Genomic DNA, 57429 nt, shown 5'->3' with positions numbered 1-57429 from the left:
TGAACTTGTGCCCGGCGAGCGTCTTGAGGTCGACGTCGGTGGTCTTGGCCAGCGCGTGATTCGGGTGCGTGATGAGCACGAGGCGGTCATTGCGGAACGGGATCGTCTCGATCTGGCGGAGCTTCTGCGGGAACGCGACGAGGCCGAAGTCGACGGAGTTGTGCAGGATGTCTTCGTAAACGAGGTTCGAGCGGCGATACTCGATGCGCACGTTGACCGAGGGGTAGTCGTGCAGGAATTTCTTGATGTAGGGCGGCAGCTCGTGGAGGCCGATGGAGTAGATGGTCGAGATGCGGATCGTGCCGCTGATGACCTTCTTCATCTCCTGGAGCTCGCTGAGGAGCTTCTCGTAGACGTGAAGGATTTCCTTCGCCGCGTCGTAGATGCGCTGGCCTTCACGCGTCAGATTGAACTGCTTCTGGGAGCGGTCGATCATCAGGGTCTTGAAATTGCGCTCCATGGAGCGCGCCTGCTGACTGACCGCCGACTGCGTGATGCCATTTAATTTCGCGGCTTTGGAGAACGACTTGGTCTCCACAAGGTCCGCGAAAATCTTGAAGTTTTCGATTTGCATGGCGGCGAAATGGAGCACCCGTATAAACGGCACTTATCTGGAAACCAATCTAAAAGCGGCCCTCATAGATGTTTATCGATTTCGAGACCTTCCAAGCCCGCGCCGATAAGTTGCGAGCTCTGATGGACGAAGCCTGCCGCCGGGCCGGCCGCGATCCGCGCGACGTGCTCTTGCTGCCCGTCACGAAGACGCATCCCGCTGCCGCCGCGGAGTATGTCGCGCGCTACGGTTTGCCTGCTGTCGGCGAGAACCGCGTGCAGGAAGCGGTCGAAAAGCGCGCTGTCGCCAGCGCGACCGCCGCGCCGTTGCGCTGGGAACTCATCGGCCATCTCCAATCGAACAAGGCGCGCCTCGCCGCCCAGCACTTCGACCGCGTGCAGAGCGTCGACAGCGAAAAGCTGCTCAACCACCTCGATCGCGCCGCCGCCGAAATAGGCAAGACCCTGCCCGTGTTGCTCCAGATCAACGCCGGCAATGATCCCGCGAAGTTCGGTGCCGAGCCCGGCGACGCCCCGCGCTTGCTCGATGTCGCGCTCGCGAAAAAGAATCTCTGCATCGACGGCCTGATGACCATCGCTCCCCTCGGCGCCACGCCCGCCGAGACCGAAGAGCATGCGCGCCGCACCTTCGCCAACCTCCGCGCCATCCGCGACGATCTCGCCGCGCGCACCGGCCATCCGCTGCGCGAACTCTCGATGGGCATGTCCGGCGACTTCGCGCTCGCGATCGCCGCCGGCAGCACGCTCGTGCGCGTGGGCACCGCGCTGTTCGGAGCGCGCGACTAGCGGAACGCCCGCCGTGTGTCTGTGGCCGGATTCCGCGTTGCCACTCTCCGGCAATCGACTTCGCTCCTAACCGTGGAACCGAGGACGCTCACTCCTTCCGAAAAAGACGCGCTGGTCGCGCTCCTCGACGACGAGTCTCCAGCCGTCCGCCAGGCTTTGCTCGCGCAATTCGCGCAGCTGGGAGACGCCGGCCGCACCTTCCTGCAGGACGTCGCGCGCAGCCCCAACCGCGTCGCCGCGCTCAGTGCCGCGTGGTTTCTGCGCGAGTTGAAATTCAGCGACCCGATCGCCGAGTTCCGTGGCTTCATCCAGTCGCTCAACTACGAACTCGAGACCGGCATCCTGCTCCTCAGCCGCACGGTGAATCCCGCGCTCGATGTCGTCGCCGTCTGCGCGCAGCTCGACGCCTTCGCCGCCCGTGCGCGCAAGCTCATGCCGCGCACCGCGACCATGCGCACGCAAGCGCGCGTGCTCAACCGGGTGCTGTTCGAGGAATACGGCCTGCGCGGCAACGTCGACCACTACACGGACCCCAAAAACAGCTTCGTCGATCAGGTCCTCGCACGCCGCGTCGGCATCCCGATTTCGCTGTCGATCGTCTACCTCCTCGTCGCCCAACGCATCGGCCTCGAACTCGAGCCGGTCGGCGTCCCCGGACATTTTCTCGTCGGCGGCTACGAGCCCGAGGGGCCGTTCTTCGTCGACGCGTTCAACGGCGGCCAGCTGCTCTCGCCCGAGGACGTCTTTGAACGCATCCGCTCGTTGCAACACACGCCGCAACTCGCCGACCTCGCCCCCACGCCCGTGCGCGAGGTATTGAGCCGCGTCTGCCGCAACCTCATCAACCACTACGCCGCCGCGGACGACGCGGCCCACGCGCGGATGTTCGCCGATTTCGTTTCGGAGTTCGACGCCACCTACGAACGCCACGCCAGCCCCTGAAGATAATTCTCGGCGTCGGTCGCGTTTCCGCCCATGCAAAAGGGCCCATGAATAGCTGGACCGGCGAAACGACCCTGACGCTCGATCACCTCGCGGCGTGGGCGTTCGACGGCACCGCGCTCGCCGTGCTCGGCCATCCCATCGGCCACTCGCTCAGCCCGCGCATGCACAACGCCGCGCTGCAAACGATGGCGGCGCGCGACCGCGAATTCGCGACGTGGCGTTACTTTCGCTTCGACGTGCCGCCCGAGCGCCTCGCCGAGGCGCTGCCCCGGCTGCACGCCGCCGGGTTGCACGGCCTCAATCTCACCGTCCCGCACAAAGTGCTAGCGTTCGACCTCGTCGCCGAGATCGATCCGAGCGCGCGCAGTGTCGGCGCGGTCAACACGCTCCGCCGCACCGCCACCGGCTGGCGCGGTTACAACACCGACGGTTACGGCCTCGCCACCGCGTTGCACGCCGATCTCGGCGTCTCGCTGGCCGGCGCGCACGTGATCCTGCTCGGAGCCGGCGGCGCCGCGCGTGGTGCCGCGGTCGAGTGCCTGCGCCAGGGTTGCGCTTCGCTCTGGATCGGCAACCGCACGCGCGCCAACCTCGACACGCTGCTCGACGCGTTGCGTCCGCTCGCCGGCGCGACGCCGCTGCGCAGCTTCGATCCCGCGACGCCTCCCATGGATTTGCCGGCGGGCGCCGTGCTGGTGAACGCCACTTCCGCCGGCCTGAAGCCCGACGAGCCGCCGCCAATCGCGTTGCGGAGCCTGCCCGCCGGTCTCAGCGTTTACGACATGGTCTACAACCCGCCGCAAACCGCGCTGCTCCGCGAAGCGGCCGCGCTCGGGCTGCGCCACGCCAACGGCCTCTCGATGCTCGTGCACCAAGGCGCGCGCGCCCTCGAAATCTGGACCGGAGCCGACGTCCCGGCGGACGTCATGCGCGCCGCCCTCGCCGCCCGATGAACGCCGCCACCTTCCACGAAGTCGCGGCCGTCTGGCCGTGGTTTTTCCCGCTCTGCGCCTTCCTGTTCGGCGCGTGTGTCGGCAGCTTCCTCAACGTCTGCATCTATCGCATCCCGAAGGATGAATCGGTGGTGACGCCGGGCTCGCATTGCGCGTGCGGCAAACCGATCGCGTGGCACGACAACATTCCGATCCTGAGCTGGCTGATCCTGCGTGGACGCGCGAGGTGTTGCGGACGGAAATTCAGCTTCCGCTATCCCGCGATCGAACTCCTCACCGCGGCGCTGTTTGTCGCTTGCTGGATGCTGTTCCCGCCGGCGAAGGCACTCGGCGGCATGGTGCTCGTCTCGACCGTGATCTGCGCGACGTTCATCGACCTCGATCACATGATCATTCCGGATGCGTTCACGATCGGCGGCGGCGTGGTCGGCGTGGTGTTGTCAGCGGCGCTGCCGGCGCTGCACGGGCAGGCACATGAGCTGTTTTTCGTCGCGAGCCTGCGCAGCACGCTCGACGCGGTGCTCGGGCTGTTCGTCGGCTCGGGCCTCGTGCTGTGGATCGCGCTCGTCGCCGAGGCGGTGCTCAAGAAGGAGGCGATGGGGTTCGGCGACGTGAAGTTCCTCGGTGCGCTGGGCGCGTTTGTCGGCTGGCAGGGCGCGGTGTTCGCGATGTTCGGCGGAGCGATGATCGGCTGCGTCTGGATCCTCTTCGCCGGCGCGTGGCAGCAGCTTTTCGGCAAGGCCGCCGCGGGCGCGCGACTCGAAACGCCAGACGGGGCCCGCACGGAGCGCGTGGGGTTCGGCGTGCACGTGAGCTTCGGACCGATGCTGGGGCTCGGCGCTCTGCTCTACTTCTTCGTGCTGCACCGCTGGGTCGATCCCTACTTCGCCAGCCTGCGCTTCCTATTCTGAGCGCGGCGGAGCGAAGCCCGGCGGCGTCTCGCCGCGTCGGCCGTGAATCACCAGATTGAGCAGATGCTCCATCGCGGCGACGCGCGTCAGGCCGCGCTCGGCGGCGAGTTGATCGGCGCGCTTCTGGAGCTGGCGCGCCATCGTGTCGGCCTGCGCCTCGGTGGACGCACCCAGGCTGCGGCAGAGTGCGGTCAGTTTTGCCAGTTCATCCATGGCGGACTTCCAACGGGCGACCGTCCTCCAGCGCCAGCGGCGCGGTGCGATTGAAGTTCACGAGCGAAATCATCGCCATCGCGACGAACCCGTCGCCCACCCGCGCGCTCGAGCGGATCTGCCCCACGGCTTTTCCGTCCTGTTGCACCTGAGCGAGCACCGCCGGCCGCGCACCCGAGCCGGCGACGACCATGAGCCGGCGGCGAACCTGGCCGAGGTTCTTCAGCCGCGACATGACCTCCTGGCCGAGGTAACAGCCCTTCGTGTAGGAGATCGCATCGATGTCCAATCCGCCCTCGTTGGGCAGGTCATTCAGTCCGATGTCGTCCGGAACCGCCGGTAGTGCACTGACAATTCGCTCGGCCTCGAGCGAGTCCCGCGTGCCGCGCATCGCTCCGGCCTGCTCAAACTCCCGCACCGTCACCGTCGCATCCGCGGTGAGGCACACGAAATTCTCGCCCCGCGAAAATCGCCCGCCGAAAACCAGCCCGTCCGTCCCCTGCGCGAAACGGCCTGGCTCTGGCACAGTGCCAAAGCGCTGCGCGACGACCGCCGCCGCGCCGTCGCCCCAAATCACCGTCGCACCGCTCACGCCCGCCGACGCCCCAAGAAGCTCCACGTCATCGGCAATAATATACTCATCAATACGTTGCCTAAGTGTCGTGTTCTCGACCCGTGGAGCCCACACCACGAATTCCTCTTCGGCGACGCGCAAAACGAAGCTATCCGCGATGCATTTCCCCTTCTGGTTCAACCACAAGCCATACGAGACCGCGCCAACCGGCTTCCGGAGATCTTGGGTGAACTGCCCCTGAAGGAACGTATTAGAATCAGGGCCTCTTATGCGGAGCGTGGCTGATGCGACTTCCAAGTCCCTGACTGATAACGTTTGCAGAGCTACGTTGGTCGACCGGGGGTCCATGCGTTAATTGTGGCGGACAAGTGACTTTCACCAAATGACCACCGTTTGATTTGACGGAAGGTCGGAACAAACTACCTCGTAAGCAATCTCACTTTTCGCTTCTCCCGCCTAGCGGGAGTTTTGGGGTAACTAAGAAAGCAATGGCGGGCCGCTTAGGGGTAGGCGGCCCGCCTTTTCTTTTCCTGTCAAAAGCTCAGCCCCCCATTGCCCGCCGCGAGCAAACCCCGCCAATCTGGCCCTCTCGCATGCAACGCACCTCGGACATCAACGTCCTCGAAACCCGCACGCTACCCTCGCCCGCCCAACTCTTGGCGGAGCTCCCCAAGACCGACGCGCAATCCGAACTGATCGCCCGCGCCCGCGAGGACATCCATCGGGTAATCTTCACCGACGACCGCCGCTTCCTCTTCGTCGTCGGCCCGTGCTCCATCCACGACCCCGAAGCCGGCCGCGACTACGCCCGCCGGCTCGCCACCCTTTCTCGCCAGGTCTCTGACCGCATCCTGATCGTGATGCGCGTCTATTTTGAAAAACCCCGCACCACCGTCGGCTGGAAGGGCCTGATCATGGACCCGCACCTCGACGGCTCGCACGACATCGCCGCCGGCCTGCGCCTCGCCCGCACCTTCCTCCGCGATGTCCTCGACCTCGGCCTCCCGACCGCCACCGAGCTCCTCGATCCGATCACCCCGCAATACATCGCGGATCTCATCTGCTGGTCCGCCATCGGTGCCCGCACCGCTGAATCCCAGACGCATCGCCAAATGGCCTCCGGCCTCTCGATGCCCCTCGGCTTCAAAAACGGGACCGACGGCTCCATCCAGACCGCGATCAACGCCATCCGCGCCGCCGCGCATCCGCAGACCTTCCTCGGCATCAACCTCGACGGCGCGTCCTCCGTCATCGTCACGCGCGGCAACCCGAATTGCCACGTCGTCCTCCGCGGCGGCACGTCCGGCCCGAATTTCTCGCCCGAGCACATCGCGCGCACCGAGCATCTCCTCGCCGCCGCCAAGCTCCCGAAATCCATCCTCGTCGACTGCTCGCACGACAACTCCGCCAAGAAACCCGAGCTACAGCCCGACGTGCTCCGCGCCGTCCTCGAGCAGATCGCCGCCGGCAACACCTCCATCATGGGCGCGATGGTCGAGAGCAACCTCGGCGCCGGCAACCAGCCCTTCCCCCAACCCTTGGACAAACTCCGCTACGGCGTCTCCATCACCGACGGCTGCATCGACTGGGACACCACTGAGCGTCTCGTCCGGGAAATCCACGCCGCCCTCGCGCCCCGATTCGCCTGAGTGTCCCCGCCAGCCGGCCCCGTAGGCAGCGTGCTTGCACGCGCCAGAGCTGCGCGCCCGCCCGCAACGCCGCTCTGCCCCACCGATCGACGCAGCGACGCCCACTCGCACGCCGCCGCCCGCGACCTTGACGCACTTTCGCCCGCACAAAGTAGTTCCGTTGGCCAGCGCCCCATGACGGCTAAACTCGCCGCGCCGATAAACTTCGCGCGTGTTTTTCGCGCGATTCGTGGTTAACTGCCCGCCCTCTCTATGAAAGCCCCTATTCGTGTCGCAGTCACCGGCGCCGCCGGCCAAATCGGTTACTCACTCCTGTTCCGCATCGCCTCGGGCGCGATGTTCGGCCCCGACCAGCCGGTCATCCTCCAACTCATCGAAGCCCCCATTGAGAAAGCCCTCAAGGCCCTCGAAGGCGTCGCCATGGAGCTCGACGACTGCGCCTTCCCGCTCCTCAAGGGCATCGTGCAGACCTCCGACGCCTCCGTCGGCTTCAAGGACGCCAACTGGTGCCTCCTCGTCGGCGCCAAACCCCGCGGCCCCGGCATGGAACGCGCCGACCTCCTCAAGGACAACGGCAAGATCTTCATCGAACAGGGCCGCATCATCGACGCCGTCGCCGCCGCCGATGCTCGCATCGCCGTCGTCGGCAACCCGGCGAACACGAACTGCATGATCGCCGCCTCGCAGGCCAAGCGCCTCCCGGCCGACCGCTTCACCGCCATGGTGCGCCTCGACCAGAACCGCGCCCAGACCCAGCTCGCCAAGAAAGCCGGCGTCGACCTCACCGAGGTCAAAGACATCTTCATCTACGGCAATCACAGCCCGACCATGTTCCCGGCCTTCGCCCACGCGACGATCTCCGGCAAACCCGCCGCCGCCGTCATCAACGACGACGCCTGGCTCCAAGGCCCCTTCTGCGAAACCGTCGGCAAACGCGGCGCCGCCATCATCGCCGCCCGCGGCGCCTCCTCGGCCGCCTCCGCCGCCAACGCCCTCGTCGATCACGTCCGCTCGCTCGTCACGCCCGGCGCCATCCACTCGATCGCCGTGAAATCGAACGGCCTCTACGGCTTCGACCCCGAAGTCTGGGCCGGCATGCCCGTCCGCACGACGACCCCCGGCAGCTACGAAGTCATCACCGGCTACGCGATGGACGACTTCGCGAAGTCCAAGCTCGCCGCGACGAACAAGGAACTCGTCGAAGAGCGCGCCTTCGTGGCCGAGATGATCAAGTAAGAGGTATCTTTCCTCTTTCTCTTACTCCCACGGCGCCCCGCAACGGGCGCCGTTTTCTTTTTCCAAGCAGTCGCCCGCGAATTTCGCGCATCGACGCGAATGAGCTCAGCCCGTCGCCGCGCCCATTTCGGCACGCGAACGCCAGCCCCTACAAGCCCGACCAACACTCCGCCGCCGATTCCCGGAAATTCGCGCCGATTCGCGCAATTCGCGGGCCCCTCCGATCGCGCGGACTCAAATCAGTCCTGCCAGCGCACGTTTCTTCGTCAGCGCAAAGGCCGCGCGCACCGTCAGAAACTCCCGCGCCAGCTCGCGCGGCGAGCCGTTCTTCGGGAAACGCATCTCCAGCGTCGTGCCGTCGCAGATTACTTCCGCCGCGACGCCCTCGACGCGCAACACGCAGTGCGCGCAATTCGACGGATACGTCACGGTCAACGCCGCGCCGCCCGGCAACTCCTCCACCGCGTCGATTACTCCCTCGACGCTCACGCCCTTGCCGAGTCCGAACACGATCCCGTCGAACGCATCCGCGAACAGCTCGTCCAGCTCCGTCCGCTCCAGCATTTCCTGCGACTTCACGTCATGCAGCGTTCGCGTGACGACAAATTCTGCCGGCGCGCGCTCCTCAAGCGCATAGGCGATCTCAAAAACAAAATCCTTCGCCGTCAGCACCGCATGCGGACTCGCTACATCGAGCGCCAACTCCGCGCGTTTGTAGCCAAGCGCCGCGCGCACCCGCTGAAACATCGCCTCGCCCTCGTCCGCCAATTCGCTCGCGCAAAGCTTCGCGAGAAACGCTGACGTCGCCGCGTTCACCGCGTCCGGCAGCGTGTGGTGCTGCTTGCGAAAACCGCCGAGATTTTTGACCGCACCGCTGCTCCGTCCGACAAAACTGATGCGCGACACCGGCGACGCGGAGCTGGTTTTCGATTTCGACACGCGCGCAGTCAGGCAGGCCGCGGTGCCGGAATCAAGGAACGTGAACAAACAGAAGCGGCGGCTCCGAAGAGCCGCCGCCTGTTGCTTTACCCCTGTTGCTTGAAAAATCAGGCCGGAATTGGCGGCGGGACATTCGCCGCGGGCGGCGGCGTCGGAGTCGTGTTGCCGTTGCGGCGGAAGAGGCTGACGAGACCGATCACGCACAGGACCGGAATCCAGATCGGCGACAGCGCGACGGCGAAGGCGATGACCACCGCGACCAGCGCCGCGAGGAGGGAAATGCCGACCGCGCCCAACACGGCCGCGGCAATCAGGCCGGCCAGCGCGGCGACGAAGAGGATCGGGCTCAACTTGATCGCCACGATGAGAAGGACCGCGGCGAGGAGGACTTTGAGGAAAGTTTTCATGGTGATCCAAGAACACGGCACTACCGAGAAAAGTTGCAGCACGCGCTCGGGACCGGTTCAAAACCTCGCGTGAACCAGCCTGTTCCAGTCGTTTGCGCGGTCATCGAAAAAGACGGCCTCGTCCTCCTCGCGCAGCGTCCGCCGGGAAAACTGCTCGCGCTGAAATGGGAATTCGCCGGCGGGAAAGTCGAGCCCGGCGAAGATCCCGCCACCGCGATCGTGCGCGAAATCCGCGAGGAGCTCGGCTGCGAAATCGCGATCGCCCGCGCGCTGCCGCGCTTCACGCACGACTACGGCCGCGTCGTGATCGAGATGATCCCTTTCGTCTGCCGCCTCGCGTCCGGCTCGCCCGCACCGCACCCGCACGAACACGTCGCCCTGGCTTGGGCCAAACTCGACGACCTCGCCACCTACGACCTCGCCGCAGCCGATTACCCCGTGATCGACGCCTACCGCGCCACGCGCTGAGTGTGAGTAGAGTCTTCCCGAAAACGCCCGTTGCCGCAGCGGTAGGCCGCGACCTTGGTCGCGCTCCGGAGCGCAACGCGCGCGTGCAAGCACCCGGCCGACGGTGGAACCCGATTTTCGGTTAGCCTGCCAGTCATCGATCCACTTCGTGGCCGAGTGCATCCGGCGACCGCCGATGTCCCCACGGCGACGAGGCGCATGCCGCGACCATCGCGCGACTGAAGACGGAGGCGCTCACCCGCGCTGCCACGGCCAACAGCTTCGCCGGGTGCGCCACGTGAGAACCTGATCGCAGACAATTCCCCGACCTTCGGCTAGTTTGCGGAAGTTGCATTGCGCGCCGCACTACGCGTCATAGTTTAGCGGCCTCCCCATGACCACCCCCGCCAAGAAGCCGTCGTTCCGTTGGGAAGATCCGTTCCTGCTCGAAGACCAGCTCACCGAAGAGGAGCGCATGGTGCGCGATTCCGCCCGCGATTTTTGCCAGGGCCAGCTCATGCCCGGCATCATCGAGGCGAACCGCCACGAGAAATTCGACCGCGGCATCATCTCCGGCTTCGGCGAACTCGGTCTGCTCGGCGCCACGATCCAGGGCTACGATTGCGCCGGCGTCAGCTACGTCGCCTACGGCCTTATCGCGCGCGAGGTGGAGCGCGTGGACTCCGGCTACCGCTCCGTGATGAGCGTGCAGTCGTCGCTCGTGATGTTCCCCATCCACGCCTACGGCTCCGAGGAACAGCGGCAAAAATTCCTGCCGCGCCTCGCGAAAGGCGAGCTCGTCGGCTGCTTCGGCCTCACCGAGCCGGGTTCCGGCTCCGATCCCGGCAGCATGTCCACCCGCGCGCGCCGCACCGAAGGCGGCTTCAAACTGAGCGGCGCGAAAACCTGGATCACCAACTCGCCCATCGCCGACGTCTTCGTTGTCTGGGCGAAAGACGACGACGGCGAGATACGCGGCTTCATTCTCGAAAAAGGCATGGCCGGCCTCACCGCGCCGAAGATCGAGGGTAAATTCTCCCTCCGCGCCTCGCCCACTGGCATGATCATGATGGACGACGTGTTCGTCCCCGACGCAAACCTCCTCCCGAACGTGAAAGGCCTGAAAGGTCCGCTCGGCTGCCTCACCAAAGCGCGCTACGGCATCGCGTGGGGCGCGCTCGGCGCGGCGGAATTCTGCTGGCACGCCGCGCGGCAATACACGCTCGACCGTAAACAATTCGGCCGCCCGCTCGCCGCCACGCAGCTCATTCAACTCAAACTCGCCAACATGCAGACCGAAATCGCGCTCGCGCTCCAGGGCGCGCTGCGCGTCGGCCGCCTGATGGACGAAGGCCGCGCCACGCCGGAGATGGTGTCGCTCATCAAGCGCAACTCCTGCGGCAAGGCCCTCGAGATCGCGCGCCTCGCCCGCGACATGCACGGCGGCAACGGCATCGTGGACGAATTCCACGTCATCCGCCACGTGATGAATCTGGAGTCAGTGAACACCTACGAAGGCACACACGACATCCACGCGCTGATCCTCGGCCGCGCCCAGACCGGCATCCAAGCCTTCGGGCCGGAGTAGAGCCGTGCTGCGAAAGCGCGTCCCTCGTCCGTCGTAGTCGCGTGCGATGGTAGGGGCCGTTGCCCCCTCGGGCATGCCATTTGCCGCGTGTGATGGGCGCTTGAGGACAAGCGCCCCTACCGGAACCAACAGAAATTACAGCACCTTCGCCTCGTCGCGGAGTTTCGCGATGAGCTCGTCCACGGTCTTCACTTTCACGCCGGCTTTGCGGCCGGCGGGTTTCTCAAGTTTCAAGACCTTCGTGCGGCTCGCGGCGGTGACGCCGAGCGCGTCGAAGGCCGTTTCCTCGAGCGGCTTCTTCTTCGCCTTCATGATGCCGGGGAGCGAAACGTAGCGGGGCTCGTTCAGGCGCAGATCGGCCGTGAGCACGGCAGGCAGCGCGACGCTGAGCGTCTCGATGCCGGCATCGGTCTCGCGGGTGCAGCGAGCGGTGGCACCGGAGAATTCCAGCTTCGACATGAACGTCACCTGTCCGACGCCGAGCAGCGCGGCGAGCATCTGACCGGTCTGGCTCGAGTCGTCGTCGATCGCCTGTTTGCCCATCAAGACGAGGCCGGGCGCCTCCTTCTTATAAACTGCGGCCAGCACCTTTGCGACGGCGAGCGAGTCGAGCGGCGTGGCGTGCTTCACGAGAATCGCGCGGTCCGCGCCCATCGCGAGGCCGCTGCGCAGCTGTTCCGCGCACTCATCGCCACCGATCGTGACGACGACGACTTCAGTCGCAGCGCCTTTTTCCTTCACACGGAGCGCTTCCTCGATGGCGATGGCATCGAACGGATTCACGGCGAACTTCACGCCGTCGGTGTCGATGCCGGATCCGTCGGCGAGCACGCGGATCTTCGTGTCGGGATCAGGGACGCGTTTGAGAGGGACGAGGATTTTCATGCTGAAAAACAGTGTAGGGGCGCAGTCTTGCTGCGCCCAAGCGATGCGCTATTCCAACGGGCGCAGCAAGACTGCGCCCCTACAACGGAACGGCTGTTCGACGCCCGGTTCATTTCGCCGCGATCAGCGCCGGGTAGTTGCCGACGGTGTGCAGGCGCGCGGCGATGCGGCGGCGCATGGCGACGGTGTCGAGCGGCGTCCAACGCAGCATCTTGCGCGCGAGGCCGAGCTGGAGCTTCAGTTCGTCGCCGCTGGCCATGTGCGCGATGGCATCGCGGGCACGGTTTTCCATGCGCGCGACGGAATCGTTGATCCAGATCAGCGCGAGGTCGGCGTGCACGGCCGCCGCGGCGCCGCCCTTAGCGCGGGCCTTGAGCGCGCGAAGCACGGCGCTTTCGCCGAGGAAGAGGTCGATACAGATGTCGCTCAACACGGCGAGGACTTCCTGTTCGTGAATGATCTTGTCGCCGAATTTCTGGTGCGCGCCGCCGAAGAGCAGCAACACGGCCTTCTTCGCGCGACCGAGGAGGAATTGCGCGGTCGCGAGGTCGTCGCCGGATTTTTCCGACGGCGGCTCCTTCTGCGCCTCGGCAAAGGCGGACATCGCGGCGGCCATGAGCGCGAGCTTACCTTTGGCCGCGCGGCGCAGAAGGTTGGTCGGGATGAAGAGACGGTTGATCTCGTTTGTGCCCTCGAAAATGCGGTTGATGCGCGCGTCGCGCGTGGCGCGCGCGGGCGAGTATTCCTCGGTGAAACCGTAGCCGCCGTGGATCTGTAGCGCCTCGTCGGCGACGAAGGTGAGGATCTCGGAGCCGGCGACTTTCACCGCCGAGCACTCGAGCGCGAACTCCTCGATGGCGCGGAAGTAACCGGGCTTGATCGTGGTCACGAGTTCGCCGGTGGCCTTGACGTCGTCCATCTGCTTCGCGGTGCGGTAGAGCGCGGACTCGATGGCGTAGATGCGCGCGGCCATCTCGCCGAGCTTGTGCTGAATCAGGCCGAACGTGACGAGCGGCTTGCCGAACTGCTGGCGCTCGCCGGCGTATTTCACGGCGGTGCGCAGCATGTCCTTCGCGCCGCCCATCGTGCCGGCACCGAGGCTGAAGCGGCCGAGGTTGAGAATGTTGAACGCGATGTAGGCGCCCTTGCCGACTTCGCCGAGGACGTTTTCCACCGGCACCGGCGTGTCTTCGAGGATGACGCGGCGCGTCGACGAGGTCTTGAGGCCGAGCTTGTGTTCCTCGCGACCAGTCGAGACGCCGGGAAAGGTCTTCTCGACGATGAACGCGGTGACGTGTTCGCCGTCGACCTTGGCAAAGATCACGAACACATCGGCCCACGCGGCGTTGGTGATCCACATTTTCGCGCCGTTGAGGATGTAGTGCGTCTTGTCGGGCGAGAGCACGGCCTTGGTCTTCATGCCGAGCGCATCGGAACCGGAGCCGGCTTCGCTCAGGCAATACGCCGCCATCCACTCGCCGCTCGCGAGCTTCGGGAGGTATTTCGCCTTCTGCGCCTCGTTGCCGAAAAACGTGATCGGGCCGGTGCCGATGCCGCTGTGCGCACCACAGGTGATGCCGAAGCCGGCAAGGCGGCTGAGCTGCTCGGCGACTCCGACGGCCGCGACCTTGCCGACACCGAGGCCGCCGTATTGCTCGGGGACTTCGAGGCCGAGCAAGCCGAGTTCGCAGGCTTGGCTGAAAACTTTGCGGGCGAGCCCCTCCTCGCGGTGCTCGAGCGCTTCGAGGTGCGGGAGGACGTCCTTGTCCATGAACTTCTCGGCGGTCGCGGCCATCTCGCGTTCGTCGCCGCCGAGGTCTTCGGGCGTGAAGACGAGTTCGGGCTTGGTGTCGCTGAAGAGGAAGTTGCCACCGATGAGGTGCGCAGGGAGTTCTTTTTCGGCCATGGGACTGGGGGGTTAAGAGCTTGCGGGAGTCGCGGGCGCGCTCGGCGCTGGTGCGGCAGGCGGGTTGAGGCCGAGGCGCTCCACGAGCAACTCGGCAATGTCGAGGACGCGCGCTTCGGCGCCGTTCGCGGCGACGCCGTCGGACATCATCGTCAGGCAAAACGGACAACCGGTCGCGACCGTCTTGGCGCCGGTCGCGAGCGCTTCGCCGGCGCGCTGGGTGGAGACGCGCTGTTTCGGATCCTCCTCCATCCACATGCGCCCGCCGCCCGCGCCGCAACAGGACGTGTTGGCGCGGTTGCGCTTCATTTCGCAGAGCGAGCGTCCGCCGATCGCGGTGGCGAGCACTTCGCGCGGCGCCTCGTGGATGCCGTTCACGCGGGCGAGGTAGCAGGGGTCGTGGTAAGTCACGTCGCCCGCGCCAGCGTTGCCCGAGTTGACGTCGGCCGCGGCGACGGCAGGCAGTTTTCCGGCGCGGATCAACTCGGCGAGGAGCTGCGTGTGGTGGACGACTTCGTAGTGGCCGCCGAATTGCGCGTAGTCTTTTAGTAACGCGTTCACGCAGTGCGGGCAGTGCGCGACGATGCGTTTCACGTGGTATTTGTTCAGCGTCTCAATGTTCGCCGTAGCCAGTTCCTGGAAGAGGAACTCGTCGCCGAGGCGGCGGGCGGAGTCGCCGGTGCATTTTTCCTCTTTGCCGAGGATGGCGAAATTCACGCCGGCGTGCCGCAGCAGCCGCACCATCGCACGCGCAACGCGCTGGGCGCGACGGTCGTAGGACGCGGCGCAGCCGACCCAATAGAGGATTTCGAAGGACGGATTCTCCTTCACAGTCGGCGCAGTGAGTTCGGCGGGCGTGCTCATGATTTCGGTTTCAGCGCGTCGGTCCAGGCGGTGCGCTCGGTGGCGGGCAGGCCCCACGGGTTGCCGTTCGACTGCATGCGGCGCAGCGCGGTGGCGGCGGTGCCACTGAGTCCGCCCTCGGCGACGAGGTGGCGGCGTAGCGTGAGGATGAAGGTGAGCTGGTCGACGCGCACCGGGCAGGTGTTGACGCAGGCGTTGCACGCCGTGCAGCTCCAGAGCGTCTCCGCGGCGATCGTCGCCTCGTGCAAGGCGGGCACCTCCGACTCCTTGCCGGCGGCGAGCGCAGCGGCGGTCTTCTCCATCGCGCCCTTGAGGTCCTGCACGACGCGCTTGGGCGAGAGCGGCTTCGCGGTGGCGAAGGCCGGGCAGACTTCCTCGCAGCGGCCGCACTCCATGCAGGCGTCGAGGCTGAGGAGTTGTTGTTGCGAAAAATGCCGGATGTCGGCCGGGCCGACGCGCCCTGTCGCCTCGACTTCCTCCATCGTCACCGGCGGCATGACACCGAGGACGTTTTTCGCGAGGAAGATGTGCATCGGGCCCGCGATGAAATGGAAAAGCCGCGTGAACGGAATCGACGCGATGAAGGCGAACACGAGGAACGAGTGGATCCACCACACGAGGAAGTGCGAATGCCGCGCCTCGGCCTCGCCGAGATGCAGCCAACCCGCGAGCCACAGACCCACGGGCGAGCAGTGCGCGCCGAGACCGGTCGGCTGCTGCCAGAGAATGCGCAGCGCCTCGACGAGGTAGCCGGTCACGCCGATTGCGAGGAAGCCCAGCAGCACATACCAGTCCGTCGCGCGGTGGCCGAGCGCCGGCGGCTTGACCAAGCGACGCCCGAGGAAGAACAGCGTGCCGAGCAGGAATAGCAGGCCGAGCACATCGAGCGTGAACTCGTAGGCGACGTAGTAGGCGCCTTGGTGAAATTTCAGGCCGTGCCAGAGGTGCGAGAGAACGTTGTCCGTTTCGAGGAGCACGGTGCCGACGAACAGCGCCATGAATCCGACATACAGGCTCACGTGCGCCACCGTGCCGAGGCCGTGTCCGCGCACGCGTTGCTGCGCGCCTGCGTCGATCGCCACGCGCTTCGCGCCGCCGCGGACCTTTTGCCAGACGGCCGCGAGGCTGCCGGTGATGAGGTCGCGCGCGTTGATGGACGTGCCGAGCCGCCAGAGTTTCCAGCGACGGTAAACACCCCACGCGAACACGGCCATCGAAGCCGCCGCGAGCGCGTAGAACGCCAGCTGCGACGACAACGGGATGTTGCCGAAAGTCTCGCGGGTGGGAGTCACTTCTTGAGTTTCTGAATCAGTTCGGGGACCGCCTCGTAGACGTCGGCGACGAGACCGTAGTCGGCCACCTCGAAAATCGGCGCCTCGGCGTCCTTGTTGATCGCGGCGATGACTTTCGTGTCCTTCATGCCGGCCATGTGCTGGATGGCGCCGGAAATGCCGACCGCAACGTAGAGTTCGGGCGCGACGATCTTGCCGGTCTGGCCAATCTGGAGGGAGTTCGGCGTGATGCCCGCGTCGACGAGCGCGCGTGACGAACCGACAGCGGCGCCGAGCGTGTCGGCCAAACCGCCGACGAGGCGTTCAAAGTCCTCGGCGTTTTTCAGCGCACGGCCGCCGGAGACGATGATGCGCGCCTCGGTGGCGTCGGGGCGCGCGCTCTTTTTCACCTCGCGATTTTCGAACGTGGCGAAGCGCGGCAGCTTCGCAGCATCGACGGCGACGGGTTCGACGGGGGATTGCGCCTCGGTCGGCGTCGCGGCGGAAAAAGCCGCGCTGCGCACAGTGGCGAACTGCACGTCGCCCTCGAGTTGCACGGTGGCGATGACGTTGCCCGCGAACATCACGCGGCGAAACGCGAGCGCGCCGGACGAATTATCCAAGCCGACGACGTCACTCACCATCGCGGCGTCGACGAGCGCGGCGGCGCGCGGGAGGACGTCCTTCGTGAACGTCGACACGGCAGCGAGCACGAGCTTGGCGCCGCGCGCGCGCACGACGTCGGCGATGACGGCGGCGTAGCGATCGGCGAGCGGTTGCGCGAGTTCGGCGTGGTCGGCGACGAGCACGGCGGCCGCACCGGAGCGGCGCAGGGCCTCCGCGGCGGTGCCGACACCGGAACCGAGAAGCAGGATATCGAAGGGCGCGCCGGCTTTTTGCGCGGCAGCGGCGGCCGCGAGGCTCGCCGTCTTAAGAGTGCCCTGATCGTGTTCAGCAATGACGAGGGTGTGAGACATCGTGGAGGGAAGTCAGCGGGAGGGGTAGAAACGGGCCTGCGATTGGGCCATATCGACCAGCTTCGCGCACGGCTCAAAATACGGCGCCACGTCCGTTTGAAGTTTCCGTAGCTGGGCTACAACGTCCGCTACTCCGCGCGCATCGGCGTAGCGCAACGGACCGCCGCGGAACGGCGCCCAACCGGTGCCGAAGATCATGCCGAAGTCCACGTCCTCGGGCGCGGCGACGACGCCCTCCTCGAGGCAGCGCGCGGCCTCGTTGACCATCACAAGCACCATGCGGTCGCGCAGCGTCGCGTCGTCCTGCGCGCGGCCCGTGCCGTTGCCCTGGAGAAACGCGAGCTGAGTGTTGGGCGCCTCCTTCGCGCCTTTCTCCTTCGGGAAAACGTAGAAGCCGGTGCCGGATTTTTTTCCGAGCCAGCCTTTCTCGATCATCTTCACGAGCGTGTCGTTGATCGGCACGGGTTTCGCGAGGCGGTTCTGGAGATCGACGGCGACGTGTTGCGCGACATCGAGGCCGACCTCGTCGGTGAGACGCAGCGGGCCCATCGGCATGCCGAAGTCGAGCATCAGGCGATCGAGACGCGCGGCATCGACGCCCTCGTTGAACAGACGCACCGACTCGACCATGTAGGGGAGCAGGATGCGGTTCACGAGGAAACCGGGGCTGTCCTTCACCAGCACCGGGAGTTTCCCGATGCCTTTCACGAACGTCAGCGCGGTGTCGAGCGCGGCGGCGGACGTGCGCGGGCCGCGCACGATCTCGACGAGCTGCATCCGATGCACCGGGTTGAAGAAGTGAATGCCGACCACGCGGGTCGGATTGGCGAGACCGCCGGCGATGGCATCGATCGAGAGTGCGGAGGTGTTCGTCGCGAGGACGGTTTGCGGGCCGGCGCGTTGTTCGAGTTGGGCGAAGATTTTCTGTTTCAGCTCCAACTTCTCGACGGCGGCCTCGATGACGAGGTCGACGCTCGCGAGCGGCACGTCGCCCGCAACCGGCGTGATGCGGTCGAGCGCCGCAGTGGCCTCGGCGAGCGTGAGTTTCTTTTTCTTCACGCCGTCCTGGTAGATTTTCTCCGCGGACTTCAGGCCTTTCGCCAGCGCGTCGGGCGCGACGTCCTTCAGAATCGTCGGGTAGCCGCGCGAGCTGGTCCATTGCGCGATGCCCGCGCCCATGACGCCGGCGCCGATCACGGCCACGCGTTTGACCGGAATCGCGGCACCATCGGCGTCCGCGGCCTTCAGTTTCTTCGCGCGCTCCTGAAGGTGGAAGATGCTCATGAGGCTGTGGCACTCGCTCGTCTGCACGAGACTGAGAAACGCGGCTTTCTCAATCGCGAGTCCGGTCTCCAGCGGCTGACCGAGCGCGCCGACGGCGGCGTCGATGGCTTTGAGCGGCGCCGGATAGTGGCCGTGCGTCTTGGCGAGGACGTCCTTGCGCGCCTTGGCCACGACGAACGGGCGGAGCAGTGCGGAGTTCATCGCGCCGCGCGGCGCGGGCGTGGGGCGCTTGCCCTTGGCGAGCTGCTGGCGCGCGGCGGCGACGAGGTATTCGGGGTGCGCGACGTCGTCGATCATCCCGACCTTCAGCGCCTGTTGCGCCACGAGTTGCTTGCCGGTGAGAATGATGCCGAGCGCCTGCGGCAGGCCGATGAGCCGCGGCAAACGCACGGAGCCGCCCCATGCGGGCAGGATGCCGAGTTGCGTCTCGGGCAGGCCGATCTTGGTCGACTTGTCGGTCGAGCCGACGCGCCAATCGCAGGCGAGCGCGAGCTCGCAGCCGCCGCCGAGGCACACGCCGTTGATGGCGGCGACGGAGGGGATTTTCAGTGCTTCGAGCCGACGGAAAACGCGGTGGCCGAGATCGACGATGTCGCCGAGTTGGGCGACGGTCGCGCCGGCGAACGCGTTCAAGTCCGCGCCGGCGACGAAGATCTTGGGCTTCGCGCTGACGAGCACGACGCCCTTGAGATCGCCGCGCTTTTCGAGCGTGGCGAGGTGGGTGTCGAGTTCGTGGAGCGTGGCGACGTCGAAGACGTTGGCCGACGAGTTCGCGCGATCGAAAGTGAGCGTGGCGATGGCGTCGCGCTCGAAAGTGAGGGTGATGTTGCTCATACGGCCTCCAACCAGAGTGCTCCGCCTTGTCCGCCGCCGACGCAGAGCGAGACGAGGGCGCGGCGGGCATTGCGGCGTTTGAGTTCCTTCAGCGCGGTGAGCGCGAGACGCGCGCCGGAAGCGCCGACCGGGTGGCCGAGCGCGATGGCGCCGCCGTTGACGTTGAGTTTCTCCGGCGGGATGACGCCGAGCGCGCGGTCGCGGCCGAGGTGCTGGCGGGCGTAGTCGTCGGACGCCGCGGCGGCGCAGCACGCCATGACTTGAGCGGCGAAGGCTTCGTTGATCTCGATCAAATCGGCGTCGGCGAGCGTGAGGCCGGTGAGTTTCTCGGCCTTGGCGAAGGCGTGGACGGGACCGATGCCCATGCGCGTGGGATCGCAGCCGGCGTAGGCGAAGCCCGTGAGCTTGCCGAGCGGTGTGAGGCCGAGGCGCTTCACGCCGGCCTCGGTGGCGACGAGGAGCGCGACGGCGCCGTCGGTGATTTGCGAGGCGTTGCCGGCGGTAACGGTGCCGCCGCGTTTCTCGAAGACGGCCTTCAACTTGCCGAGCGCTTCCATTGTCTGGCCCTCGCGGATGCCGTTGTCGGCGTCGACGGCGGAGGCGTCCTTGCCGCGGCGCGGATAGACGGGCGTGATCTCCTCCTTGAATTTCGCGCGCGCCGCCTCGGCTTTCTGGTGCGAGCGCATGGCGAACTCGTCCTGCGCGTCACGCGAGAGTCGCCAGTCGCGGGCGAGGTTTTCCGCCGTCTGGCCCATGCCGAGGCCGCACACCGGATCGGTGAGGCCGAGCATGAGGGCGATTTTCGGTGCGAAAAGGTCCTTCGGGCGGAAGGCGGCGAAGGCGGCGAGCTTTTGGCCGAGCGACTTCGCTTTGCCGAGCGCGGCGAGTTTCTTCACGGCGCCGTCGTTGTAGATGAGCGGGTAGTTGCTCATGCTCTCGGCGCCGCCGACGACGAAGACGTCGCCGCGACCGTTGGCGGCTTTGTCGGAGGCCTGCGTGATCGCTTCGAAGCCCGAAGCGCAGTTGCGCGAGACGGTGATGGCGGGAACGGCCTGCGGGATGCCGGCGCGCAGCGCGATGACGCGAGCGACGTTGGCGGCGTCGACGGGATTGCCGACGCAGCCGAAGACGACCTCGTCGATCAGCGCGGGATCGAGGCCGGTGCGGGCGAGCAGCGCGGCGGTGGCGGTGCGGCCGAGTTCGGCGGCGTCGCAGGCAGCGAGCGTGGTGCCCATTTTGGCGAACGGTGTCCGCACGCCGTCGACGATGTAGAGGGGTTCTTTCATGGATTGGAGTGGCAACCGGTGGGTAGCGCGCGAGCGGCCGGCGGGCCACCCGATGATGGGTTGGTCGCGGCGGGTGCGCTCATGATTTCGCGGGTTGAAGGTGGGGCGCCGGCGGCGGCTGGTGCGGCGCGGCGGTGGCCTTGGGGCGGTTGTCGACGACCTTCTGCTCCTTCAACGCGACGCCGACCTTCTGCAGCGTGCGCATCTCCTCGGCGGTGTGGAACACGATTTTGTTCGGCCGGATCTCGAAGTGCGAGTGGAGCATGTTGCTGATCTGCGTGCGCAACGTCTCCTCGGGCAGGTCGCTGGCGCGCGTGACGTGGAGGTGGATCTCGTCGAGGTCGAGCGGATCGTCGTTCACCTTGCGCATCTCGATCTGCCAGGAGCCGATGGTGCGCACGTCGTCGAGCGCGTGCTCGAGCTCGTTGAAGTCGATGATCGTGCCCTTGATCTTCTGGAAACGCATGGCGCGGAAATCGGACACGCGCGAGATGCGCCCCATGAGGCGCGGCATGCGATGCCCGCAATAGGGACACGGTTCGTAAGTGATGCCGTGCTCGATGTGGTCGCCGGTGCGGTAGCGGAGGACGACGGTGCCGCGTTGTTCGAGCGGCGTGTAGACGAGTTCGCCGCCGGTGCCGTCGGGGACGGTCTGGCCCGTTTCGGGGTCGATGACCTCGAAGATGCCGAGGTCCGGGAACAGGTGGTAGCCGGGCGGTGTGTGGCCGGGCGTGAACGGGCACTCGGCCCACGCGAGCTTCGCTTCGGTGAAGCCGTAGGTGGCGACCACTTTCACGTCGGGCGAGCCGACTTGGGCGCAGAGCTCGGCGAGTTTACGGCGGGTGCCCTCGGCGACTTTCTCGCCGCCGAGGAGGACGCATTTCAGACCCTCGACGCGCAGGCCCTCGTTCACGGCTTCGCTGAGCACGTGGTAGAGGAACGTGGGCATGCCGGTGATGACAGTCGGGCGGATTTTCTGCATGGCGCGGAGATTGCCCTCCGTGCCCATGACTTTGCCTCCGCCGGTGGAGAGGCAGAAGATGTTCCGGTCGATGCCGGAGTAGAACATATACCAAAACGCCAGATGCGGCGCGAAGGGGAACATGTTCAACATGCGGTCCTCGCGCGTGCGGTCGCCGAGATCGACGATGCGACCGCTGCCGATGCCGAGATGCGCGATGTCGTGCTGGGTGTAAAGAAACGCCACCGACTCGGTCGAGCGGCCGGTCGTGGCCGTCATGAACGTCGGCCGCCACTCGCGATCGAGCTCCTCCTTCACCCGCGCGGGGCCGCGCAGCAACGCCCGGAAGAGGGTCGACGGGCGTTTGCGCAGGACGGCGGGGTCGGGCTTGAGCACAAACTCGAGCGAGCGCCGCGGATTCTCCGGCGTGGGCAGGAGGTCCTCCTTCGTCGTGAACGGGATCTTCGCGAGGTCTTCCAGCGACCGGACGTCGCGCGCGGTCAGGCCGGCCTGGGCGAAAACGCGCTGGTAGTGACTGGAGAACGGCAGCACGCAATCGCGGAGGTAACGGTGGAGCTTCTCGCCTTGGAGCGCGCGCGTGCGATCGCGATCCAGACGATGCCAGTGCGTGGTGAGTTGTGTGGGGGACATAGCGGAACGGCGCCGAAGCGCACGTCAGGGGTAGTTCGCAAGCGCACCTTGGTTAGCCTTTTAACGTGTGCAAGCGAAAATTCGCCATTGACGAAAACTTGGCTGTCAGTTCGCTCCAAGCGTAACCAACCCATCCCATCTACTAATCCGCGACATGGCCGAATCTTGGAAAATGAAACTGCTCCGGTGGCGCTTCAACCGCTACCCCGCCTACCGACAATCAGGGGCGCGCGTGATGCAGATCGCGGAGGACTTTCGGGAAATCATCGTCCGGCTCCCGCTGAACCGCAGCACCCGGAACCTCCACGGCACGATCTACGGCGGAGCCATGTATGCCGCCGTCGATCCCCTCCACGCAGTCATCGTCGCCGCCAATCTCGGGCCGGACTACCACGTATGGATGAAGTCCGCGCAAATCGACTTCAAGCGGCCGGGCCGCGGCGACCTCTTCGCCCACGCCCGCGTCAGCAAGCACGAGATCGAAGAAATCCGCACCGCACTGAAGCACACGGCCAAGCTCGACCGCGTCTTCACCCTCAACCTCGCCGACGAATCCGGCCAGGTCTCCGCCCACTTCACGTTCACCGTGCACATCAAGCGCCGCGGCGCGCACGAAGCCCCGATGGAAGAACTCGTTTTCACCCGATGACTGCTCCCCTCGCCGACCAAGTCGTCTTCATCACCGGCGCCAGCCGCGGCATCGGCCGCGCCATCGCCCTCGCCGCCGCACAGGCCGGCGCGCACATCGTCGTGGCCGCCAAGACCGCCGAGCCGCACCCGAAACTGCCCGGCACGATCCACACCGTCGCCGAGGAGGTGCGCGCCCTCGGCCGCGAAGCCCTGCCGCTCCAACTCGATGTGCGCGACGAGATCGCCGTCCAGGACGCCTTCGCCGCCGTCGCGCAAAAATTCGGCCGCCTCGACGCCCTCGTAAACAACGCCGGCGCCATCTCGCTCACCAACGTCGAAAACACGCCGGTCAAGCGCTTCGACCTCATGCAGGAGGTCAATGCCCGCGCCCTCTTCGTCTGCGCAAAAAACGCCCTCCCGCTCCTGCGCGCGTCGGGCCGCGGCGGTCACATCGTCAGCCTCTCGCCGCCGCTGAACCTCAACCCGCGCTGGATCGCCCCGCACGCGCCCTACACTCTCTCGAAATACGGCATGACGCTCCTCGCGCTCGGCATGGCGGCCGAATTCGGCCGGGATCGCCTCTCCGTGACGACCCTCTGGCCACGCACCACGATCGCGACGGCCGCGATCGAATTCGCGGTCGGCGCGGAGCTCATGCGCTTCTCCCGCACCGCCGACATCATGGCCGACGCCGCGCTCGCCATCCTCACCACCGCCGACGGATCGCTCAACGGCCGCAGCCTCCTCGACGAAGACCTGCTCCGCGAACGCGGCCAGACCGACTTCACCCGCTACGCCGCCGACCCCGCCAACGCCGACCGGCTCCACCCCGACCTCTTCCTCGACGCCTGACCGCGCCACTGAAATCCAAACCGATGTTACGTATTATGTAACAAACCGCCTCTCGCCTCCGCCCATGCGCCCGCTCTCCGACACGTCCGAATCCGCCTCGCCCGCCAAATCGCCACCCAGCGAACAGAACCTCCGCTTCATCCTCGGGCTCAAGCTCAGCCAGCTGCGCAAGCAGAAGGGCCTGCCCCTGAAGGACGTCGCCTCCCGCGCCGACCTCGCGATTTCCTACCTCAACGAAATCGAGAAGGGCAAAAAATACCCGAAGCCCGAGAAGATCCTCGCCCTCGCCAAGGCGCTCGGCACCACCTACGACGAACTCGTCTCGCTCCAGCTCGGCGAAAAACTCCACCCGCTTTCCGGCGTGCTGAAATCCGGCGTGCTCGAGGAGATTCCCCTCGAAGTCTTCGGCCTCACGCCGACCGGCCTGCTCGAGATAATGTCCGCCTCGCCGGAAAAGATCAGCGCGCTCTTCGACACCTTCGTGAAGATCGCGCATCGCTTCGACGTCACGATCGAGCACCTGCTGCTCGCCGCGATGCGCTCCTACGTCGAGCAGAACCAGAATTACTTCGAGGATGTCGAACTCACCGCGGAGAAATTCCGCACCCAGCACGAATGGGCGCGCACGCAGACGCCCGACCTCGCCAAACTCCGCGAACACCTCACGAAGCGCCACGGCTACACGATCGACGACTCCGTGCTCCCCAACCGCACCGATCTTCAGGACATGCGTGCAATCACGTTCGGCGGCGAGACGCCGCAACCCCGCATGTTTCTCAACTCGCGCCTCTCGCTCTGGCAGCAGGCCTTCCTCCTTGCGCGCGAGATCGGCTACCGCGAGATGGACCTCGTCGAACCGGTCACCACCTCGCCGATCGTGAAGGTGACTTCGTTCGACCAGCTCCTGAACAATTTCCGCGCCTCCTACTTCGCCGGCGCGATGCTGCTCGACCGCCACCTGCTCGTGTCCGACCTGCGGCAGTTCTTCGCCCGCACGCAGTGGGACGGCAACATGCTCGTCGCGATCAACCGCCGCTACCAGGCCACGCCGGAGATGTTCTTCCACCGCCTCTCGCAGATCGTCCCGCGCTTCTTCGGCCTCGAGCAGATGTATTTCGTGCGCTTCGACCATCACCGCGGCACCACCGACGTGCGCATCGGCAAGGAACTGCACTACCAGCGCATGCACGGCACGCATAGCGTCGGCGTGAACGAGCACTATTGCCGCCGCTGGGTCTCGCTGCGCTCCCTCGTCGAGCTCGACGCCCGCCGCGCGCGCGAAGGCTCCGCGCTCATCGTCGCCGGCGCCCAGCGCTCGCGCTTCTACGCCAGCAACGACGAATACTTCTCCATCTCGCTCGCGCACCCGCGCTCGGCCAATCCCGAGATGAACTCCTGCGTCACGCTCGGGTTCGTGATGAACGACGCGCTCAAGAAGTCCGTAAATTTCTGGAACGACCCCACGCTGCCCAGCGCGCTCGTCGGCGACACCTGCGAACGCTGCGGCATCGCCGACTGCGAGTCGCGGGCCGTGCCCGCCGGCATCCGCCAACGCGAGGATCGCCGCGCCCGCCAGCTCGCCGCCCTCGCCCAGCTGCAAGTCGAGGTCTGAGTCCGCCCGGACTCGGCCGGGCCCATGCCGTCGGGCGCGCATCTCGACTGTAGCGATCCGCACTGAAAGGTGGTCGTCACCGTCCCCGGCGACGACTGGCGTCGACCGGGACGCCGACGCCCGCCTATGTCATGATCCCAAAAAGCGCAGACCAAAAACCAGCCACGGATCGCACAGATAGCACGGATGAATGAGTTCGAGCGGAGATCGTAACGGCGGACGCGTTCACCGGCTGAGTGAGCGGTGGAAATTCACCCGCGCATGGCTGATCCGTGTCCTCCGTGAAATCCGTGGCGCCAACGGCGTTTCCCAGGATGATCTCAGCTCAGTATCCGCCGCGCAGACGAGTGGCCGCGTCGCTGCTCGGGGCGCGCCCGGTTTGGGCGAAGGCGTTTTTGCGGCGCGGAGTGAAAAACGCCTGCACGGCGAAAATCATGTCCATGTCATCCTTGCTTTTCGACGCGCGCACGGCGCAGCCGAGATAACGCAGCTTTTCATCCACGATGTTGGCGCGATGCCCCGGTGAGTTCATCCATTCGCCCACGATGGCTTTCGCGAAGCTCGCGTAGGTGTGCAAGCGCACCGGCCCGCCCGTGCGCGAGTCGCGCAACGTGGAGTCGTTTTTCAGCCAGTAGACGCTCGTGTTCCTCGGCACATCGTAGATCGAGAGCAGCGCGATGTTCTCCGAAACCCGCAGTGGATCCAGTCCGGCAAAACGGACGCGATCCGCGGGTGTGGCGATGAGCGGAAACGGATTCGTGTGACTCGGCGGGCGGAACAGCGCCCCGATGTTGGCCTGAGTGTCGGCGGCCTCATCCAGCTTTGGCTCCCGCGCGAAAGGCTTGCGGCCGAGCTGCACGCGGACGCGATTGGTCTCATCGAAAATGGCGCGGGCCAGGAGCGCTTGGTCGAGCCGCGCTGCGTCGATCGGATCCGTCAACTCCGCGGCCCAGCCGCTTGCCACGAACAGGAGCAAGCCGGCGAGCGGGAGGATGGCGCGCGCGTGGATCACGCCGGCACGAAATCGATCGACGGCGACCGCGTCAAATTCACGGCGACCAACAGCGCTCGGCCGTAGGCGTAGGGCGCAAAAAAAGCCGCGCGGCAGCGCGGCTTGGGTTTCAGGAAGCAGACGAAACGGCGCTCACTTCCCACCGAGCGCCATGTCTTCCATGAGGGCGAGCGCGGTGGCTTCGGCGATGTCGTGCACATCGAAGCGCGAGACGATGCGGCCGGCGTCGCGATCCTTGCCGATCACGTCGCGCGAGCTGGCTTGGCCGACGATGGCGGAGTCGCTCAGGCGAATCGCGGTCGCCTGGATGTCGGGGATCACGGTGGTCGTGTCGCCGGAAACCTTCGGGAGCAGGATTTCGCGGCTGGAAATGAGAACCTCGATCACGACGTCGGCGACTTTCGCGAGGGCCTCGCGGTCCTTGCGGGCCTGCTCGTTGCCCGACGCGGTGAAATGATCGAAGGGTTTGTCGGCAATGAGCGCGGCGGCGACACGTTGGTCGGCGAGTTGCGCGCCGGCGGCGCGGAACGGACGGCCGAACAGCCGCTCGACGTCGCGCACGGTCTGCTTGTCGGCGAGGGCTTCCTTGGTCGCGCCGGTGGACTCGTAAGTGTTCTCGGCGGAGACGTGCTCCTTGCTCGAAGTCGTGGTGCCGCGCCCGGTGGCGACGACGGTGCCGGGTTGCGAGCCGGAGTTCACATTCACCTGCACTTGCGGTGCGTTCGCGGGCTGCGCGGCGGCATCGGCGTCGCTCTTGGTTTCGCCGCGATCGGCTTCGGTGCGCTCGGTGCGTTTCGTGAGGTGCAGGCCGGAGTTGGCGTCGACGAGGTCGCGGTTCACGTAAAACAGAATGCGCGGCTTGCCGAGTTTACCGTAGGCTTCGGCGAATTTGTCGACGACGGCGCGGGCCTGCTCGGGCGCGACGATGGAGCGGTTTTCCGGTGCGTAGAGTTTCTGGCCGGCGTCGGTGGGCGCGAGCGAGGGCGGCATGGCGGGCACTTGCTGCGCGAGCGGCGGGCGCTCGCCGTCGGTGCGGGATTGCGCCTGGACGGTCACGGTGGCGGCGCCGATCGCCGCGAGGAAAACGAGAGCAGGGGTGGGTTTCATGGTCGGCTCAGCGCGCCTGGCGGACGGCGATGGTGTATTTGTGCGCAGCGTTGGTGTGCGCCGTGAACGTCACGGTCTCGGTCGCGTTCTCGCCGAGGATGAGCGTCTGCCACGGCGTTTCGTCGCCGGTGGAGAAGCCGCCGCCGTCCTTGAACACGCAGCGGATCTGGACCTGGATGCGGCGGGCTTCGCGGTTTTTCACGTTGGCGAGGACTTCCAGGCGACCGTCGCTCGTGGTGCGTTCCTGGAGGCCGGTGCAGGTGATGGAGATCTGCGTGGGACGGTCCATGAGCACGAATTTTTCCGTGCTCTCGAGCGTGTAGCGGGTGGTGTCCTGCGGGAGAAACGGGCCGGGCGGCTGCTGGCAACCGGCGAGAAAGGCGGTGGCGGCCAACGCAGCGAGGCAGAGGGACGACTGGACGGAGTTCATAACGGTGCGGTCTGGTGTTGAGGTGTTGGACAGCGCCATAGGGGAAAGTTCACCTGTCGGCGGGGTTTTTTGCTAATTCGCTGAGAAACAGGACGGTGTCCCGGTCGCGATCGGCGGGGACGTGCAGGGTAAATTCGCGGGTGTGGGCCTCGAGCACGCGGCCGGACACGTCGAGGTAGTTGATCTGGGCGGGGTAATCGCCGGGCGGCAGCTGGAGCGCGGTGAAGCCGAGGTAGCGCGGCAGGTTGTCCCACGCGCGCAGGTCGGCGTGGGCGACGGTGGACGCGGAGAGCGCCTTGCTCAGGAGGCCGATGGCCGCGAGCGCCACGGCGGTCTGGTCGGAGCCGCGGCCGCTCTCGCCTTCGTCGCGTTTGCGCTCGGCGCGTTCGTGAGCGATGGCGGCGCCGATGAGCGAGAGATCGCCGACGGTATCGGTCGCGCCTTTGAACACCGCCTTGTTGCCGAGGATGTAATCCATCACGCGGCCGCCGCGGGTCGTGGCTTGAAAGTAGAGATCGTCCCACGGCGCGAGCTCGACGGTGCGACCGGCGACGGTGAGTCGCGCGCTGCGGGCGGCGGATTCTCGCTCGGAGAAACGCAGTTTCTCGCCGTAGGCGCCGTCGGCGTATTTGAGCGGACCCTGGCCCCACTCGGCGAAGACGAGCACGTTGGCCTGCGCGTCGTAGGCGGGGAGCGCGTGCTTCGCGTTTTTCTCCGCGCGCTGGAGCGCGTCGCTGCCGTCGGCGGCGAGTTTGGCGCTGGCGAGACCGTCGAGGTAATCGAGCAGGATGTAGTCCGCGCGGTAATCGCCTTCCTCGGCCACGCTGTCGATGAGCTGGCCGGAGCGGTAACAGGCGCGGGCGTTATCCGGCTCGCCGTCGCGCCAATAGAGGAGCGCGCGGTAATAGTAGGCCATGACGCGCTCGTAGGGTTCGCCGATGAAGGTCTTCCGCTCTTCGCCGGACCACAGGCTGCGGGCGCGCTGGGCGTCCGCGCGGTTGGCGAGGATGCCGCCCATGGTGAGGATGGCGTCGTCGAAGCGCTCCTTCGCCTCGTCGTAGGCGCCGGCGCGGAGCGCGGCGAGGCCGAGGCGGTATTGCCAGAGGACCTTGTCGCGCACGACGGTGCCGGCGAGCTTGGGGTCGTTGGTGACGAGCAGCTGGTCGGTGGGCAGCGCGGGGCCGACGCAGCCAGCGAGGGTGACGACAACGGCCACGAGCAGAATCGCCCGTGGCCCGATGGAACGGAGACGCGACATCGCGAGAAAGTGAGCACGGCAAAGCGCCGTGCGTCACGCTCAACGATAAGCGGCGTCCTCGAGACCCTGTTTCTTGATCTCGGCGGAGCTCTCCCAGACGATCTCGCTCGTGCGGGCGTCGGTGAGGCGGAAGCTGTAGAGGACGTAGTCACTGACGCCGGCGGACGTGCGCGTGGTCAGGCCCTGGAGCTTGCCGGTGAGGAAGTAGTCGGCGCCGCGGAACTCGACGACGTTCGGATCGCTGCTGGCGGTGACCTGGCCGTTCATCTTGAGCTCACGCTCGCGTTCGAGCGTCTTCATCATCTCGCGATCGAGGAAGCGCACGCGGCCGGCGGCATGCTCGTTCAGGTTCGAGCGGATGCGCGTGAGGAAGATGTCCTTGTTGATCGGGAAGCGGGTCTCGTTGACCACCGGCTCGAGCACCACGCGCGGCGTGGTCTTGGCGTTGGCGACCTCGGGGATGCCGAGGATGCCGCGGACCATCTTGTCGGTGACGGCGACGAGGTCCTGCGATTCAACGCCGGTGCCGGCGACGAAGCCGCGCTCATCGGGGCGCATTTCTGTCACGGGGACGCCGTTGGGATTCTGCACGCCGCCGACGGGTTGTTGGCAGCCCGCGAGAAACGCGGCGCCGAGCGCACAGGTGGAAACAATCAGGAGACGAGGGTTCATTGGGTGCTTGGTAACGAAAAACGAAAGCGACGCGGGCGCGGTCAACGCCCGAAAAGACTGTTCGCGCTGCTCATCGGCGACGAGTTGCCGTAGTAATTGTTCACGATCGTCACCTGCTGCGGCTGCGCTTGCTGCTGCGCCGGCTGCGCGGCGACGACCTCGGTTTCGTAGGCGCGCGCCGGGACGATGCGCCGATACGGGCGGGCGACCGACGCGTCACGCGTGGATCCGAGCACCGCGCCGGCCAGCGCGCCCCAGAGCGCACCACGCGCGCCGTTGCCGCTGCCGGTGTTGTTGCCGATGATCGCACCGAGACCGGCGCCGACCAGCGCACCGCCGAGCGCGCTGTCACCGGAGCCGTAATAGCCGGTGTCGTAGCTGTAGCTCGGGTAGCTGTAGGCGTAGCTCGGGTAGTCGTAGGTGCCGTAGTAGCTGCTCGGCCAAACCGTGTAGCGAGGAGAGTAATAGCCGTAGTAAGGCGTGAACGGCCGGAAGCCCACATTCCAGTAACCGTAGCTGCCGCCATGACGGCGATAATCGCGCCGCCCCCAACCGTCGTGGTAACCGTAGCCGACGCCCACGCGCACACTGGTGCGCGATTCGCCGCGCCACGCAGAGCGCGAGCTGTTCGCGTCGTCCGCCGCCGCGCCGAGCACCGCACCGGCCGCGGCGCCGATGAGCGCGCCCTTGCCGCCGTTGCCATGGCCGCTGTTGTTGCCGATCACCGCGCCGGCGATGCCGCCGAGGACGGCGCCACTCACGGCATTGGGACGAAACGTCTGCGCGGAAACCGACAAAGTGGTCGCGCCCAGTAGGGCGATGGCGAGGAAGTTCTTCATGGTTGGTGAGGGCCGACGGATGGGACACATACCCTAGGGAAGTGTTTCACCCGGAATCAACGAGCGAGCCGGATGCCCCTTAGGGCACAGCCCGCTGTTGCGTTGGCCGGCCGGCGAAGCTACTTGGATTTTCCGACAAAACAACCACTTAGCCCACGTGATCCGCGGCACATTCGATCTTCCGGTGCTCTTCGACTACGGCGCGACTTTCGCGTTCGGCCTGTCGGCGGCGCTCGCGGGCATCAAGCGGCACTATGACATTGTGGGCGTGCTCGCACTGGCGCTGGTCACGGGCCTCGGCGGCGGCCTCATCCGCGACGGGCTTTTCCTCGTTCAAGGCCCCACGCCGCTCCTCACCAATCCGCGCTACATCCAGCTCATCGGCGCGGCGGTCGTGTGCGGCATCCTCTTCGGTTCGCGCATCCATCACTTCGCCCGACTCATCGCCGTCGTGGACGCGCTCGGCCTCGGCGCTTACGCGGCGTTCGGCGTCCAAAAATCCCTCCACGCCGGCTTGTCCGCGCCGGCGGCGATCCTCGTCGGCGTCGTCAACGCCGTCGGTGGCGGCGTCCTGCGCGACCTGCTCTGCCGCGAGGAGCCGCTCGTCTTCAAGCCCGGCCAATTCTACCTGCTCACCGCGCTCGCCGGCGCCGTCACCTTCGTCTTCTGCAGCGTGAACCTCGAGCTGTCGGCGAATCGCGCGGCCATCGTCGCGGTCGTGCTCACGTTCATCTTCCGTGCGCTGACCATCCGTTTCAACTGGCGCACCGCGCCCGTCTCCTCCGGCTCGATCTTCGAAAACGACGACGAACCGCGCCCCGAGCGGAAGTAGTTCCCCGCCGCGCACGCGGCGGCGCCGAACGCCCGAGCGCCCACCGGAGATTTCTCTCCGGTATTTTCCCGGCAAATCTGCGCTACCGTGCGCGACGCCGAAAGTTCCGGCCAACCGCCGGGAATAGTTTCGCCCCGCCGCGAACTCCGCTCCGCCGCGCGCAGTCGCATCTGGTGAACCCGAAACCTCAACCTAGGAACAACCATGAATACCACGACCCGTTGCCTCCTCGTTGTCGCTTCCGCTGCGGCCCTCGCCGCGACCGGTTCGGCTCAACTCGCCCACTCGGCCGCGAACGCCGCTGCCAGCGTCCACCCGGTCGTCCCACCCATGCCGCCTCCGCCGGCCGCCACCGTCAACGCCTCGGCTGCGGTGCAAAACGCCGCCAGCGTCCGCGCGCCTGTCCTCCCACCCGCCACCACCGCCGCGACCGCGGCGACGGCCACGACGAGCGCGGCCGGTGCCTCCGTCGTAGCTTCGCACCACCCCACGGTCGCCGGCAGCGTCAACGCCGCAGCGACAGGCCAGTTGCACGGCGCCGCCGGACTCGACGTTGCCGCGACGCAGGGTCTCAACGCCACCGTCGCCCCGGCCACGACCACCATGCAGATTCAGCAGGCGACATTCGAGTCGCGGAAACAACTTTCCGCCGACCTCGAAGCGAAGATCGAGGCGAGCGAGAAGGCCCTCGCCAACCTGAAGACGCGCGCCAACAACGCGAACGACCGCGCCCGGGACGATCTCGCCCGCGCACTGCGCGAGGTCCGTGCCAAGGAAAAGGAACTGCGCTCCTCCCTGCGCACCGCTGCAAAAACCACACGGGAATCCACGTGGGGCGATGTGCAGGCCCAACTCGCCCACGACTACTCCGCCTACGCGAACGCCGTGATCGCCGCGGGCGCCGTGGTCGACGACAGCGCTTCCGCTTCCGAGCCGAAGTCCTGACCCGCCCTCGTCAACCCGACCGCAGTTCTCCCTTTCGCCGGGGCGGCGCACGCCCCGGCGCGAGCGGGATCATTTTCCCATGAAACTTCTTCGCCCACTCCTCCTCGGCGGCGCGTTCACGGCCGGCGCCAACGTGGCGAGCAACGCCATCTCGGCGACGACACACGATGGCTCCGCGCACTGGCGCGTGTTCGCCCAGCGCCCAAAGGCTTCACCGATGCGAGCCCGGACATCAGCACTGGACTGCGCGCGAGCTGCCGTTTCCGAGCCAGGCAAGGCGTGAGCTCTGTCGCACTCGCGAGTGGCTGGGCGGGGCCGTTTGGCTCGCCGAGAACGCGCTGCCACTCGCCCGGGCGTTCAGTGTTCGCCCCCGCTTGGCGCATCACTTCGCCAGAGCTTCGGCGGTCGAGCTGCCGTGCACCGGACGGCCGCGGCGCGACGCGAGCCAGCGGGTGAAGCGGTCCATGTAGACGTAGATCGCGGGCGTGATGTAGAGCGTCAGCGCCTGCGAAACGACGAGGCCGCCCACGACGGCGAGACCGAGCGGCCGCCGCGAATCGGCGCCCGCACCGAGACCAAGCGCGATCGGCACGGCGCCGGCGAGCGCGGCGAAGGTCGTCATCATGATCGGCCGGAAGCGCACGAGGCACGCTTCGAAGATCGCCTGCTCCGCCACAAACGCGTCGCCCTGCTCACGCTCCTTCGCGATCGCGAAGTCGATCATCATGATCGCGTTTTTCTTCACGATGCCGATAAGCAGGATGACGCCGACGTAGCCCATCACGTTCAGCTCCTCGCGGAACGCCCAGAGCGTGAACAGCGCGCCGAAACTCGCGGCCGGCAGGCCCGAGAGAATCGTCAGCGGGTGGATGAAGTCCTCGTAGAGGATGCCGAGCACGACGTAGATCACGAGCACCGCCATGATCAGCAGCAGGCCCAGGCCTTGCAGCGACGACGCGAACGCCTGCGCCGAACCCTGGAAACCGTAGCTGATCGTCGCGGGCAGTTCCTTGCGCGCGAGTTCGCTCACGACACCGGAGGCCTCGCCGAGCGAGTAGCCGGGTTTCAGGTTGAACGAGATCGTGACGGCCGGCAGCTGGCCGAGGTGATTGACGGTGAGCGGACCGACTTCGCGCCGGAGCGCGGCCACGGTGTCGAGCGGCACGAGTTTGCCGTTCTTGCCCTTGAGGTAGATGAGCGAGAGCGCCTCGGGGCTCTTCTGGAACTCCGGCGCCGTCTCCATGATGACGTAGTATTGGTTCGTCGGCGTGTAGATCGTGGAGACCTGCCGCGAGCCGTAGGCGCTGTAGAGCGCGTCCTCGATCTGTGCCGGCGTGACGCCGAGGGCGGCCGCGCGGTCGCGGTTGATGTCGACGCGCAGCTGCGGATTCGAGATCTGCAGGTCGGAGTTCACGTCCTGCAGGCCAGGGAGGTCGCGCATCTTGCCCTCCATCTTGCGCGCGGCGGCGTAGAGTTCGTTGAGATCGCTGCCGAAGAGCGTGAACTGATACAGCGCCTTCGTGAGCGAGCCGCCGAGGCGGATCGGCGGGAGGAGTTGCGGATAAACTTTGAGGCCGGGAATGCCGGCCAGTTGCACGCGCAACTGCTGCGCGATGACGGCCGCATGCGCGCGCTGGTGACGGTCCTTCAGGATGATGAAGAAGCGGCCTTGGTTGCTGTTCGTCGCCGACGGCCCGCCGCCGATGGCGGACATGAACATCGTGACGTTGGGATTCTTCGCGAGGATCGCCGCGGCGGCCTGCTGGTGTTTCACCATCTCGGCAAACGACACGTCCTGCGCCGCCTCAGTGAACGCGAAGATCTGCCCTGTGTCGTCCGTCGGGATGAAGCCCGTCGGCAACACCCGCGCGACCACGACCGTCAGGATCGCCATGAGCAGCGCGACACCGATCGTGATGACCCGATGCCGCAGCGCGACGCGCAGCGTGCGCTCGTAGAAATCGCGCATGCGGTTGAAAAACGTCTCGAACGCCTCGTAGACACGCCCGTGCGTCTCCTGGTGGCCGACCGGATGCGCCTGCAGGAAGCGGCTGCACAGCATCGGCGTGAGCGTGAGCGACACGACGCCCGACACGAGGATCGACGCCGTGATCGTCACCGCGAACTCGTGCAGCAACCGCCCGAGGATGCCACCCATGAACAACACCGGGATGAACACCGCGACGAGCGACAGCGTCATCGACAGAATCGTGAAGCCGATTTCGCCCGAGCCCTTGAACGCCGCCTCGCGCACCGGCATGCCCTGCTCGGTGTAGCGGACGATGTTTTCGAGCATGACGATCGCGTCATCGACGACGAAGCCGACCGAGAGCGTGAGCGCGAGCAGCGAGAGATTATCGAGCGTGAAGCCCGCGAAATACATCGCGACGAACGTGCCCGCGAGCGCCAGCGGGATGGCGATGCCGGGGATGACGGTGGCGCGGACGTTGCGCAGGAACACGAAGATCACGAGCACCACGAGCACGATCGCGAGCGTGAGCGTGAACTGCACGTCGTTGACCGACTCGCGCACCGTTTCCGAACGATCGGCGAGGACGCTGAGTTGCACCGAGGCCGGCAGCTGCGACACGAAGGCCGGCAACAGCGCGCGCACGCGGTCGACGACCGCGACGGTGTTGGTGCCGGGCTGCTTTTGCACGGCAAGCACGACGGAGCGGTTGCCCTTGCCGTCGCGGTAGAACCAGCTCGCGACACGGTTGTCCTGCACGCTGTCGATCACCTGCGCGAGTTCGCTCAGGCGCACGGGGGCGCCGTTGCGGTAGGCGACGGCGATGTTCGAAAATTCGCCGCTGCTCGCGAGTTGGCCGGTGGCGACGACCGTCATCGCCTGCTGCGGACCGTCGAGCACGCCGGTGGGCAGGTTGACGTTGTGCGCCGAGAGCGCCGCGCGCACCTCGTCGAGCGCGATGCCCTTGGCCGCGAGCGCGCGGGGATCGAGGCGGACGCGCAGCGCGTATTTCTGCGCGCCGAAGATCGACACCTGCGCCACGCCATCGACGGTCGAGATGCGCTGGCCGAGGATCGTCTCGGCGTATTCGTTGACCACCGAGAGCGGCAGCGTCGGCGAGGCGAGCGCGAGATAGAGGATCGGCTGGTCGGCGGGGTTGGTTTTGCGGAAGGACGGCGGCGCCGGCATGTCCGTCGGCAGGCGGCGTTGAACCGCGGCGATGGCGGCCTGCACGTCCTGCGCGGCGGCGTCGATCGTGCGGTCGAGGGAGAACTGGATCGTGATCGTCGTGCTGCCGAGCGCGCTGGTCGACGTCATGGAGTCGATGCCGGCGATGGTGGAGAACTGTTGCTCGAGCGGCGTCGCGACCGCGCTGGCCATCGTCTCCGGCGTGGCGCCTGGAAGGCTCGCGGTGACGACGATGGTCGGGAAGTCGACGTTCGGCAGGTCGGAGACCGGCAGGAGCTTGTAGGCCATCGCGCCGAAGATGCACAGCGCCGCGGTCAGCAGCGTCGTCATCACCGGCCGGCGAATACAGAGGGCGGGGAGATTCATGGCTCAGTCCTGGGCGTCTGCGGCGGCGGCAGCCGCGGCGGCTCCGCTGTTGTTAGTGGCGAGCGCGGCGAACTCGACTTTCGCGCCCGGCAGCAGGCGCAGCTGGCCGTCGGTGACGACGGTCTCGCCGTCCTGCACGCCGGAGGAGAGGAGCGTGCGGTCGCCGTCGGTGCGCACGACCTTCACGTTGCGCAGCTCGACGGTCTTGTCGGCTTTCACGACGTAGAGCGTCGAGCCGTCCTGCGTGGTCTGCACCGCGGTGGTGGGCACGACGAAGACGCCCTTGGTCACGTCGACGAGCGTCTTCACGTGCACGAACTGCCCGGGCCAGAGCACGTGGTCAGTGTTGGCGAAGATCGCTTTCAGCGTCACGGTGCCGGTGGTGGGATCGACGGTGTTGTCGACGAAGCCGAGTTTCCCGTCCGTGCGTTTTACGCCCGAGGCGCGTTCGGTCACGGCGACCGCCGCCGTGCCGCTGGCCATGGCGGCGCGGATGAGTGGCAGCGAGGTCTCAGGCACGGAAAAACTGACCGTGATGGGCGCGAGCTGGTTGATCGAGACGATGGAGGTGTTGGCGTCGTTGGCCTTCACCAGCGCGCCCTCGTGCAACAGCAACTGCCCGGCGCGGCCGGCGAACGGCGCCTTGATCTCGGTGTAGCCGAGCTGCAACTCGGCGTTGGCGAGCGCGGCCTCCTTGGCCTGCACGTCGGCCTTGGTCGTCTGCGCTTTCGTCATGTATTGCGCGTAGGCCTCCTTCGAAATCGCCGACTGCTGGTCGAGGTGCGAATAGCGTTCGGCGTCGAGCGTCGCCTGATCCGCCTGCGCCTTCGCGGTGGCGAGCGCGGCGCGGGCGACGAGCACGGCATTCTCAAACGGCCGGCGATCGAGCGTGACGATGCGGTCGCCCGCCTGCACCTCATCGCCTTCCTGGAGGTGCACCTGCGCAATGATGCCGTCGACCTGGGACTTCACGACGACGGAGCGCTGCGCCTGCACGTTGCCGATGGACTCGATCCAGCGCGGCACGTCGGCCTGGCTGGCTTTGGCCACCTGCACCGGCACGGCCGGCATGCCGCCACCGCGCGCGGCGGAGCCGGACTTGCTGCAGCCGGCCAGCCAGCCGAGCGCGAGCACGAAACTCGCAACGAAACACAGACGAGGAGAAACGCACGTTTTCATGAAAGGGAGGCGCCATTGCGCTCGGCCATCTCGGCGTCGCGCAGGCGGAGGAGGTTGCCGCGAATGCGGATGAGATCCTCGATCAGCGGCGACAGCCGCTCCGGCGGCACACCGTCGAGGTAATCGGCGCGAAGTTCGTCCGCGAGTTCGTTGAGCTTGGCCACGACACGTCCGGCGCGCGCCGTCGGATAAAGCCGGTAGGCCCGCGCGTCCGCCCGATCGTCGTGTCGCTCGATCCAGCCGGCGCGCTCGAGGCGGTCGGCTTGCCGGCTGACGCTGATCTTCTCCATCTGCATCAGCTCCGCGAGCTGGCTCTGCGTGCTGCCCGGCTCGCGCCCGAGGTAGAAGAGGAACATCCACTGCGCACGCGTCAGCCCGAGATGCCGCACGCGGCGGTCGAACACGCGCCGCACCTGCCGATTGATGTCGGACAACAGAAGCGAAACCTGGCGGGTGTCGGCGGCGTGGAGGCGTGGCACGGAGATCGGCATCGGTAAGCTAGCTTACTATTGGAGGCAAGTCCGAGGACGCCACCGCGCCGCACACAGTTACCACGTCCGCCGCGCAGCACAGCGCCCTGCCCCATCGCCACCGCCGCGCAAGCCACCTCCGCCTCTATCGCCGCCAAGGCCCTGCTCCAATGTTCATATCACGAACATCACCACGCCCGCCTCGCCTGTTTTTGGAACTTGGGTGTGGAGGCGCAGCCCGGTTAGGTTGCGGTCATGCCGCGTTACGTCCTCGCGCTCGATCAAGGCACCACTTCGTCCCGCGCCATCGTCTTCGACCGCCGCGGTCGCGCGCACGGGACGGCGCAGCAGGAGTTCGCCCAGCACTTCCCCCGCCCCGGCTGGGTCGAGCACGACGCGCACGACCTGTGGGAAACCACCCGCCTCACCGCGCTCGGCGCCCTCGCGAAGGCGAATCTCACCGCGCGCAGCATCGCCGCCATCGGCCTCACCAACCAACGCGAGACCACGCTGCTCTGGGATCGCCGCACCGGCCGGCCGCTGCACCGCGCGATCGTCTGGCAGGATCGCCGCACCGCCGACGCCTGCGAAAAACTGAAACGCGCCGGCCTCGAGCCGCTTTTCCGCCGCAAGACCGGCCTGCTCCTCGATCCGTATTTTTCCGGCACGAAACTCGCGTGGCTCCTCGACCACCTCCCCGGCACCCGCCGCCGCGCCGAGCGGGGCGAACTCGCCTTCGGCACCGTCGACACGTGGCTGCTCTGGCGCCTCACCGGTGGCGCCGTGCACGCGACCGACGCCTCCAACGCCTCCCGCACGCTCCTCTTCAATCTCCGCACCGGCGCGTGGGACGATGAGCTCCTCAAAATTCTCCGCATCCCGCGCGAAGTGCTGCCCGAAGTCCGCGACAGCTCCGGCGCGTTCGGCGAAGTCACCGCCGTGCCCGCGCTCCGCGGCGTGCCCATCACCGGCATCGCCGGCGACCAGCAAGCCGCGTTGTTCGGTCAGGCCTGCTTCCGCCCCGGCATGGCCAAGAACACCTACGGCACCGGCTGCTTCCTCCTGCTCCACACCGGCGACCGACCCGTCGTGTCGAAAAACAAACTGCTCACCACCGTCGCCTGGCGCCTCGACGGCCGCCTCGAATACGCCCTCGAAGGCTCCGTCTTCATCGGCGGCGCCGTCGTGCAATGGCTCCGCGACGGCCTCGGCCTCATCGCGCGCTCCGTCGACATCGAGAAACTCGCCGCGCGCGTCCCCGACAACGGCGGCGTCTACCTCGTGCCCGCCTTCGCCGGGCTCGGCGCGCCACACTGGGACGCCGCCGCCCGCGGCGCGATCGTCGGCCTCACCCGCGGCAGCAACGCCGGCCACGTCGCCCGCGCCGCGCTCGAAAGCATCGCCTACCAGAGCGCCGACCTCCTCGCCGCCATGCGCGCCGATTGCGGCCGGCCGCTGCGCCAGCTCCGCGTCGACGGCGGCGCGACCGTGAACGACGCGTTGATGCAATTCCAAGCCGACCTCCTCCGCGTCCCCGTCGTCCGCCCGCGCACCACCGAGACGACCGCCCTCGGCGCCGCCTACCTCGCCGGCCTCGCCGTCGGCTTCTGGAAAAACCGCACCGAAATCGCCGCGCTCTGGAGCCGCGAACGGGAATTCCGCCCCGCCGCCCCGGCCGCGCAGACCCGCGCCCTGCACCGCGCGTGGACGCGCGCCGTCGAGCGCAGCCGCCGTTGGTCGGAATAGTCCCGGGCTGGCTACGCAAGTCTGCGTAGTTTCCGGAATTCACTTTGCGGGTCCGGCCCGCGGCGCCCAGAAACCCGGCGCATGATTCGCCGGCTCATCGTGGTCCTGGGCCTGGCCGCGCTGCCATTTGGCGTTCGCGCGGATGATTCGCCGTTGGTGCTGCTGCGCGAGAGCGCCGAGCTCGTCATCGCCGGAAAATCGAGCGAAGCCACCGCCAAATACATCCAAGCCCTTGCCGAGACCGGCGAGAACACGCCGGAGCGCCGACGCATCTTCCTCCTGCAACGCGGGCTCGAACTTTGGGCGCGCGGGCGCGCCGATCTCGCCGCACTCGAGATCCCCACGCTCCGCCGGATCACGGCGGATGCGCCGGAGGCCGCGGCGCTCGAGGCCTTCCTGCTTCTCGACCAGGGCAAGCCCGCCGACGCCCAGAAGGCCTTGCCCAGCGAAGACCAGGTCACTCCCTTTGTCGGCCCGGTGCTGGCGTTGGCCATGATGCACGATCCGTCGCACGACTACTCGTCTGCGCTCGACGCGGTCATGGCGGAGATCACCAGCGCCGACGCCTCCAACTATCTCCGCTCGCGCGCGCTGGGCGAGTGGGGCGAACGCATCGGCGATGACCGCATCGCGCTCGCCGGCTGGGAGGCCGCCGCCCAAGCCCTGCCGGCCCACGCCGCCACGCGGGAGAAATTCCACGCCCGCGCCCTCGCCTACGCCGAGCATCCGCCCGCCGCACCGTTTGAAAAATACCTCGGCACCCTCGTCACCTCGGGCAACCCGATCGAAGCGGCGGACTCCGAACTGCCCCGCCTGCTCGCCGACGCGCGCGAGCGCCACGACGCCGCCACCGCCTGGCAGTGCGCCATGCGCCTGACGCTGGTTCGCTCGGACGACCCGGCGGTGAGCCTCGACTTCGCGCGCGCCTCCAACGCCATTTTCTACCTCGAGCCCGGCCGCGGCACGCTCGCTGCACTCCTCGAACGCGACCCCGCCAACACGACCGCTCTCGCTTTGCTCGCCGAGAACCGCTTGCTCGCCGGCGAACTCGACGATGCGGACAAGCTCCTCGCCCGCGTCCGCGAGCTGGCGCCCAACCAGACCAAGATCGGCGACACGAACCTCATCGCTCTCGCCGCGCGAGTCGCGACGGCGCGCGCCGCCGTGCGCCAGGATCTGCCGCCCCTCCTCGACGAGTTGCGGCGCACGCCGTCCTCGCCCGCCGCATGGGCCAGGCTCTCCGACTTCTGGCTCACGCGCGACATGCCGGGCCGGGCCTACGCATGCCTCCTGCCGGAGTCCGGCGACCCGACCACCGCCGGCCTCACCCTGCGATTCTGGGCGCGGCTGGCGGAACGTTTCCCGGGCGACAAACTGGCGGGAATGCTCGCGCATCACGCCGACGAGGAGGCCAAATCCCGACTCGAAGACGATCCGCGCAACGCCGCCGCGTGGGCGACCCGCCTCGCTGCCCTGCGCCTCCTCCAGACCACACCGCTGGATTTCCTCCGCGAACATCGCGATCTCCTCGTCTCCGCCCAAGCCGTGGGCGTCCGCGAAGAACTCGCGCCCTTCCTCGCGCTGCAAAACGCCCTCCAAGCCGCCACCGTGGAGGAGTTCGACGCAGCATTCACCGCGCTGAAGGCGAGCGATGCAACCGACGCCATGCTCGCCGGCCTCGCCCGCCAGCGCGCCCGCCTCACGCAGGCGCAGCCGCGCTACCTCGCCGCGATGGCCGCTCGCAAAGCGGCCCTCGAGAAGAAAGACTGGGTCGCGCTCGCCGCCGCCGATCGCGACGCCGCACAAGTCACGCCTTCGGGTTCCGCCTACCTCGATCTCACCGCCGAACGCGAAATGGCGCTCGGCTATGCAGCCGCCGCCCAAGGGTTGTTCGGCACCGCCGCGATCGACTTTGATAGCGCAGCAACCGGCGCGTTTTCCCTCGAGAGAATTCAGGAAGCCAAAGACCGCGCTCAGGAAGCCCGCACCGCTGGCGCTGCCGCCCTCGGCCAGCTCTACGCGGGCAAGCAATGGGACGCCTTCGTGCGCACCGCCGATGACTGGGAAAAATTCACTCCGCTCACGCCCGATTTCGCCATCTGGCGCATCACCGCGTTGGTGGAGGCGGGCCATCTGCCCGAGTCCGTGACCCGGGCCGACGCCACGCTCGCCCGCACCGACCTGACCGAGGCGCAGCGCAAGGCCATCGCTGCAGCGCGCGACAGGATCGTCTCCATCCAGCGCAAGGGGCAGCTGCGCAAGGCCTGGCAGCTCTGGGTCACGGGCCGCTACGACAGCTCCATCGCCGTGCTCCGGACCTTCGGCGACTCGCCCTTCGCCAACACCAGCACCCGGCTCATCACGGCGGACCGGCTCAATTCCCTGCATCGGACCGACGAGGCGCTCGCCGTCGCCATCGCGGCCGACCGGCTCGCCGAAGACCCAGCCACCCGCGTCTCGTGCCTCCGCATGATCTTCGCCTTGCACGGCCCGCCGCCGTCCGACCTCCGCCAGATCGGCAACGTGGAGATCGGCTACGTCGTCGGCCCCGCCTTGCTGGCCGAGATCTCTGCCATGGCGAAAAGCACCCGCGCCGCGCACGATCCCTATCTCGAGAGTTGGCTCAATCCCGTGCTCTCGCGTCGCCTGGCCCACATCCGCGAACTCGCGGGCTCGCTCAAATCCCGCTCGGAATCAGCCACCGCCAGCGCCGCCAGCTTCACCGCCCAATATCGCACCCTGCAATCGAACCTCGGTGCCAGCTGGACGCCTTCCGGCAGCGACAGTTCCCCCTTTGAGAAGGGCAGCTGGATGAATCCCTACGAATCCGGTCCCAGCTATCTCGCGCAGCAGGAATACGACGCCGGCGTCCGCGCTCTCGTCGCCAGTGCCTACAAGGAGTCGGCCCGCCTTTCCGCCGTCATCGAGCACGACCGCGCGGTGATCGAACAGCTTCAAAAAGAAGCGAGGGAGATCTTCGCGCCATGACGCCGACGACCGACCGCACCCGTGCGCCCGTTCACGTCATCCGCCTCCTGATCGTCGGCTTCGCCGCCGCCACGCTCGGCTCCGCCCTTCGCGCCGGCAACCAGACCTACGATCCCGAATACATCACCATCCTGCACGGCCAAGAGTCCCGCTACAGCTCCGACATCGAAGGCTTCGAGCGCGACCGCGGACGCTGGAACGTCGAAGCCCAGCTCGCCGAGGCCCACCACCATCGCGGCCTCGTCCGCGACAAGCTCAGGAACTACCGCGGCTGGCTCGAGGACGAGGAGGCCGCCATCCGCATCGATCCGTCGCGCCCTTGGTATTATTGGGGACGGGGCAATGCCCGCAGCTGGCTCGACGACTACGAAGGCCAGGTCGCGGACTTCGAAATCGCGCTCGCCAAGGCCGTCGTCGCCACGCCCAGCGAGGCGGCCGACTACCGGAACCGCCTCCGCGACGCCCGCCGCGACCTCACCTTCAACGTCGAGGAACGCGACCACAAGACCGCGCACGCCAGCTGGAAGGCGGGCCGCGACAAGCAGGAGAAGGGCGATCACGCCGCGGCCGCCGTGGATTTCACCCTCGCGATCGCCGCCGATCCGCTCTGGGCCATACCGCACCACGAGCGCGGTTTCAGCCGCCTGAGATTCGGCGACCTGCGCGGCGCCGCCGAGGACGCCGCCAATGCCGTGCGCCTCGATCCCTCGCGCTCCGAGCTGCACTACATCTACGCCGACGCCCTCGGTCGGACGGGTCGGCTCGAAGAACGACTGCTGGAGCTGCAGAAATCCGTCGAGTGCGCCGAGGCGGAATACCTCGCCGACGACTACGCCCGCTACGCGAAGGAGCTCGCCGAGGTCTACCATGCCGTCGCCGAGCCGGTCCTCGCCGTGAAACGCGATCACCCCGACGCCCACGCCGCCTACGCGCTCGGCCTCGCTGAATACGCCGCGGGGCACTACGAGAATTCGCTCCGCGCCCACACCCGCGCGCTCGAGCTCTTCCCGGGCTTTGCCCGCTGCCGCGAGCGCCTGGCGCTCGAGCAGGCCGAGTTGCCCTTCAACCTCCAACGCCGCGATCAACCGGATGCCTACGCTTCGTTCGCCTACGGCCGCGAACGCGAGGCCGCCGGCCAGTTCACCGAGGCGGTCGACAGCTATCGCTGGGCCACGGATTTCGACCCCACCTGGCTGCCCGCCCACGAGGCCCGGCTTCGCGCCGCCACCGCCGCCCAGCCGCAGACCGCCGTCCTCGTCCAAGTCCGCCTGACCGAACTCGACGCCATCATCAGCCTGCAGGAAAAGTCCGGCGCGCCCGCCGTGGAAATCGCCCGCCGCCGCGCCGAACGCGCCGCGCTGACGCCCGCCCGCTAACCACCCGGGCACCTCGGCCAGGTCGTTCAACCCTTTCGTCCCGCGACACCACCGTTCCCGCCGAGCCTCGCCAATCCGGTCCGGCCGTCCGCGGGGTAAATTCCCGCTGATATTGCGCGCCCGGCGCTCCCCGGGGCTTGCCGCATTCCAATCGAAGGGACAAGAGTAGCCCTTGCCTTCGACATGAAATCCCTTCGCGCCTTTCGCCACGTCCTCCTCAGCGTTGCTCTCACCGCCGGCCTCTCCGCCGCCGAGAGCGACCTCGCTTCGCTCCGCGCCAAGGCCGAAAAGGGCAACGCCATCGCGCAATACAACCTCGGCCTCGCCTACGCCGAAGGCCGCGACACGCCCGTCGATCGCACCGAAGCCTACGTCTGGCTCTCCCTCGCCCTCGAAAACGGCGCCCGCGGCCGCGCGCTCGACACCCTCACGGCCCAACTCAGCGCGAGCGAGCTCGACGCCGCCAAATCCCGGCTCGCCGAGCGCCGCGGCGCGAAGGCCGCCCCCGCCGCCGCACCGACGACCGCCTCCGCTTCCAACCTCGAAGCCGAGCTCGCCCAAACCAAGTCCGACCAAAAACAACTCAGCACCGAACTCGCCGCCGCCTGGAAGGAAACCGACCAGCTGAAAGCCGAGCTCGAGAAAACGAAAGCCGCCGCCGCATCCGCCGCCGACGTCGAGCAACTCCGCCGCGAACGCGACTCCCTTTCCGCCAAGATCACCGAGCTCGCCGGCGACATCGCCACCCTCCGCGCCGAGCGCGAGCGCCTGCAAAAACTCGCCGCGCAGATGCAGAAGGAAGTTTCCGATTCCCGCGACACCGCACGCGCCGCCCAGGAACAGGCCCGCACCTCCGAACAGCGCATCGGCGAACTCGTCCGCCAAGTCGAACTCCAGAAAACCGAACTCGCCCGCGCCGACGAAGCCCTCAAGTCGCTCCAAGCCGCGCCCGCGCCGACCAAGGAATCGCCCGAGCTCGCGCAAAAAATCCGCGAACTCCAGGCCGCCCAAGCCGAGATCGAGACCGCCCGCGCCGCCAATGCGCAGCTGAACGCCACGCTCACCAAAGCCGCGCAGGACCGCACGAACCTCGAGCGCATGCTCACCCAGGCGCAGACCGCCGCGATCGATTTCGGCAAACAGATCGACGCCCTCAACGCCGAGGTGAACACCCTCAAACAGAAGCCCGCCGTCGCCGCCTTCCCCGACCTGCGCGAGCGCGTCGCCGACCTCGAAGCCCAGGTCACCGCGCTCCGCAACGCGCCGCCGGCTTATCCCGATTTGCGCGAACGCGCGGCCGACCTGCAGGCCCAAGTCACGGCCCTGCGCAACGCCCCGCCCGCCTACCCCGATCTCCGCGAGCGCGTCGCCCAACTCGAGACGCAACTCGCCGCCGCCGCCAGCTCCGCCGCGACGCAACCCGCGGCACCGAGCTATCCCGATCTCCGCGAACGCGTGGCCACGCTCGAAAAACAACTCGTCGAAACCAACCGCCGCGCCGACACGCTCGACTCCCGCGCCACCGAGCTCGCCAACGCCCGGACCGCGCTCGAGAACGACCTCGCCACCGTTCGCGCCCAACTCAGCCGCAGCCTCCAGCAAGCCGGCGTGGCCCAGGAAGCGGCCGACAAGCTCGGCGCCGCCAACCGCACCCTCGAGGAACAACTCGCGTCCGCGAAAAACGCCGCGCCCAGCTATCCCGACCTGCGCGATCAAGTCGCCGAGCTCCAACGCCGACTCGCCGCCGCACAGAGCGCCGCGCCCGCCTACCCCGATCTCCGCAGCCGCGTCAGCGAGCTCGAAGCCCAACTCGCTGCGACCAGCGCCCGTCCCGTCGCACCGAGCTATCCCGATCTGCGCGAACGCGTCGCCGATCTCGAAGCCCAGCTCGGCGCGTTGCGCAACGCGCCGCCCGCCTACCCCGATTTGCGCGAACGCGTGGCCGAGCTGACGCAGCAAATGGCCGCCCGCCCCGCGACGCCGAACTACCCCGATCTCCGCAGCGACGTCGCCGACCTGCGCCGCCAGCTCGCCACCGCCCGCGACGCCAAGCCGAGTTACCCGGACCTCCGCGAACGCGTCGCCGAGTTGGAGCAGCGACTCGCCCGCGCGTCCCAACCGAGCGCGCCGGCCTATCCCGATCTTTCCGCCCGCGTCGCGCAACTCGAGTCCGCCCTCGCCACCGCGCGCGCCCAACTCGACGCCGCCCAGCGCGAGACGGCGGCGGCGCCCGCCGAAGATCCCGCCGCGTTGAAAGAGAAACTCGCCACCGCCGAGGATAAACTGGCCACCGCGCTCACCGGCTACTCGCAGCTCCAGAAAGATTACGACGCGCTCCAGGAGAGCATGTCGAAATCCACCGGCGCACTCAGCAGCGAGAAGGATTCGCTCGCCTCGCGCCTCGTCGCCGCCGAGGAATCCGCCCGCAACGCCCAATCCGAAGTCGCGCGCCTGAACGACGCCCTCGCCGCCACCCAGCGCGGCAGCAGCCAAGCCGGCACCGAACTCGCCTCAACGCGCGCCCTGCTCCAGCAAGTCCAGGGCACCAACGCGCTCCTCGCGCAGGAAAACTACCAGCTCAAGGCTGCGCTCGCCGGCAATCCCGCCGCCCGCAGCGCCGCGACCGTCGCCGCCGCCGCGAATGTCCGCACGCACACGGTCGAGGCGGGCGATTCGCTCTCGAAGATCAGCCAGCGCTACTACGGCAATCCCGGCCGCTGGCAGGAAATCTACGGCGCGAACCGCGAGCTCATCGGCCCCCAAGGCCAGCTCAAGGTCGGACAGGTCCTCCGCATCCCGTAAGCCGGCCCGCACTTCTCACTCCAAAGGCCCGCCGCGCGCGGGCCTTTTTGTTTTTACTGCGGGAACAGCGCCACGCACGCCGCCAGCGCCGCCAGCGACGTGGCCACGCTCACCACGATCGTCGCCGAGGCGAGCTGCTCGTCGCCCTTCAGCTCCACCGCCATGGTGTAGGAGACGATCGCGGTCGGCGCGGCGGAGAGAATCATCAACAGGCTCGTCTCGACCGCGCCGAGACCGAACATCCGCGCCGCGGCCCACGCCAGCAACGGCCCGCCGAACGTCTTCAGCACCGCCGAGCCCACCGGCGCTTTCCACGCGGAGCCGAGCCGCGCCGTCACGAGCGAGCCACCGACGCCGAGCAAGCCGAGCGGCAGCGCCATCTCGCCGAGCGCTTCCAGCGTCTGCGCGATCGCATGCGGCAGCGTCCAGCCCATCGCCGCGAAACCCATGCCCGCCAGCGTCGCCAGCAGCGGCGGCGTCACCGCCAGTTGCCTCACGACCGGCCGCACCGACGCCCAGCCAAACGCGTGCTGACTCGCCACGAGCACGACGACCGCGCCGAGATTGTAGATCACCATCGTCGGTGCCACCACCAGCACGGCCGCGGAGTGCAGCGGCATCCCGCCGAGCACCGGCACATTCGGCAATGCGAACACGATCGGCAGGCCCACGAACGCCAGGTTCCCGCGAAACGCCCCCTGCACGAACGTCCCCATCGCCCCACCCGGCACGCGCAACAGCACGGCGAGCGCATATCCGGCAACGAGCGAGAGCGCGAGCACCACGCCCATTGCGCCGAGCAATTTCTCGGCCCCCGCCGCCTGATGCAGCGAATTCACCAGCTGGCTGAACAACAGCGCCGGCAACCCGAGCCAGTAGGTCACGCGATTGGCCTCGCGCAGGAAGCTCGCGGACACGAACTCCGTGCGCTGCATCCACGCGCCGAGCGCGATCATCAGGAACACCGGAGCGAGCGCGTTGAGCACGAGCATGGCCCGGGACTTTGCGTCGCCCACCCCGACGCGTCCACGTCGAAAGTCCGGCGGCCCGCCGCGCAGTCCGGAATAAACCGGGCGCGGCGACGCTCCTAAATTCTCCCATGCACTCCCTCACCGCTCTCCGTCGCCCGCTCTTTCTCTCCGCGCTTGCCCTGGCCGCGCTGCTGTCCTCGCCGGCTCGCGCCGCCGATCTCGCCTCCTCCCCCACCACCGCACATCCGCTGACCGTCGGTGCCCGCATACCCGACGCCGCAGTGAAAACGATGGACGGCTCCGACACCTCGCTCGCCACCCTGCTCGACGGCAAGCCAACGGTGCTGATCGTCTTCCGCGGCGGCTGGTGCCCGTATTGCACGCAGCACATGGCGGAACTGGCCGAAGCCGAACCGAAACTCATGGAGCTCGGTTTCCAGATCGTCGCCATCAGCACCGACCAGCCGAAGAACATCCGTTTCCTCACGCAGGAAAAGCACCTGACCTATCGCCTGCTCTCCGACCGCGACATGCACGCCTCGAGCGCGCTCGGCTTGGCTTACCGCATCGACGCCGAGACGCAGAAAAAATACGCCCGGTGGAACATCGACCTCCCCGCCGTCCCCGGCGACGCCGAGGCGCGCTGGCTGCCCGTGCCCGCGGCGTTCGTGATCGCGCGCGACGGCACCGTGCGTTTCGCGCACGCCGATCCGGACTACAAGATCCGCATCAGCGGCGAAAAACTCCTCGCCGCCGCGCGCGACGCGATCCGCTGAGTCGGGGATTTTGCTTCGCGTCGGCGAGCCAAACTTGTTCGGCTCGCCGGCATGTCGACTCACTCGATCGCATTCATCGGCACGGGCGTGATGGGCCGCAGCATGGCCGGCCACCTGCAGAAGGCCGGACATCGGCTGCACGTGCACAACCGCACGAAGGCCAAGGCGCAGGACCTCCTCGACGCCGGCGCCGTGTGGCACGACACGCCGGGCAGCGCGGCGGCGCAGGCGGACTTCGTCATCACCATCGTCGGCTATCCGCGCGATGTGGAGGAGACCTACTTCGCGCCGACCGGCGTGCTCGCGCAGGCGCGACCCGGCGCCGTGCTGATCGACATGACGACTTCCAGCCCCGCGCTCGCGCGCCGCATCGCCGCGGCCGCAACGGCGAAGGGCCTCACGGCGCTCGATGCACCCGTGACCGGCGGCGATGTCGGCGCCCGCGAGGCGCGGCTCTCGATCATGGTCGGCGGCGACGCGGCGGCGTTCGAGCGGGCGAAACCGCTGTTCGACGCGATGGGCAAGATCGTCGTCTTTCACGGCGCGCCCGGCAACGGCCAGCTCTGCAAGCTCGCCAACCAGATCGGCATCGCCTCCGTGATGATGTCGTGGAGCGAGGCGCTGGCCTTCGCGAAGTCCGCCGGCTTGGACCCGCAGCGCGTGCTCGAAAACATCGGTGGCGGCGCGGCCGGCAGCGTTGGCATGACGGTGCTGGCGCCCCGCGCACTGCGCGGCGATTTCGCGCCGGGCTTCTACGTGAAGCACTTCATCAAGGACATGAACCTCGCCCTCGAGGCCGCCGCCGAGTTGAAGCTCGATCTGCCGGGTCTCGCCGCAGCGAAGAAACTCTACGATCTCGCCAGCGCGAAAGGCTACGACGACTGCGGCACACAGGTCCTTTTCCGACTCTACGCCGAGCGGGCGTGAGGGTCTGAGCCACGACGGGCTCTCTGTTGAGGGAGCGTTCACAACCGAGCGCGGATCACGTCGCGTTCGACGGCGAGGCTCGACGCGAGGGCGAGCCCGACAAGCTCCCGTTGTCACCTATCAGGTGACAAAGTCGGGGGACGCGGCACTCACAATTCCTTCGGTTCGAGCATCGCGAGGCCGCGCATCGTGGCGTCGGTGACGGCGCGGTAGGTCCACTGGCCGGGCCAGTCGCGGCGCAGGATGACGTCGAGACGGTCGGAGCCGCCGGAGACGGCGACGTTGCGCAGGAGCGGCGTGCCGGATTCGGCGAGCAGCGGCAGGCGCTCGGCGCTGGCGCGGATGAGACTTTCAACGACCGCGGAGAGCATCTGCTCGCGCGTGGTGGCGAGCGTGAGCCCAGTGAACGCGCCCTGGCGTTGCACGATGCTCGTGCGTTCGCCGGCCATGTAGGGTTCGAAGCGCACGGAGCCGGACGCTTTCGGGCCGAGCTTCGCGAGGCGGCGGAACTCCGCCTGGAATTCCGCGATCGGCAGCGTCGGGCACATCTGGTCGCGCACCCAGTAGATCGCGGACGCCACCGCGGCGAGCGTGCTGACCTGGAGAAATTTTCCGTCGAGCCCGAGCGCGCGGGTAAGCAGTCGCTCGTGCGGCTTCGGCTTGTCGGTGCAGAGAGCGAGGACGTCGGTGGAGCCGGTGACGTTGAAGAGCTGGCCGACCTTCGCGCCGGCGAGGATCATGCCGGCGCTGCCGTCCATGAGGCCGACGATCATCGGCGTGCCGGCGCGCAAGCCGAAGGCGCGCGCCGCCTCGGGCGTGATGCGGCCGCCGATGCGGTCGGCGTCGTGGACTTCGGGCAGCAGACTTTGGTCGATGCCGAGGTTGGCGCAGAGCTCGTCGCTCCAGCCGTCGAGTTTGAGCGTGCGGTAGAGGCCGGTGAAGGAGGCGTTCGACGGATCGATGACGCGCGCGCCAGTCAGGCGGCGATGGAGGAAAGTGTTGAGGTGGCCGACGAGGTCGGCGCGGCGCAGGCGTTGCGGCTCGTGTTGCTTGAACCAGGCCCAGGTCGTGGAGCTGATGCCGCCGGGGAACGGCCGGCAGCCGCAGGTGTTGAGGTGCGCCGCCTTGCCCATGCGTGCCTCGAGCGCCTCGGCTTGGGCGACGCTGCGGCGGTCCTGGTGCGTGACGATCGGCGTGAGGGCGTTGCCTTTGGCGTCGAGCGCGACCCACGCCGGGCACATCACGGCGAGGTGGATGGTGTCGACGTTTTGCGCGAGGCCGTTCAGGCCGGCGATGGCGGTGCGGACGGCGCGGAGGAGTTCGTCGGGCTCGACTTCGACCTTCGGGCCGTCGCAACGGGATTTGAAGAAGGCGCGGGGGGATTCCGCGAGGGTGGTCTTGCCGCGGAGGATGCCCGCGATGACCGAGGAGGAACCGACATCGATGCCGAGGATCGTCGCCATGGCCGCGGACGCTACGACGCCGGAGCGCAGGCGGGCAACGCTGCGCTGGGGCGCATTGTTGCCCGGAGTAAATCGATCAGGAGTGCGAGGCGGTCGCGCGGCGACGCGCCAACAGGACGACGGCCAGCCAGCCGCCCAGCGCCACGAGGGCGAAATTGGCGGCGATGAACCAAGTCGGATACGGGCTGCCGCGAGCGCGCAGGGCCGAAGCAACGAGGAAGAGCAGCGTCACCATCACCGCCTGCCGGGGGCCGCCCTCGGTGGAAAACCGGCCCGCGAGAAACGCTCCGGTCACCACGGCAATGAAGTAGCCGACGAGCACCACGATGAAGACATGCCATGGCAGCGAAGACACGTAGGCGGCGACGGCGGCCTGATTTTGCCAATCGATGCCGGCCGCGGGCGGCGCCAAGCGACCGCCGACGAAGCCAGAAATGCCAATCAGCAGCATGCCAACGAGAGCGCCGGCCAGTGCAGCGAGCGTGTTGCGGAGAACGTCTTTCATGGGAAAGGCGGCAGCATTGGCCGCGGGGCAGCGGAGTCGAGTCGTGTTTCGGCCGCGGCCATTCCGGACAAAAAAAGAGCCGGGCGGTGAGGCCCGGCTCGATTTAGACACACACACACTAACAACTAAAGCGATGATCAGAATTCGCGGGAGATGCGAACATACCAGAAGCGCGGATCGATGATCGCGATGCCGGCGTTGTAGCCCTGGCTGGCGGGCAGGTAACGCGGCGGCTCGGAATCGAACACGTTGCGGACGCCGACGGTGATGCGCGTTTTCCAGAGGCCGGCATAGCTGACCTGCGGGTTGACGAGGATCTGGGCGTCCTGCTTCGGCGAGAGGTAGTTGGTCACGATCGTGCTCGTGGGCATCTCGCCGAGGTAGTTGACGAACACGGAGGAGGACCAGTCGCCCTTGTTCCAGGCGAGGGTGACGTTGCCGCGCCAGAGGGCGGAACCGTCTGTGCCATCGAGGTCGGTGACGCTGGAAGCGCCGAGCGAGTTGATGTTCTCGCGCTCGAAGTTGGCGATGTAGGTCGCGGCGGCGCGGGCGCGGAAGTTACCCCAACGCGCGGTCTTCCACTGGTAGCCGATCTCGAAGTCGTAGCCTTCGTAGACCTGCTTGCTGGAGTTATACCAGTCGGTGCTCACGTAGTCGATGATGCCGACGGTGTAGCCGAGGGCGGCTTCGGCGGGCGTGAGCGGCTTGCGGACGACGCGGCCGGCGGGGAGCGTGAGCTCGTTGGTCAGCGTGAACTGGGCGCTGTCGCGGGTGATCAGGCTCCGTTGGTCGAACTTGAAGTAGCCGGCTTCCATAACGAGGCCCTTGAGGGGGCCGACCGGGACTTCGATCACGGTGGAGATCGAGTAGGTGTTCGTCTCCTCGGGCTGGAGGCCCGGATTGCCCTTGCCGAGCGTCTTGATCTGGGCGGAGGGCTGGTCCGGACGGCGCGGATCGAACACGGCACCGGAGGTGAAGCTCACGGAGCCGGCGCTGTAGAGATACTGCAGGTCGGGCGCGCGGAAGGATTCCGAGTAGGAACCGCGGAGGAGGAGCCACTTGTTCGGGCGGTAAGCGAGGGCGATCTTCGGCTTGGTGGTGGTGCCGAAGTCGGAGTAGTCCTCGTAGCGGGCGGCGAGCTGGGCCTCGAGGGCGCCGAAGCCGGAGCTGCGAGCGAGGATCGGCACGCTCAACTCGGCATAGGCCGAGGTGACGTTGCGCTTGCCGGTGTAGCCGAAGCCTTCGGAGCCGCCGACGACGTTGCCGCTTTCGTTCTCGAGGGTGCGGGTGTCGGTGATGCTTTCCTTGCGGAACTCGGTGCCGGCGGCGACGCCGACCTTGCCCGCGGGCAGGTCGAAGAGGAAGCCGTTGGCGCTCAGTTCATAGATGTTGCTCGTGAAGGTGGTCTTGGTCGGATTCGAGCCGGAGTAGTAGTCCGTGATGCGCGAATCTTCGGGACCGAACGGGTTGGCATACAGCAACGCGCCGTTGATGACGACGCCGTTGAGGGCTTCCTGGACGCGGCTGTCGAACGCGGTGCCGGGCGAGGAATTGTAGAAGCTGCCTTGGGCATACATGGCGGAGGTCTGCCAGGCCCAGTCGTTCGGAAGGTCACCCTTGAGGCCGACGAGCATGCGCGGGTAATCCGACGTGGTGTCGCTGACGCGCGGGCCGGCGTTCACGAGGCGGTAGGTGCTGAGCTCGATGGCCTGGCCGGCGCCCGGGAAGTAGCGGTTGCCATACGGGTTGTAGGGATTGTCGGCGGAGACGCGGAGGCGGCCGTTGGTGCCGGCGCCCTTGTCGGTCGTGGTGAACGGCGACGGGGCGGCGTTGTTGATGCCGGTGATGCGGCGGTAGAACAGGTCGGCGAAGCCGCGGATCGTGTCCGTGAACTCGTGGTTCACATAGAGCTGGAAGCCGAAGCGGTTCTCTTCGGGCGAGAGGAGCGTGTCCTGTTGGAAATCGTAGAGACCGGCGCCGGTGACGCGGCTGGTCGCGACGGCGTCGGCGACGCGCGGATCGGTCGTCGGATTGAGGAACGAGCGGATGGTGTTCGTGCCGGGAATGAAGAAGCGGGCCGGGAACGTGCTGGACGAGCGCCAATCGACGCCGGTGACGGTGCCGAGGATGGTGCCGCCGGCGCCCGCATCGCTGACTTCAACCTGGCCAGCGCCGCTCTTGTCGTCGCGGAGATCGGCGGTGCGGGACCACGAGTAGTCGCGGTCGGCGATCGCATTGCGCTTATAGATGTCGGCCATCGCGGTGAGGCTGGTCTTGCCCGTGCGCGCGCCGGCAATGATGAAGGCGGAGGTCTCGAGGGAGTCGTTGCCGAAGGTGTTGCCGATCGACAAGTCCATGCCGACGCCGGTGTAGTCCTGCTTCAGCTTGATGTTGAGCACGCCGGCGACCGCGTCGGAACCGTAGATGGCGGAGGCGCCGTCCTTGACGATTTCGATGCTCTCGACCGCAGCGGCCGGGATCTGGCGGAGGTCGACGACGGTCTGGAAGCCGTTGAACGTGCCCGCGCCCGACGGAGCCGCGCGGCGGCCGTTGATGAGGACGAGGGTGTTGTTGTTGCCGAGGCCACGGAGGTTGACCGTGGACGTGCCGGAGGCGAAGCCCGTGCTGGAGCTGATCGGGGTGATCGAGCTGCCGGTGTTGAACGGCATGGCGCGCAGCGCGTCATCCACCGTCGAGAAGCCGGTCGCTTGCAGGCTTTCCTGGGTGATACGGACGACGGGGCTGGGCGTCTCGGCGTCGACGCGGCGGATGCGCGAGCCGGTGACTTCGAACTGCTGCAGCTTGACGGTTTCTTCCGGCTTGGCGTCGCTCGTCTGGGCAAATCCAGGCGTCGCGGAGAGGATGGACAGGAGCGCGCTCAAAACCGAGGCGCTCGCCATCCGCGAGGGATGCGAGGTGTTCTTGTTCATGGTTTGGTTGGTGGACCTCTGCGTGGGAACGCACGAGGGCAACGCATACCTCAGCGGGGCTCCCTTCGGCGGACAACGCGCCGTCGACTCAACTTGCCGGCCATACGACGAACGCGGAGGAAAACGAGCCAACCGCGACAGGTCTGCGGCGAAACGTCAAAATCGGTCGCTCCCGCGCGGCGCTGGCTCGCACCGGCAGACACGCACCAAGCGCCGCCGAAAGTCACTTCAGTCTATCGAGCACGCCACGATAGCTCGGTCCGATCGGCAGCGCCGTGCCGTCGTCGAGCTCCATGCCGTGGCTGCGGGCAAGCATCGGCATGACGCGGCGCACGTAGTTCAGGTTCACGATCGTGCTCTTGTGGATGCGGACGAAAATCTCGGGGTCGAGCATCTCCTCGATCTTGGTGAGGGTCATGCGCACCATCAGACCGCGCTCCTTGAGGTGGAGCTTCACGAAGTCGCCCTGCCCTTCGACCCAGCGGATGTCGGGCTGATTGAGGAAGTGCAGCTGGCCATCGGCCTTCACCACGAGGCGTGAAAAGTCGGTCGCATTCGGAGCGGGCGTCGGGGCCGCGCCGCTCGCGGCGAGGGCGGGCTGGAGCTTTTCCAGCAGTGCGCGCAACGCCTGCTCGGTGGCGCCGAACGAGCCGGCGCGGATGCGGCGCTTGGCGCGGTCGAGCGCGGCGTGGAATCGCTCGTCGCTGTAGGGTTTCACGAGGTAATCCGTGGCCTGCAAATCGAAGGCGCGGAGGGCGAACTCGTCGAAGGCCGTCACGAAGACGATCTCGGGGCGCTCGCCGGCGGGCAGTTTTTGCAGCAACTCGAGGCCGGTGAGGAGCGGCATCTGGATGTCGAGGAACACGAGCTGCGGACGCAGCTTGCGGATCATCTCGAGGCCGCCCTCGCCGTCCGTCGCTTCGCCGACGACGTCGATGTCGGTTTCGTTTTCGAGCAAGGTGCGCAAGGCGCGCCGGGCGGGACGCTCGTCGTCGACGATGAGGACGCGGATCTTTTCCATGGTCAGTTGAGTTGGCTGGCGGCGCTGGCGGTGCGGAACGGCAGTTCGATCGTCACCACGCAACCGGCGGGGTTGCTGAGGTCGTAGGTGAGCTTGTGCGTGGGGCCGAAGGCGCGCTCGAGTCGGGCGCGCGTCGCCTGCAGTCCGATGCCGTGGCTGTCGCGTGCGTCGACCTTGCGGCCGCCTTCCGCCGGGTCGTTGAACACCTCGAGGCGCATCCGGCCGGCGTCGAGGCGTTGCGCGCTCACGCGCACGCGGCCGGGGTGGCGGCGCTGCGCGATGCCGTGCTTCACGGCGTTTTCGACCAGCGGCTGGAGGATGAGCGTGGGCACGAGGGCGTTGAGGCACTCTTCGTCGGCCTCGAAACTGGTGACGAGTTTCTCCTCGAAGCGCACGCGCTCGACGGAGAGGTAGCATTGCGCGTAGTCGAGCTCGCGCCACAGCTCGATCTCCTGCTTGCCGCCGTTGGCCATGAGCTGGCGGAGGAGTTGCGAGAGCAGCGAGATCGCCTCGACGGCCTTGTCGCGCTCGCCTTCGCGCATGAGCGACGAGATGGCGTTGAGGGAATTGAACAGAAAGTGCGGCTGCACCTGCTGCTTGAGCGCCGCGAGCTCCGCCTGCACGAGCTGCGTCTGGAGCTGCTCCTCGCGCAGGTCGGTCTGGACCTTGTGATTCACGAGGAAGCGGATGTAGTCCGCCGTGACGACGATCCAGTAGATGTAGAAATCGATGAACGACCGCGCGCTGAGCATGTTCCAGATCGCGTCGATGCCGTAGTCGTCCAGCCGCCACCAACCGAAGGTGATGTTCAGCGCCCACAGCCGGACGACATTGCACCACGCGAGCAGCGTGAGCGCCGTGAGCATGTGCAGCCCGAAGCGCACGACGTGGTTCGGATGCCGCTGCAACAGCTCGCGGCGCAATAGAAACAACGCCGGCGTCAACAGCGCCCACAACCAGGCGCGATACATCTGCGCGACCCAGAGCACCACATGCGCACGGGGCGAGTCCGGCATCTGCGACAGACTGATGTAGGTCTGCAGCGACAACAGCACTCCCACCGCGGTCCAAACGCCGAAGATGAAAAGCCAGTTATGCCGCCGGGGCTCGAGCATCGCGGTCGTAAACCGGCCCGGACCGCGCGACGCAAGCTCCGGGCGCGCAGCCGTGCTCAACCCAGCCGCAAGGGCAACGGGGGTGGACGCCGCAGCACCCGTGTTGGTCGTGGAATTTTCCGTGTTCGTCGAAATCCGGGGTCCGACGTCAGCCGCACGCGGCCTCAGTCGCCCCAACAGATGCCGAGGGCCCGGCCGGTGCGAATCAAATCCCCGTCCGTCGGCACCGTCTTCAGCTTGCCCACAGCGTCGGCGATCGGGATCGGCACGATGTCCGGCGGGCGCGAGGCGACCATGTGGCCGTAGCAGCCCTCGTCGATGAGGCGCACGGCGTTGGCGCCGAAGCGCGTGCAGAGGAGACGGTCGAACGTCGTCGGCACGCCGCCGCGCTGCAGGTGGCCGAGCACGCAGTTGCGCACTTCCTTGCCGGTGCGGCGGCCGATCTCCTCCGCCACGACGGCGCTGATGCCGCCGAGCCGCGCCTCGCGGTTCTTTTCCTCGGGACCGCCGTGGGTGGTGAAGTCGCCGCCCTTCTGGCGCGCGCCCTCGGCCACGACGACCATGGTGAAGTGCCGGCCCTCGGCCTCGCGCTCCACGATCTTGCGCACGATGCTCTCGTAGGTGAATTCGATCTCGGGGATGAGCACGACGCTCGCGCCGCCGGCGATGCCGGCATGCGCCGCGATCCAGCCGGCGTAGCGCCCCATCATTTCGACGACGATCACGCGCTTGTGGCTCTCGGCATGCGTGCGGAGGCGATCGATCGCATCGGTCGCAAAAGAGACCGCGGTGTCGAAGCCGAACGTCACCGACGTGCCGTCGATGTCATTGTCGATGGTCTTCGGCACGCCGACGATCGGGATGCCGGCGCCCATGCATTGCAGGCCGATGGAGAGCGAGCCGTCGCCGCCGACGACCACGAGCGCGCGCAGACCGAGCGCGTCGAAATTGCGTTTCGCCTCGGCGAGGACGGCGGGATCGATCTCGCGCTTTTCGCCGTGACCGGCCTTGGCGACGAAGCGGCCCTTGTTGGACGTGCCGAGCACGGTGCCGCCGAGATAGAGCAGGCCGTCCATCTCCTGATAGTTCATCGGACGGGCTTGGACGGGCGAAAGGAGGCCGTCGAAACCGCCATAAATACCGAGAGTTTCCCAACCGCGACGATCCGCGGCTTTAACGACCGCGTAGATGACTGCGTTCAATCCCGGGCAGTCGCCGCCGCCAGTGACGATACCAATGCGTTCTTTCATGCGTGGATGTGGTTAGACGAAAATGAGGGAAGAGTGGAGCTGACAGTTCACCGCAACG

Annotated in this window: 48 protein-coding genes (1 of these 48 cut by a window edge); 19 read left to right on the top strand and 29 right to left on the bottom strand. The window is 67.2% G+C overall.

All coding sequences use genetic code 11. From position 1 onward, the window contains the following. On the bottom strand, positions 1-574 hold the 5' portion of the coding sequence (locus KF715_13200) for a LysR family transcriptional regulator (protein ID MBX3737647.1). It extends 341 nt beyond the left edge of the window; 574 of the gene's 915 nt are visible here — the first part of the coding sequence; the start codon lies at positions 572-574; the stop codon falls past the left edge of the window. Positions 575-642: 68 nt separating this feature from the next. Between KF715_13200 and KF715_13195 the strand changes: the two genes are divergently transcribed. The 4 genes from KF715_13195 (at position 643) to KF715_13180 (ending at position 4168) form a co-directional block, all read left to right on the top strand. After that, on the top strand, positions 643-1359 hold the full coding sequence (locus KF715_13195) for a YggS family pyridoxal phosphate-dependent enzyme (protein MBX3737646.1): 717 nt from the start codon (positions 643-645) through the stop codon (positions 1357-1359). Between the two features lie 72 nt (positions 1360-1431). Further along, complete coding sequence (locus KF715_13190) at positions 1432-2301, top strand: transglutaminase family protein (GenBank protein ID MBX3737645.1); 870 nt, start codon at positions 1432-1434, stop codon at positions 2299-2301. Between the two features lie 47 nt (positions 2302-2348). Further along, positions 2349-3257 carry a shikimate dehydrogenase gene (gene aroE / locus KF715_13185; GenBank protein MBX3737644.1) on the top strand — a complete coding sequence of 303 codons (909 nt, stop codon included), beginning with the start codon at positions 2349-2351 and terminating at the stop codon, positions 3255-3257. Then, positions 3254-4168 carry a prepilin peptidase gene (locus KF715_13180; protein ID MBX3737643.1) on the top strand — a complete coding sequence of 305 codons (915 nt, stop codon included), beginning with the start codon at positions 3254-3256 and terminating at the stop codon, positions 4166-4168. Before aroE ends, KF715_13180 begins: the two co-directional genes overlap by 4 nt. Here KF715_13180 and KF715_13175 read toward each other — a convergent pair. Next, entirely contained in the window at positions 4160-4381 is a 222-nt protein-coding gene (locus KF715_13175) for a hypothetical protein (protein ID MBX3737642.1), read from the bottom strand. The two genes, KF715_13180 and KF715_13175, sit on opposite strands and share 9 nt — an antisense overlap. Beyond that, a complete protein-coding gene (locus KF715_13170; GenBank protein ID MBX3737641.1) occupies positions 4374-5252 on the bottom strand; it encodes a folate-binding protein YgfZ in 879 nt (292 codons plus the stop codon). Before KF715_13170 ends, KF715_13175 begins: the two co-directional genes overlap by 8 nt. A 296-nt stretch (positions 5253-5548) precedes the next feature. On the opposite strand from KF715_13170, the gene KF715_13165 reads away from it, so the two are divergent. Then, positions 5549-6604, top strand: a complete 1056-nt coding sequence (locus KF715_13165) for a 3-deoxy-7-phosphoheptulonate synthase (protein MBX3737640.1) — start codon at positions 5549-5551, stop codon at positions 6602-6604. 252 nt (positions 6605-6856) lie between these two features. Beyond that, entirely contained in the window at positions 6857-7840 is a 984-nt protein-coding gene (locus tag KF715_13160) for a malate dehydrogenase (protein ID MBX3737639.1), read from the top strand. A 234-nt stretch (positions 7841-8074) separates the two neighbouring features. Here the strand turns inward: KF715_13160 and KF715_13155 are convergent, their stop codons facing one another. Together KF715_13155 and KF715_13150 are read right to left on the bottom strand one after the other, a co-directional pair. Then, positions 8075-8779 carry a hypothetical protein gene (locus KF715_13155; GenBank protein ID MBX3737638.1) on the bottom strand — a complete coding sequence of 235 codons (705 nt, stop codon included), beginning with the start codon at positions 8777-8779 and terminating at the stop codon, positions 8075-8077. Positions 8780-8886: 107 nt separating this feature from the next. Continuing rightward, positions 8887-9186, bottom strand: a complete 300-nt coding sequence (locus tag KF715_13150) for a hypothetical protein (protein ID MBX3737637.1) — start codon at positions 9184-9186, stop codon at positions 8887-8889. Positions 9187-9255: 69 nt separating this feature from the next. Between KF715_13150 and KF715_13145 the strand changes: the two genes are divergently transcribed. Further along, the gene (locus KF715_13145) at positions 9256-9654 is read left to right on the top strand and encodes a (deoxy)nucleoside triphosphate pyrophosphohydrolase (GenBank protein MBX3737636.1); all 399 of its coding nucleotides are present in this window, start codon (positions 9256-9258) and stop codon (positions 9652-9654) included. 373 nt (positions 9655-10027) lie between these two features. Then, positions 10028-11221 carry an acyl-CoA dehydrogenase gene (locus tag KF715_13140; protein ID MBX3737635.1) on the top strand — a complete coding sequence of 398 codons (1194 nt, stop codon included), beginning with the start codon at positions 10028-10030 and terminating at the stop codon, positions 11219-11221. A gap of 135 nt (positions 11222-11356) precedes the next feature. On the opposite strand, the gene KF715_13135 is transcribed toward KF715_13140, so the two are convergent. From KF715_13135 to KF715_13100, 8 genes are all read right to left on the bottom strand, one after another. Next, the gene (locus KF715_13135; protein MBX3737634.1) at positions 11357-12106 is read right to left on the bottom strand and encodes an electron transfer flavoprotein subunit beta/FixA family protein; all 750 of its coding nucleotides are present in this window, start codon (positions 12104-12106) and stop codon (positions 11357-11359) included. Positions 12107-12215: 109 nt separating this feature from the next. Continuing rightward, positions 12216-14012: an acyl-CoA dehydrogenase family protein gene (locus tag KF715_13130; protein ID MBX3737633.1), complete on the bottom strand. Its 1797-nt coding sequence runs from the start codon at positions 14010-14012 to the stop codon at positions 12216-12218. A gap of 12 nt (positions 14013-14024) precedes the next feature. Beyond that, the gene (locus KF715_13125; GenBank protein MBX3737632.1) at positions 14025-14876 is read right to left on the bottom strand and encodes a (Fe-S)-binding protein; all 852 of its coding nucleotides are present in this window, start codon (positions 14874-14876) and stop codon (positions 14025-14027) included. Further along, positions 14873-16168: a (Fe-S)-binding protein gene (locus KF715_13120; protein ID MBX3737631.1), complete on the bottom strand. Its 1296-nt coding sequence runs from the start codon at positions 16166-16168 to the stop codon at positions 14873-14875. The genes KF715_13125 and KF715_13120 overlap by 4 nt, the downstream gene beginning before the upstream one ends. Continuing rightward, positions 16165-17124 carry an electron transfer flavoprotein subunit alpha/FixB family protein gene (locus KF715_13115; protein ID MBX3737630.1) on the bottom strand — a complete coding sequence of 320 codons (960 nt, stop codon included), beginning with the start codon at positions 17122-17124 and terminating at the stop codon, positions 16165-16167. Before KF715_13115 ends, KF715_13120 begins: the two co-directional genes overlap by 4 nt. A gap of 12 nt (positions 17125-17136) precedes the next feature. Then, positions 17137-19242 (bottom strand): enoyl-CoA hydratase/isomerase family protein, encoded by a 2106-nt coding sequence (locus KF715_13110; protein ID MBX3737629.1) that lies wholly within the window; start codon positions 19240-19242, stop codon positions 17137-17139. Next, entirely contained in the window at positions 19239-20528 is a 1290-nt protein-coding gene (locus KF715_13105) for a thiolase family protein (GenBank protein MBX3737628.1), read from the bottom strand. The genes KF715_13110 and KF715_13105 overlap by 4 nt, the downstream gene beginning before the upstream one ends. A 79-nt stretch (positions 20529-20607) precedes the next feature. Beyond that, entirely contained in the window at positions 20608-22140 is a 1533-nt protein-coding gene (locus KF715_13100; protein ID MBX3737627.1) for an AMP-binding protein, read from the bottom strand. Positions 22141-22312: 172 nt separating this feature from the next. Between KF715_13100 and KF715_13095 the strand changes: the two genes are divergently transcribed. The 3 genes from KF715_13095 (at position 22313) to KF715_13085 (ending at position 25234) form a co-directional block, all read left to right on the top strand. Then, a complete protein-coding gene (locus KF715_13095; GenBank protein ID MBX3737626.1) occupies positions 22313-22789 on the top strand; it encodes a YiiD C-terminal domain-containing protein in 477 nt (158 codons plus the stop codon). Continuing rightward, positions 22786-23622: an SDR family oxidoreductase gene (locus tag KF715_13090; protein MBX3737625.1), complete on the top strand. Its 837-nt coding sequence runs from the start codon at positions 22786-22788 to the stop codon at positions 23620-23622. The genes KF715_13095 and KF715_13090 overlap by 4 nt, the downstream gene beginning before the upstream one ends. A gap of 64 nt (positions 23623-23686) precedes the next feature. After that, complete coding sequence (locus KF715_13085; protein ID MBX3737624.1) at positions 23687-25234, top strand: helix-turn-helix domain-containing protein; 1548 nt, start codon at positions 23687-23689, stop codon at positions 25232-25234. Between the two features lie 325 nt (positions 25235-25559). On the opposite strand, the gene KF715_13080 is transcribed toward KF715_13085, so the two are convergent. From KF715_13080 to KF715_13055, 6 genes are all read right to left on the bottom strand, one after another. Further along, entirely contained in the window at positions 25560-26246 is a 687-nt protein-coding gene (locus tag KF715_13080; protein ID MBX3737623.1) for a CAP domain-containing protein, read from the bottom strand. 132 nt (positions 26247-26378) lie between these two features. Next, a complete protein-coding gene (locus KF715_13075) occupies positions 26379-27353 on the bottom strand; it encodes a hypothetical protein (protein ID MBX3737622.1) in 975 nt (324 codons plus the stop codon). Positions 27354-27360: 7 nt separating this feature from the next. Further along, a complete protein-coding gene (locus KF715_13070) occupies positions 27361-27783 on the bottom strand; it encodes a YcfL family protein (GenBank protein MBX3737621.1) in 423 nt (140 codons plus the stop codon). A 49-nt stretch (positions 27784-27832) separates the two neighbouring features. Further along, a complete protein-coding gene (locus KF715_13065) occupies positions 27833-29041 on the bottom strand; it encodes a hypothetical protein (GenBank protein MBX3737620.1) in 1209 nt (402 codons plus the stop codon). A 39-nt stretch (positions 29042-29080) separates the two neighbouring features. Continuing rightward, positions 29081-29713, bottom strand: coding sequence for a penicillin-binding protein activator LpoB (locus tag KF715_13060; protein MBX3737619.1), 633 nt, complete (start codon positions 29711-29713; stop codon positions 29081-29083). Positions 29714-29754: 41 nt separating this feature from the next. Continuing rightward, positions 29755-30552 carry a glycine zipper 2TM domain-containing protein gene (locus tag KF715_13055; protein MBX3737618.1) on the bottom strand — a complete coding sequence of 266 codons (798 nt, stop codon included), beginning with the start codon at positions 30550-30552 and terminating at the stop codon, positions 29755-29757. Positions 30553-30709: 157 nt separating this feature from the next. On the opposite strand from KF715_13055, the gene KF715_13050 reads away from it, so the two are divergent. Continuing rightward, the gene (locus KF715_13050) at positions 30710-31384 is read left to right on the top strand and encodes a TRIC cation channel family protein (protein MBX3737617.1); all 675 of its coding nucleotides are present in this window, start codon (positions 30710-30712) and stop codon (positions 31382-31384) included. Between the two features lie 204 nt (positions 31385-31588). Beyond that, on the top strand, positions 31589-32329 hold the full coding sequence (locus tag KF715_13045) for a hypothetical protein (GenBank protein ID MBX3737616.1): 741 nt from the start codon (positions 31589-31591) through the stop codon (positions 32327-32329). A gap of 382 nt (positions 32330-32711) precedes the next feature. Here KF715_13045 and KF715_13040 read toward each other — a convergent pair whose 3' ends face one another. The 3 genes from KF715_13040 to KF715_13030 are packed head-to-tail and all read right to left on the bottom strand — an operon-like array spanning position 32712 to position 37522. Continuing rightward, entirely contained in the window at positions 32712-35852 is a 3141-nt protein-coding gene (locus KF715_13040; protein ID MBX3737615.1) for an efflux RND transporter permease subunit, read from the bottom strand. 3 nt (positions 35853-35855) lie between these two features. Further along, on the bottom strand, positions 35856-37031 hold the full coding sequence (locus tag KF715_13035; GenBank protein ID MBX3737614.1) for an efflux RND transporter periplasmic adaptor subunit: 1176 nt from the start codon (positions 37029-37031) through the stop codon (positions 35856-35858). After that, entirely contained in the window at positions 37028-37522 is a 495-nt protein-coding gene (locus KF715_13030) for a MarR family transcriptional regulator (protein MBX3737613.1), read from the bottom strand. The genes KF715_13035 and KF715_13030 overlap by 4 nt, the downstream gene beginning before the upstream one ends. Before the next feature lie 234 nt (positions 37523-37756). On the opposite strand from KF715_13030, the gene glpK reads away from it, so the two are divergent. The 4 genes from glpK (at position 37757) to KF715_13010 (ending at position 46413) form a co-directional block, all read left to right on the top strand. After that, positions 37757-39247: a glycerol kinase GlpK gene (gene glpK, locus KF715_13025; protein ID MBX3737612.1), complete on the top strand. Its 1491-nt coding sequence runs from the start codon at positions 37757-37759 to the stop codon at positions 39245-39247. Between the two features lie 81 nt (positions 39248-39328). Beyond that, complete coding sequence (locus KF715_13020) at positions 39329-42235, top strand: hypothetical protein (GenBank protein MBX3737611.1); 2907 nt, start codon at positions 39329-39331, stop codon at positions 42233-42235. Next, the gene (locus KF715_13015; protein ID MBX3737610.1) at positions 42232-43611 is read left to right on the top strand and encodes a hypothetical protein; all 1380 of its coding nucleotides are present in this window, start codon (positions 42232-42234) and stop codon (positions 43609-43611) included. Before KF715_13020 ends, KF715_13015 begins: the two co-directional genes overlap by 4 nt. Before the next feature lie 183 nt (positions 43612-43794). Beyond that, positions 43795-46413 carry a LysM peptidoglycan-binding domain-containing protein gene (locus KF715_13010; GenBank protein MBX3737609.1) on the top strand — a complete coding sequence of 873 codons (2619 nt, stop codon included), beginning with the start codon at positions 43795-43797 and terminating at the stop codon, positions 46411-46413. Between the two features lie 53 nt (positions 46414-46466). On the opposite strand, the gene KF715_13005 is transcribed toward KF715_13010, so the two are convergent. Beyond that, positions 46467-47405, bottom strand: coding sequence for an AEC family transporter (locus tag KF715_13005; protein ID MBX3737608.1), 939 nt, complete (start codon positions 47403-47405; stop codon positions 46467-46469). 107 nt (positions 47406-47512) lie between these two features. On the opposite strand from KF715_13005, the gene KF715_13000 reads away from it, so the two are divergent. Next, entirely contained in the window at positions 47513-48160 is a 648-nt protein-coding gene (locus KF715_13000; protein ID MBX3737607.1) for an AhpC/TSA family protein, read from the top strand. A gap of 51 nt (positions 48161-48211) precedes the next feature. After that, a complete protein-coding gene (locus KF715_12995) occupies positions 48212-49087 on the top strand; it encodes an NAD(P)-dependent oxidoreductase (protein MBX3737606.1) in 876 nt (291 codons plus the stop codon). A gap of 149 nt (positions 49088-49236) precedes the next feature. On the opposite strand, the gene KF715_12990 is transcribed toward KF715_12995, so the two are convergent. The 6 genes from KF715_12990 to KF715_12965 all read right to left on the bottom strand — a co-directional run bounded on the left by KF715_12990 (position 49237) and on the right by KF715_12965 (position 57371). After that, positions 49237-50550, bottom strand: a complete 1314-nt coding sequence (locus KF715_12990; protein ID MBX3737605.1) for a hypothetical protein — start codon at positions 50548-50550, stop codon at positions 49237-49239. Positions 50551-50626: 76 nt separating this feature from the next. Next, positions 50627-51055: a hypothetical protein gene (locus KF715_12985; protein ID MBX3737604.1), complete on the bottom strand. Its 429-nt coding sequence runs from the start codon at positions 51053-51055 to the stop codon at positions 50627-50629. A 137-nt stretch (positions 51056-51192) separates the two neighbouring features. Beyond that, positions 51193-53985: a TonB-dependent receptor gene (locus tag KF715_12980; GenBank protein MBX3737603.1), complete on the bottom strand. Its 2793-nt coding sequence runs from the start codon at positions 53983-53985 to the stop codon at positions 51193-51195. 223 nt (positions 53986-54208) lie between these two features. After that, positions 54209-55006, bottom strand: coding sequence for a response regulator transcription factor (locus tag KF715_12975; GenBank protein ID MBX3737602.1), 798 nt, complete (start codon positions 55004-55006; stop codon positions 54209-54211). Positions 55007-55008: 2 nt separating this feature from the next. Next, entirely contained in the window at positions 55009-56121 is a 1113-nt protein-coding gene (locus KF715_12970; GenBank protein ID MBX3737601.1) for a histidine kinase, read from the bottom strand. Positions 56122-56285: 164 nt separating this feature from the next. Continuing rightward, positions 56286-57371, bottom strand: a complete 1086-nt coding sequence (locus tag KF715_12965) for an ATP-dependent 6-phosphofructokinase (protein ID MBX3737600.1) — start codon at positions 57369-57371, stop codon at positions 56286-56288. Positions 57372-57429: the final 58 nt, after the last annotated feature.

Source organism: Candidatus Didemnitutus sp., assembly GCA_019634575.1.
Classification (GTDB): domain Bacteria; phylum Verrucomicrobiota; class Verrucomicrobiia; order Opitutales; family Opitutaceae; genus Didemnitutus.
Note: the sequence above shows the minus strand (reverse complement) of the source record. Positions and strands in the feature narration are given on the sequence as shown.

Excerpts from the sequence above, each read along its gene's own strand:
- KF715_12980 (MBX3737603.1), bottom strand. The coding sequence starts at position 53,985 with ATGAACAAGAACACCTCGCATCCCTCGCGGATGGCGAGCGCCTCGGTT.
- KF715_12985 (MBX3737604.1), bottom strand. The coding sequence starts at position 51,055 with ATGAAAGACGTTCTCCGCAACACGCTCGCTGCACTGGCCGGCGCTCTC.
- KF715_12975 (MBX3737602.1), bottom strand. The coding sequence starts at position 55,006 with ATGGAAAAGATCCGCGTCCTCATCGTCGACGACGAGCGTCCCGCCCGG.
- KF715_12995 (MBX3737606.1), top strand. The coding sequence starts at position 48,212 with ATGTCGACTCACTCGATCGCATTCATCGGCACGGGCGTGATGGGCCGC.
- KF715_13020 (MBX3737611.1), top strand. The coding sequence starts at position 39,329 with ATGATTCGCCGGCTCATCGTGGTCCTGGGCCTGGCCGCGCTGCCATTT.
- KF715_13100 (MBX3737627.1), bottom strand. The coding sequence starts at position 22,140 with ATGTCCCCCACACAACTCACCACGCACTGGCATCGTCTGGATCGCGAT.
- KF715_12970 (MBX3737601.1), bottom strand. The coding sequence starts at position 56,121 with ATGCTCGAGCCCCGGCGGCATAACTGGCTTTTCATCTTCGGCGTTTGG.
- KF715_13065 (MBX3737620.1), bottom strand. The coding sequence starts at position 29,041 with ATGTCGCGTCTCCGTTCCATCGGGCCACGGGCGATTCTGCTCGTGGCC.
- KF715_13095 (MBX3737626.1), top strand. The coding sequence starts at position 22,313 with ATGAAACTGCTCCGGTGGCGCTTCAACCGCTACCCCGCCTACCGACAA.
- KF715_13040 (MBX3737615.1), bottom strand. The coding sequence starts at position 35,852 with ATGAATCTCCCCGCCCTCTGTATTCGCCGGCCGGTGATGACGACGCTG.
- KF715_13085 (MBX3737624.1), top strand. The coding sequence starts at position 23,687 with ATGCGCCCGCTCTCCGACACGTCCGAATCCGCCTCGCCCGCCAAATCG.
- glpK (MBX3737612.1), top strand. The coding sequence starts at position 37,757 with ATGCCGCGTTACGTCCTCGCGCTCGATCAAGGCACCACTTCGTCCCGC.
- KF715_13070 (MBX3737621.1), bottom strand. The coding sequence starts at position 27,783 with ATGAACTCCGTCCAGTCGTCCCTCTGCCTCGCTGCGTTGGCCGCCACC.
- KF715_13150 (MBX3737637.1), bottom strand. The coding sequence starts at position 9,186 with ATGAAAACTTTCCTCAAAGTCCTCCTCGCCGCGGTCCTTCTCATCGTG.
- KF715_13075 (MBX3737622.1), bottom strand. The coding sequence starts at position 27,353 with ATGAAACCCACCCCTGCTCTCGTTTTCCTCGCGGCGATCGGCGCCGCC.
- KF715_13160 (MBX3737639.1), top strand. The coding sequence starts at position 6,857 with ATGAAAGCCCCTATTCGTGTCGCAGTCACCGGCGCCGCCGGCCAAATC.
- KF715_13045 (MBX3737616.1), top strand. The coding sequence starts at position 31,589 with ATGAATACCACGACCCGTTGCCTCCTCGTTGTCGCTTCCGCTGCGGCC.
- KF715_13105 (MBX3737628.1), bottom strand. The coding sequence starts at position 20,528 with ATGAAAGAACCCCTCTACATCGTCGACGGCGTGCGGACACCGTTCGCC.
- KF715_13060 (MBX3737619.1), bottom strand. The coding sequence starts at position 29,713 with ATGAACCCTCGTCTCCTGATTGTTTCCACCTGTGCGCTCGGCGCCGCG.
- KF715_13130 (MBX3737633.1), bottom strand. The coding sequence starts at position 14,012 with ATGGCCGAAAAAGAACTCCCTGCGCACCTCATCGGTGGCAACTTCCTC.
- KF715_12990 (MBX3737605.1), bottom strand. The coding sequence starts at position 50,550 with ATGGCGACGATCCTCGGCATCGATGTCGGTTCCTCCTCGGTCATCGCG.
- KF715_13165 (MBX3737640.1), top strand. The coding sequence starts at position 5,549 with ATGCAACGCACCTCGGACATCAACGTCCTCGAAACCCGCACGCTACCC.
- KF715_13110 (MBX3737629.1), bottom strand. The coding sequence starts at position 19,242 with ATGAGCAACATCACCCTCACTTTCGAGCGCGACGCCATCGCCACGCTC.
- KF715_13135 (MBX3737634.1), bottom strand. The coding sequence starts at position 12,106 with ATGAAAATCCTCGTCCCTCTCAAACGCGTCCCTGATCCCGACACGAAG.
- KF715_13180 (MBX3737643.1), top strand. The coding sequence starts at position 3,254 with ATGAACGCCGCCACCTTCCACGAAGTCGCGGCCGTCTGGCCGTGGTTT.
- KF715_13035 (MBX3737614.1), bottom strand. The coding sequence starts at position 37,031 with ATGAAAACGTGCGTTTCTCCTCGTCTGTGTTTCGTTGCGAGTTTCGTG.
- KF715_13000 (MBX3737607.1), top strand. The coding sequence starts at position 47,513 with ATGCACTCCCTCACCGCTCTCCGTCGCCCGCTCTTTCTCTCCGCGCTT.
- KF715_13115 (MBX3737630.1), bottom strand. The coding sequence starts at position 17,124 with ATGTCTCACACCCTCGTCATTGCTGAACACGATCAGGGCACTCTTAAG.
- aroE (MBX3737644.1), top strand. The coding sequence starts at position 2,349 with ATGAATAGCTGGACCGGCGAAACGACCCTGACGCTCGATCACCTCGCG.
- KF715_13010 (MBX3737609.1), top strand. The coding sequence starts at position 43,795 with ATGAAATCCCTTCGCGCCTTTCGCCACGTCCTCCTCAGCGTTGCTCTC.
- KF715_13090 (MBX3737625.1), top strand. The coding sequence starts at position 22,786 with ATGACTGCTCCCCTCGCCGACCAAGTCGTCTTCATCACCGGCGCCAGC.
- KF715_13195 (MBX3737646.1), top strand. The coding sequence starts at position 643 with ATGTTTATCGATTTCGAGACCTTCCAAGCCCGCGCCGATAAGTTGCGA.
- KF715_13125 (MBX3737632.1), bottom strand. The coding sequence starts at position 14,876 with ATGAGCACGCCCGCCGAACTCACTGCGCCGACTGTGAAGGAGAATCCG.
- KF715_13175 (MBX3737642.1), bottom strand. The coding sequence starts at position 4,381 with ATGGATGAACTGGCAAAACTGACCGCACTCTGCCGCAGCCTGGGTGCG.
- KF715_13140 (MBX3737635.1), top strand. The coding sequence starts at position 10,028 with ATGACCACCCCCGCCAAGAAGCCGTCGTTCCGTTGGGAAGATCCGTTC.
- KF715_13005 (MBX3737608.1), bottom strand. The coding sequence starts at position 47,405 with ATGCTCGTGCTCAACGCGCTCGCTCCGGTGTTCCTGATGATCGCGCTC.
- KF715_13055 (MBX3737618.1), bottom strand. The coding sequence starts at position 30,552 with ATGAAGAACTTCCTCGCCATCGCCCTACTGGGCGCGACCACTTTGTCG.
- KF715_13015 (MBX3737610.1), top strand. The coding sequence starts at position 42,232 with ATGACGCCGACGACCGACCGCACCCGTGCGCCCGTTCACGTCATCCGC.
- KF715_12965 (MBX3737600.1), bottom strand. The coding sequence starts at position 57,371 with ATGAAAGAACGCATTGGTATCGTCACTGGCGGCGGCGACTGCCCGGGA.
- KF715_13030 (MBX3737613.1), bottom strand. The coding sequence starts at position 37,522 with ATGCCGATCTCCGTGCCACGCCTCCACGCCGCCGACACCCGCCAGGTT.